The sequence below is a fragment of the Kutzneria sp. NPDC052558 genome, assembly GCF_044547355.1.
Lineage (GTDB): Bacteria > Actinomycetota > Actinomycetes > Mycobacteriales > Pseudonocardiaceae > Kutzneria.
The window spans coordinates 1-53152 of the sequence record NZ_JBIUAG010000037.1; the positions used below are offsets into that span (position 1 = coordinate 1).

Sequence of the window (53152 nt, forward strand, 5' to 3'; positions counted from 1 at the left end):
GCCAGACCGCCCTGCTCATCCAGGACATCCTGCGCTGCTGGGCCGGGGCCTGCGTGCTATGCCAACGAAACCTTCCTCCCTAACAAAGTACTGTTTGATGTCATGAAGGGGCCCTTCCTGACGTTGAACGAGAGGATCGGTCCCTTGATCTTGGACCGGTGCGGGTGTGGGTGCGGTCTAGCGCCAGTTGACGCCGGCGGCGATGAGGATCTTTCGGAGTTGGCCCGCGCCGAGGTCGATGCCTTCGGCGCGGACCGCCTCGGTCAGCGACTCCAGGGTCCACCGGCCGTTGCGGGCGACCGCGACGATCCGGTCGCGGTCGCCGTCGCTCACCCGGGAGCGGCGGCCCGATCCCGGCTGCGCCATCAGGCCCGGCACGCCCTGGGTGTCGAACAGGGCCAGCCAGCGCTTGACCGTGTGTGGTGTCAATCCCGCCTTGGTGGCGATCGAGGTCACCGAGTCGCCGCGCCAGGCGGCCATCACCAGCTGGGCCCGGCGGGCCCACGCGTTCGCGCCCACGCCGTCGGCCAGGGACCGGATGGCGTGCTCCTCCCAGGCGCCTGCGGGCGGGCGGACGGCGGTGGATGCCATGCCTTCCTTCGTAGCAACCGACGCGTGAACATTCAAGTAATCGGTCGATCTCTGCCCGTGACCGCCGCCACGTCGCGGACGAAGGTCTCGACCTCCTCGATGATCCGCGTCCACAGCTGCGGCGGGAGGTCGTGGCCCATGCCCGGGAACGTCACCAGCTTCGCGCCCGGGATCGCCCTGGCCGTCTCCCGGCCGGCCTTCGGCAGCGTGAGCGGATCCGCCTCGCCGTGCAGCACCAACGTCGGCGCGGTGACGGTCCTCAGCTCCCCGCGACGGTCCCCGGCCTTGAGCACCGCCTTGAACAGCCGTTTGTCGCCCTCGGGCCGTAAACCGTGGTCGAAGTGCTGGCGGCCCACCTCCCGCCAGAGTTGCTCGTCGACCGGCGGCGAGCCGGCGATCGCGAAGACGTCCGCCCAGAGTTGGCCCAGCTCGTCACGGTTGGTCGCGCCGCGCTTCATCACCCGGTACACCCGCCACGCCGCCCGGAGGTTGGGGCCGCTGATCCACGGCCGCAGCACCGGCGTCGACGCCATCGAGATCAGGCCGAGCACGCGGTCCGGCCGGCGCACGGCGGTGGCCTGCGCGAAGATCCCGCCCTCGGACATGCCGAACAGGTAGGCCTTCGGCCAGCCCAGCGCGTCGCACACGGCCGCGATGTCGCCGGCGATGTCGTCCAGGGTGAACTGGGCGGTGGTCGGGTCATGGGACCGGCCGGTGCCGCGGTTGTCCATGCGCGCCACGTGGAAACCCTTGGCCGCCAAGGCTTCGCAGAACGCCGTCGGCCACATCACCATCTGCGCGGCGGCCCCGGTCAGCAGCAGGATCGGCCGCCCTCCGGTGCCGAAGGTCTCATAGGCGAGGACCACGTCCCCGTTGGTCGTCGTTTTTACCATGCACTGCATGGTAACCGGTTTGGCAATGCAGCGTATTGTTAACTGGTGCCGAAGATCGTGGACCACGAGGCGCGGCGGCGGGAGATCGCCGACGCGCTGTGGCGGATCACCCGCCGCGACGGCTGGGAGGCCATCACCCTGCGCGGCGTCGCCGCCGAGGCCGGCGTGTCGATGGGCCTGGTGCAGCACTATTTCCGCAGCAAGGACGAGATGCTGCGGTTCGCGCTGGAGATCATCGTCGATGACGTGCGGGCCGAGTTGCGCCGGGTCGTCGCCGCCCTGCCCGAGCCCCGCACGCCCCGGCAGCTCGTCACCGCGGTGATGATGGAGCTGGTCCCCCGGGACCGCCCGAACGAGGCGGAGACCGCCGCCGTGTTCATGCGCCGCCTGCAACTGCGGCCCGAGAGCCTGGCCCGGCTCGGCGCCGGGCAGCCCGATCTCCGCGAGTTGCTGGCCGAGCAGATCCGCCTGGCCCGCCCCGACACCGACGCCGACCTCGCCGCCGACGGCCTCATCGCCCTGCTGGAGGGCCTGATCTTCGTGGTCGTGACCGGGCAGCAGTCCAGCGCCACCGCCCGAAAGGTCATGGCCGCCCAGCTGGACCACGTGTTCAACTGAGCCATGGGCGTGCGGCTGGTGGAGATCACCGACGAGAACCGGGACGCGGTGTGCGCGCTGAAGGTGCGCCCGTCCCAGGAGCGGTTCGTGGGGTCGGTGCCGAAGTCACTGAACGACGCGGTACAGATCCCCGAGGCCGAACCGTGGTGCCGGGCGGTGTACGACGGCGACGAGCCGGTCGGCTTCGTGATGCTGAGCTGGAACGTCCCACCGGGTCGGCCCGGCATCCTCGGGCCGTACTTCCTGTGGCGGCTGCTGATCGACGGCCGGTTCCAGGGCCGCGGCTACGGGACCGCGGTGCTGGACCTGATCGTCGGCCTGGTTCGGGCCGACGGCGCGACGGAGCTGCTGACCAGCCATCACCCGGCCGAGGACGGCCCCGGGCCGTTCTACCGCAAGTACGGGTTCGTGCCGACCGGGGAGATCGACGGCGGCGAGCCGGTGCTGAGGCTGGACCTGAGTCACTCCCCCTGACGCCGGATGACCGGACCGAGCCGCCCTCATAGGCTGGGGGTCTACGACCTTGGGGGAAGAATGCCTGACCGGCGAACGTTTCTGCGCGGCGCGGCGGTCACCGGCCTGACCGCGTCGGCCCTGCTCGGCGGCTCGGCGACCGCCTCGGCCGCGACCTGGTCGAAGCGGTTGACCGGGGCGGACCTGGACACCAACAGCCGCTGGCAGGTGGCCGGCACCGATCTCGGCATCCCGTACGTGCTGGAGAACGGCTCCATCGGCTACCTGTTCGGCGACACCTTCGGCGGGCCGTGGCCGGAGGACGGCATCGACTGGCGCGCCCCGGTGATGCTGCGCTCCAACATCCATCCCGGCGCGCCCGGCGGTGTGGTGTTCGACAGCGCGGCCAAGGTCGCCGGCAACGGGCGCGCGCCCGAGCTGATGGTCAACGGGCATCGGGGCGTCGGCATCGACGGCGTGTGGGAGGTGACGGTGATTCCCAACGACGGCATCGCCTTTCCCGAGACCGGCCGCCAGCTCATCTCGTACATGAGCATCCAGAACTGGGATTCCGCTGGGCCGAACGGTCCACAGTGGAAGTCCAACTACGCCGGCCTGGCGTACTCGGACAACGGCAACGACTTCATCCGCACCAGCCTGAAGTGGTGGAACAGCAACGACAACACCGACCCGTACCAGATGTGGACCATGCAGCGGGACGGGGACTACGTGTACGTGTTCTCGGTGCGCTCGGGCCGCCAGGACGGACCGATGATGCTGCGGCGGGTGCCGTGGCAGCGGCTGTTCTACCCGGATTCCTATGAGGGTTGGGGGTGGAACGGCTCGAACTGGGGCTGGGGCCGGCCGTGCTCGCCGATCCTGACCGGACGGTTCGGCGAGCCCTCGGTGCGGAGGCTGGGCGACGGCACGTGGGTGATGGCGTATCTCAACTGCGCCAACGGATGCATCGTCACCCGCACCGCCGCCGGGCCGGACCGGGTGTGGACCGACGAGAAGATCCAGGTGTTCCCGTGGCAGGAACCCGGTCTGTACGGCGGTTTCATCCACCCATGGTCGACGGCCCAGGCCAACGGCCTGCACCTGATGGTGTCGAAGTGGACGCGGGACCAGAACAACCGCTCCACGGCGTACCACATGAGCCAGTACGTCGGCAGCGTGTGACCGGTCAGCTGTCGAGCGCGGCCCGCCGACCGTCCCGGACCTGGTCACGCAGCCACGCGTGGGCGTGATCACCGTCGTAGGTCCAGAAGTCGGTCGGCGTGTTGTCGACGTGGATCTCCCAGTGCAGGCCGCGCGCGGCCAGGAAGTCGGCCAGCAGCTCGTTGAGCATCAGCATCCAGCGGCGCTGGCGCTCGGGAGGAGGTGGGCGCCGACTTCGCGACCGGGATCGATCAGCTGGTGGCCCTCGCCCCGGCTGTGCTGGCCTGAATCCGCCACGCCACAACGAGAAGCGCCAGCACGGCGACCTCGGCCAGCACGCTGATCAGCGCCTGCGGCGCGGGGTCGAAGCCCTGCTCGACGAACGTGCCGATGCCGACCGTTCGGGACAGAACGAAACCGGCCAGCGCACCGGCCGCAAGCCCGGCGGCGGCCAGCCGCGGGACCAGGTTGTTGCCGAACACCAGCAGCACGGCGATGGCGAACGAGCCGCTGGCCTGGAGCAGGAATGCCGGCCCGACAAGGGGAATCACCCGATACCCGTGCAGGTACAGGTCGGCGTGGACGTAGCCGCTCACGGCCAGAAGAATCGCGGTGGCGTACCTCATGCCAGTTTCACGTCCTTCACGGCCAGGCCCGGATTCCCTTGCCGGTAGGCGACTTCACGGATGCCGAGCGCGTCGGCCAGCTTGCCCGCCGGCAGCGTGGCCGGCGTCGGCGCGGGGCCGTCGCCGGGCTTGGGCAGCGGATAGGCGGTGGTCGTCGCGCTGTGGAAGGTGATGTTGCCCTCGGTCTTGGTGAACAGCTGGTGCACGTGTCCGTTCAGGCAGGTCACCGAGGAGAACCGGCGTAGATAGGACAGCGCCTGCACGGCGTCGTCGGTACCCCAGCCCCACGCCGGGTACATCTCGAACAGGGGGATGTGGCTGAAGACCACGATCGGCGTGTCCGCGGACAGCTTGGCCACGTCCTTGCGGATGAACTCCAACTGGTCCGCGCCCAGGTGCCCGAGCTTCTCCAGGCTCAACGTGTTGACCAGGGCCAGAAAGTGCACGCCCTTCAGGTCGAAGCTGTACCAGCCGTCGCCGGCCGTGCCCGCGCCGAAGGCGGCCCGGTACTTCTGGCCGGCGTCGTCCACGGAGTCGTGCTCGCCGGGCACGGTCAGGGTCTTGCCGGTGTTGAGGTGGCTCATCATCTGCTTGACCTGGTCGAACTGCGCCGGCGTTGACAGGTGCGTGAGATCCCCGGTGTGCATCACGAAATCGGGTCGGAACGGCAGGCCGTTGACCTGGTTGACGGCGTGCTGAAAGGAATCCTCGACCGCGGTGTTGGCCGTGCCCTTGAAGCCCAGGTGACTGTCGCTGACCTGCACGAACCGCAGCGCGTGCGGATCGGCGAAGGGATCGGGCGCGGCCGCCTCGGCCGGGCCGGAGATGTGGCTGATCACCTCGCCTCCGGCCACCGTCAGCACCACGGCCGCGCCGAACCAGGCGGTGTGCCGCAACAGCTGCCGTCTGGTCATGCCGTGTTCGTCCACAGTGGAGTCGCTCACGGCGTCACCGTCACGGTCGCGGTCATGAACGGGTGGATGGTGCAGAGATAGGAGAAGGCGCCGGCCTGGGTGAAGGTGAACTGGAAGGTGTCGCCCTGGTTGAGCGGCTTGGAGTTGAGCGGGCCGGACTTGCCGTTGCTGGTCACGGTGTGCGGGTCCTGGTCGGCGTTGGTCCAGGTGACCGTGGCGCCGGCCTTGACCGTGATCGACGGCGGGTCGAATGCGAAGTTCTTGATGGACACGGTGTTGGTGGCCACCGGCTGGTCCGAAGTGGACTGTGCGGCGGTCGGCATGCTCATCGACGTCGACGGGCCGGGAGTCGAGGCCGCCGGGCTGCACGCGGTCAGGGCCAGCACGGCCAGGCCGAGGACCGCGATCCCCCTTGCCCCATGGGATTTCCTCATGCCCAGGGATACGGGACGGGGTTACGCCGGCGGGGGCACGAAAACCTCGACCCGGCCGCTGGATTCCCGCACGAGCAGGTCCGGCAGCGGCGGCGGGGCGATCGGCAGCTCGTGCTCGGCCAGCGTTCCGTCCACATTGAACGAGGTTCGGTGGCACGGGCAGTTCAGCTTGCGCTCCGGGGCATCCAGCCGCAGCCGGCACCCGAGATGGGTGCAGATCGCCGACACCGCCGACACCTCTCCCCCGCTGCGCCGCAGGAATCCCGTCACCGCCCCGAGATCGAACGGCCGCACGCTCCCGTCGGGCAGATCGGCCGAGGCCACCACCGCCCGCCATTCCCCGTTGTCGGGCACCAGGTTCTGCTTCTGCGGCGCGGCCGCCGTCGCCCCGACCAGCAAGTGATCGATGCCGGCCCCTGCTGCCGCCGCGGCCGCGGCGGCAGCCGCCGCCGTCACGAACCGCCGCCGGTTGCCGCCCGACGGCGGTTTCTCCGCCGGACGATCCTGCTCCCCGGCCAGCCGGTCCCGCAGGGCGGCGACAAATTCCTCGGACGGCTCGCCATCGTCCTGTTCGGACCGCAGCAGGATCGCCACCCGCACCTCGGCGGCCTCGTCCTCGGAAGCCTTGAACGGCCGGGGCTTGCGCCCGGCCAGCAGGTCCTCGACATAGCGCCACGCCGGAGTCTTCACGACAGCATCCCTTCCGCCACCGTCGCGGCTTGGCGAAGGGCCCGGTGTTGCAGCACCTTCGCGTTGCCGACCGTAACCCCCATCTCGTCCGCCGCCTCGCGCAGCGAGCACGCGCCGAGGAAACGCAGTTCCAGGATCCGACGGTAGCGCTCGGGCAGCGCGGCCAGGATCGCCGCCGCCCGCGCCGGCGCGGCCGGGTTCTCCGGCGTCGGCTCGGGAGTGGAGATGCCGAGCTCCTCGTCCAGGGTGGTGACCTCCCGGCCGAGGGTGCGCCGCCAGTACTCGGCCAGCACCGTGCGGGCGGTGGCCAGCAGATAGGACCGCACCTCGCCGATGCTGGCCGTGACCCGCAGCGGCTTGAGCGCGGTCAGGAACACCTCGGTCGTGAGGTCCTCCGCGTCCGGCCGGTTGCCCACCTTGGCGTACATCAGCCGGTGTATGCGGCCGACGTTGTCCCGGTAGACCGCCTCCCAGTCGGCATAGACGTCCTGGCCCACCAGGTGCAGCCCCCTCGGCTCCGCCCGTTGGCGCTCGTGTCGTGACTCGGCCCGTTCGCCCACCCGCCACCATCCTCCACCCGACCCCGGAACGGGGATAGGCGAGGGGGTTACACGAGCACGCCGTGCAGCAGCAGGTCGATGAGCCGGGCCGCCAGGTCGCGCCGGCCCTCGCTGGCCGCGATCAGGCTGATCCCGCCCAGTGCCATCAGCACGTCGCCGGCGTGCGCCTCGGGCCGCATGTCCGCCGTGAGCAGGCTGTCGATCGCCCGCGCCAGCATCGCCCTGGTCTCCAGCCGCTCGCCCTCGTCGGTCAGCACCACGCGCAGCACGTCGGCCATGCCGTCCTTGGCCGCCATGAAGTCGATGAACCGCTCCATCCAGGTTCGCAGCGCCTCCGCCGGCGGCATCCGTTCCGCCAGCTCCGGCGCCGCGTCGCACAGCCGCCGCACCTCGTTGCGGTAGGTCGCCTCGATCAGCAGTTCCTTGGACGGGAACCGCCGGTACAGCGTGCCGACGCCCACCCCCGCCTCGCGGGCGATGTCCTTCACCGACGCGTTCGCCCCGTCCCGCCCGAACGCCTCCGCCGCCGCCACCAGCAGCCGGTCCTCGTTGCGCTGCGCGTCCGCCCGCAGCTTCCGGCGCTCCGCCACCCCGCACCTCCGCCACAACCGGAACCAACTCCGGATCCTACCGGAGGCGCATGTGGAGTAACGGAGATGCTTCTGCGTGACCGGGCGGCTACTTCGTGCGATGGTGTCGGCGTGGCGCGGGGTGCGGACGCCGAGCGGGCGGCGAGATTCCGGGATGTGGCCGCGGTGGGCCAGTTCCGGGTGCTGTGGCTGGCCCACGCCCAGTCGAGGGTCGGGGACCAGCTGGCCCGGGTGGCGCTGTCGGTGCTGGTGTACGACCGGACGCATTCGGCGGCGTGGACGGCGTTGACGTACGCGATGACGATCCTGCCCAACCTGGTCGGCGGGACCTGGCTGTCGGGCCTGGCCGACCGGTTCGACCGGCGCACGGTGATGGTGGTGGCCGACGCCGTCAGGGCGGCCTTGGTGGCGTTGATGGTCGTGCCGGGCCTGCCCATCGCGGTGCTGGTGGTGCTGCTGTGCCTGGTGCAGCTGCCGTTCACGCCTTTCTCCTCCGCGCGCAACGCGGTGCTGCCGACGATCCTCAGCGGCGACCGGTACATGGTGGGCCTGGCGGTGATGCGCACGACGGACCAGCTGAGCCTGGTCGGCGGCATCGCGGCCGGGGCGACGCTGGTGACCCTGCTGGGCACCTCCACGACGTTGGCGATCGACGCCGTGACGTTCGCGCTGTCGGCGCTGCTGGTCGGGCTCGGGGTACGCAGCCACCGCCCGCCCGGCGTCCCGCACAAGAAGCACCTGCGGGCCGGTCTCCGGCTCGTGGCCGGCGATCCGCAGCTGCGGGCCCTGGTCGCAATCGCTTGCGTCAACGGCTTCTACATCGTGCCGGAGTCACTCGCCGTGCCCTACGCCGCGCAGCTACGAGGCGGCACCGGCGCGGTCGGCTGGCTCCTGGCCGCCGTGCCGGCCGGCTCGGTCGTCGGCATGCTCTGGCTCAAGAGCCTCCGCCCCGACCTGCGGTTGCGCCTGATGGTCCCGCTGACCGTCGCCACGTGCGCCATCCTCGTGCCCACCTGGGCCGCCCCCGCACTCGCCGTCTCCGCCGCCCTCTGGGCCTTGTCCGGCCTGGCCAGCGCCCACGACATGGTCGTCCAAGGCGCGTTCGTGCAACGGGTTCCCGACGCCTCCCGAGGCCAGGCCATCGGCCTGGCCAGCGCCGCCATGCAGTCCGCCCAGGGCATCGGCATCGTCTTGGCCGGCCTGCTCGCCGAGGTCCTCAATCCTGGTGCCGTCATCGGCTTGGCCGGCGCCGCCGGCGTGGTCGCCGCGACGGCCGCCGGCCTCGCCTGGCGGCGGGCAGCGGGATAGGTTCTTCCTTGTGACGGACCGCAATCCGGCCGGGCGGATGGTCGACGCCGCCCGGGCCTGGCTGGACAGTCTGGACGACGAGCAGCGCGCGGCGGCGGCGTGGCCGTGGCCGGCGGAGGAGGAGCGGCGCCGCTGGTACTACACGCCGACCGACCACGGGGGCCTGCCGCTGACGCGGATGCGGCCGGCGCAGCAGCAGCTGGCGATGAGGCTGGTGGCGTCGGGACTGTCGCGGGCGGGCTTCGTGACGGTGTCGACGATCATGGGCCTGGAGAACGTGCTCGACGGCCTGGAGGGCTGGCGCGTGGACTGGGGCCGGGAGCGCGGGCGGGATCCGCAGCTGTACTGGCTGCGGGTGTTCGGCGAGCCGTCGGACGAGGGCCCCTGGTCGTGGCGGTTCGGCGGGCACCACGTGTCGGTGCACCACGTTGTGCTGAACGGCACAGTTCAGGCCAGCACGCCGTGCTTCCTCGGCGCGGACCCGGCGGCCTCGCCGCTGCTGGGCGGCCACCTGCTCCGGCCGCTCGGGGCGGTGGAGGACCTGGGCCGGGAGCTGGTGCGCTCGTTCGACGAGGAGCTGCTCAAGCAGACGATCATCAGCCGGACGCCGCCGGTGGACGTCGTCAGCGGCAACCGGCCCCGGATCGCCCACGGGGACACGGCGATGCGCCTGCCGGACGTCTGGCGCGGCCGGTTCACCGAGCCGCGCCTGGCCGAGTCCGTTGAGCAGATCCAGCGCAACGCCGAGGCCGGCATCGGCCTGCGGCCGGAGCATCTCGACGACGTGAGCCTGACGACCGTCCCGAAGGGCGTGCCGGCGGCCAAGTTGTCACGACAACAGCAGGACCAGTTGCGAGCCCTGCTCATGGTGTTCCTGGGCCGGGTCCCGGACGAGCTGGCCGAGCGGGAGGCGGCCAAGTTCGCCGGCGACAAGCTGCTGGACGTGCACTTCGCCTGGGCCGGCGGCGTCGAGCCGGGCCAGCCGCACTACTACCGGCTACAAGGTCCGCGATTGCTGGCCGAGTACGACAACACGCAGCGCGAGGTCAACCACGTGCACTCGGTGTGGCGGGACCCGGAGGGCGACTTCGGCGACGACGTGCTGGCCCGCCACCTCGCCGCCCACCACCGTTAGGGCGCGGGTGGCGCATGGAGGAACGCCACCCGCGCGAGTCCGTCAGTGCTGGGCGGCCAGCCACTCGTCCAGGCTGGTCCGCGCCAGCCGGGCGTCCGGCCCGGGCAGCAGCACGGTCTGTCCGGGCACGCCGCCGTAGAACAGGGCGTTCGGGTCGGTGATCACCTGGCGCCGGTCGCCCCGGTAGGCCAGCACCCGGCGCACCCACTCGTCCAAGGTGTGCGACTGCGGCCCGGCGATCTCGACGATGCCGTTGGCCGGGTCCCCGGCGGCGGCGCCGGCGACCGCTGTTGACACGTCAACAGCGGCGATGGGCTGCACGCCCACCCCCGGCAGCCGGACCGCGCCGTCGACCATGGACGAGTCGGCGATGGCCCCGGCGAACTCGAAGAACTGAGTGGCCCGCAGGATGGTGTGCGGCAGCCCGGCCGCGCGGATGGCGCTTTCCTGGGCGACCTTGGCCCGGTAGTAGCCGATCTCGGGCGAGCGGTCGATGCCGATGATCGACAGCGCCACGTAGTGGCCGACGCCGGCCTCCCGGGCGGCCTCGGTCAGGTTGCCGGTCGAGGTGGTGAAGAAGCTCATCACGTCGTCGTCGGCGAACGACGGCGAGTTGGACACGTCGACCAGCACGTTCGCGTCCTGAAGCACCTCCTTGAGCCCCTCGCCGGTCAGCGTGTTCACACCGGTGCTCGGCGCGGCGGCGACGGCCTCGTGGCCGGCCTCGGTCAGCCGGCGCACCACGCCCGAGCCGATCAGGCCGGTGCCCCCGATGACGACGATCTTCATGGTTCCTCCCCGTGTTCGCGGTGGCTCGCCAGCTAGGACCGGGCAGCCCTCAGGTTTGTGACACCCCGGCTGTCACACATCCGGGGCCGGCCCGGTCCTAGCTGATCGTCAACCCGAGAACCGGAGGAGCACACCGTGGACGACTTCTACGCCGCCGGACCGCCGCCACAGCTGGACGTGGTGGCCACCGTGCCGAACGCGCCCCAGATCCACGCGCAGGCCGAGGCGATGACCATTCTCGTCACGCTGCCGCCCGACAGCCCCGGCGCGCCGCCGCACCGCCACTCCGGCCCGGCCTACGGCTACGTGGTCAAGGGCGAGATCGTCTTCGAGCTGGAGGGCGAGCCGGCGCGGGTGGTCAAGGCGGGCGAGGCGTTCTGGGAGCCGGGCGGCGACGTGATCCACTACCAGGACGGCAACCACCTGGCCGACGCCGAGTCGGCCTTCGTGGTGACCATGTTCTGCGTGCCCGGGCAGCCGATGCTGGTGCCGGTCAGCGCCGAGGAACTGGCGCTGCGCAAGGACCGCCGCGCGCCGGTTTCCGTTGGCAGGACAGGCGTTCAGCCCAACGGATGATGCCAACGGGGTCCGTGGGCGCTGGGTGGGCGACGGGGCTGGCGTACGCTGCGGAGGCACCGCGCCAGCCCCGTCGAAAGGGACCACACAGCATGGAGACGACGCTCGACGACGCGGCCGCGGTCTTCGCCGAGGTGCGGCCCCGCCTGTTCGGCATCGCCTACCGCATGCTGGGCACGGCCGCCGACGCCGAGGATCTGGTGCAGGAGGTCTGGATCCGCTGGCAGACCTGCGATCGCTCGGCGGTGCGCAACCCCGCGGCCTACCTGGCCACCACCGCCACCCGGCTGGCCATCAACGCCACCCAGACGGCCTACGCGCGGCGGGAGAGCTACGTCGGGCCGTGGCTGCCGGAGCCGATCGACACATCGGCCGACCCGCAGCTGGGCGCCGAGCGGGCGGCCGCGCTGGAACTGGGTGTGTTGCTGCTGCTGGAAAAGCTCACGCCGACCGAGCGCGCCGCCTACGTGCTGCGGGAGGCGTTCGACTACCCGTACCAGCAGATCGCCGAGATCGTGCAGACCACGGAGGCCACCGCCCGGCAGTACGTCAGCCGCGCCCGCAAGCATCTGGCGGCCGAGCGCCGGGCCCCGGTCGACCCGGACGAGCAGCGGCGGCTGCTGACCGCCTTCGTCAAGGCGGCGCAGGCCGGGGACCTGTCGGCGCTGGAGGAGCTGTTCGCCGCGGACGTCGTCAGCTACTCCGACGGCGGCGGCGTCGTGCGGGCCACGAAGCACGTGGTCAGGGGCGCGGACGCGGTGGCCAAGCTGGTGCGCGCCTGGTCGACCAACTTCTGGGACGACGTGCGGGCCGTGCCGGCCGCCCTGAACGGCGCGGATGCCGTGCTGCTGCAACGCAACGGCGAGACGATCGGCGTGCTGGCCGTGGCCGGATCGGCCGCGGGCATCGACGAGGTGATGTGGGTGCTGAACCCGGCCAAGCTCACCGCGCTGTGAGCTCGGCCGGTCGGCTCAGGCCCGGGCCGGCAGCAGGCCCAGCCGGCCGACCACCTCGGTGGTGGCCCTGGACATGTTGAACGTGTAGAAGTGCACGCCCGGCACGCCCTCGTCGATCAGGCGCTGGGCCAGTTCGGTGACCACGTCGATGCCCTCGGCCCGAAAGGCCTTCGGGTCGTCGACCAGCGGTTCGAGCCGCCGCGCGATCGACGCCGGCACTGGGGCGCCGGACAGCTCCACGGTCTTGTGCAGCGTGCGAGCCGTGGTCAGCGGCAGAATCCCGGGCAACAGCGGGGCGTCGCAGCCCCGCGCGGCCATCCGGTCCCGCAGCCGCAGGAAGTCCTCGGCCTCGAAGAACAGCTGCGCGATGGCGAAGTCCGCGCCGGCCCGGAACTTCCGCACCAGGTACTCGGTGTCGGTGTCGAGGTCGGCCGAGCGGGGATGCCCGTACGGGAAAGCCGAGACTCCCACACAGAAGTCGCCGAGCTCCCGCACCAACGAGACCAGTTCCTCGGCGTAGGTCAACCCCTGCGGGTGCTTGACCCACTCCCCCATCGGGTCGCCGGGCGGGTCGCCCCGCACGGCCAGGATGTTGCGCACCCCCACCGCCGCGTACCAGCCGATGACGTTGCGCAGCTCGGCGACCGAGTGGTCGACGGCGGTCAGGTGCGCCATCGGCAACAGGGACGTCTCCTGCACCACCCGACCGGTGGTGCGGATCGTCCGGTCCCGACTCGACCCGCCGGCCCCGTAGGTCACCGACATGAACGCCGGGTCCAGGCCCTCCAACTGCCGGATCGCCAGCCAGAGCCGCTGCTCGTCGGCGGCGTCACGGGGCGGGAAGAACTCGACCGAGAACACCGGCCCCGGCCCGTTCAGGCGATCCAGCACATGCGCGCACTCCACGCGTGTCAGCTCCATCCTCGTGGACAACACAGCCGTGCCCGCGGCCGGTGTCTGACTCCCGGCCCGTGGAGCCGGTCACAGTGGCGGGACCGTGCCGGATTCGCACCGGCTTCCCTGCACCGCGGGCCTCGGCCAGACGATACCGGCCGAGGCCCCGCGGGTCCCGCACACGCCCGCCATTCGGAACGACAACGGAGGAAACAGCCAGATCTTTCAGGCCAGATGCCTGGCGTGCTGAGGTTCACCCCGGTGGTGAACGACGTCAGCAGCTCGGCGGGGTTGCGGTAGGCGGGGTTGCGGTAGTCGCACCTGCGACCGGCCGCTGTGCCCCCAGCGCGCCGCCCCGCAGATCGGCCGGCCGCTGCGCGCCAACGAGAACCGCAGTACCTTCGTGCCGTACCCGGACTGCTAGCGTTAACGGTGTTAACCGAGCCGCGAGATGGGGAGTCCGATGCGTGTAGTGGTCGCCGGGGCGTCCGGGGTGATCGGGACCGCGCTGACACCGGTCCTGCGTTCCGCCGGACACGAGGTCCTTCGCCTGGTCCGCCGCTCCCCCACCGCCGCCGACGAACGCCAATGGGATCCGGTGGCGGGTTCTCTTGAGGACGGGGCGCTGGACGGCGTCGATGCCGTGATCAACCTGTGTGCGGTCGACACCACCGCTCGGAGATGGACACCCGAGTTCAAGCAGGAGCTCATCGACAGCCGCGTCGTGCCCACACGGGTGCTGGCGGAGGCAGTCGCTTCCCACGGCGTTCCCGCGCTGTTGAACAGCTCGTCCGTCGCCTACTACGGCGACACCGGCGACACCGTCGTCGACGAGTCCGCGCCTGCCGGGTCCGGATTCCTCGCCGACATGGACCGCGAGCGTGAAGAGGCTGCCGCTGCCGCCTCGGACGCTCGGGTTGTCTTGCTGCGCACAGGGATTGTTCTGTCGCCTACCGGCGGTTTGCTCGGGCAGCTGCGGCCCATGGTCGCCTGGGGCGCGGGAGGCCGCATGGGGACTGGACGGCAGTACCTCGCATGGATCTCCCTCCACGACGAGGTCTCCGCCATCAAGCACGTTCTCGAACACCCCGAGATCACCGGCCCCGTCAACCTGTCCGGGCCCCAACCCGTCACCAACGCCGAAATGGTCCGCGCCGTCGGCCGCCTCCTCCACCGCCCCACCCCATGGGTCTACCCGCCCCGGCTCCTACGACTGTTCGCCGGCGAACTCGCCGACGCCGGCGCCCTCACCGGCCAACGCGCCGTCCCCGACGCACTGCTGCGCCACGGCTTCGAATTCCGCCATCCGACCGTGTCGGTGGCACTGGCGGCTGCTTTGTAGGAGGTTCTTGGGGGTGGGGGTGGAGGTGGGGGTGGGTCTGTGGTTCTTGCGCTGATCGGGTGCTCGCCACACTTTCATGTGCACCGGCTGGCAGGGCTGCGCTTGCCCCACCGCTAGGGCGTGTCTACCGCTGGGTTCAAATGCTTTAGCCCTTGCCGTGTCTGGCTGGAGTGCCGCGAGTCAGGTGGGGGGTGGGGGTCGTGGCGCGGTGGCGGGAGGGTGGGTGGTGCGGTTTACAGAGGGCTTGGGACGTGGGAGGGGGGTGGCTTTGGTTGTTTGGTTGCCGTTTGGGGGGTGGGCGCGTTGCTAGGTTGGAAAGCGCTTTCCTGAAGGAATCTTCAGGGTGGACACGATCGGGTAATCCTTGTCTGGCAAGGGGATTTGTCTCTGGTGAGTGGTAAGATGGGGGTATGTCAGCGAACCCAGAATTGCCAGTCGACGCCGAGAGGTGGCGACTGAGCGACGGGGCGCTGCGCAGTGACGGGAAAAGGCGGGAGCGGCGACGTAAGGCCGACTACCTGGGGCAGGTCGAGGATGTGCGGGAGTTGTGGAACCGCACCAACCGGACCAAGGACGATCGGGCGGCGCTGGTCGCGGATCTGACAGTGGAGTGGGAGATCACCCGGGGTGAGGCCCGGGAGCTGGTGCGGCACGCGGAGTTGTTTCAGCGGGACGCGGTCCGGGAGGTGGCGGCCGAGGCGTTGCTGAGCAGGCAGCATCTGGTCGTCATGGACAAGACGCTCGCCGAGGCGCCGGAGCCGGACCGGGAGAAGGTCGAGGCGGCGTTGGTGCGATACGCGGCGACGCTCGACCTCGGCCAGTTCAAGGACGTCGCCCAGCGGATCCTGGTGTTGCTGGACCAGGACGGGAAAGCGCCTGATGACCGGGAGTCAGCCCGGCCCAAGCGGACGTTGACCATCCGCAAGCGCCGCAACGGCGGGGACATCGACGGGTTCCTCGACCTGGAGAGCCTGGCGCTGTTGGAGGCGCTGATCAGCCCGTTGGCCAAGCCGACATCGGCTGAGGACCCGCGCACGACCGCCGAGCGGCAGGGCGACGCGCTGGTGGAGATCCTCGAACTGGCGGCCGGCTGCAAGGACCTGCCCGAGGAGGGCGGGGAGAAGCCGCACATCGCCCTCACCATGTCGTGGAAGGACTTTCAGGAGCAGCGGGGCACCGCCGACCTGGCGGGCATGGGGCCGCTCAACGCCGCCTCGGTGCGCAGGATCGCCTGCGACAGCACGATCCTGCGGGTGGTGCTCGGGGCCAGGTCCGAGGTGCTGGACATCGGACGGGCCAGCCGGACCATCCCCAACGCGATACGCAGAGCACTGATCATCCGGGACAAGGGGTGCGCGTTTCCGGGATGTGGAAGGAAACCCCGGCAATGCCACGCGCATCACGTGGTGGAATGGGCTGACGGGGGGCCGACCAGTCTGGACAATCTGGTGCTGCTGTGCAGCGCCTGTCATCGGCTGATCCACCACAGCGACTGGACGGTGGAGATCAACGAGGGGCTGCCCGTGTTCAGCGACGGACACGGGCGGTGGCGAAAAGCGGGCTAGAGGCGATCACCGGAGGCCGAGCGCGGCATGGACCGCGAACGGGTCACGGGCTGAGAGCTCGGCGGACTGCACCAGCACCCGCTTGGTGGCGTAGACGGCCTCGATGGGGAGCTCGACGAGCACGGTCACCACCCACGAGTCGAAGCTTTTCGGGCGGCGTTGCCGATCATCGGGCCGGCCGGGCTGCGCAAGTCGTTCATGGCGGCGCTCACAGCGAAGAAGTAGCCAACTCGCGCCGCGAACTGATGCCGAGCTTGGTGAACACCTTGCGCAGATGCCATTCCACGGTGCGCGGGCTGAGGAACAGCGCGGCAGCGATCTCCGGATTGGTGCGGCCGGCCAGCGCCAGCCGCGCGATCTGCGCCTCCTGCGGGGTCAACTCCTCGGCCACGCCGGCGCCACGCTTGCGAACGGTCTCCCCCGTCGCGGCCAGCTCACGGCCGGCGCGCTCGGCGAAGCCGGCGGCCCCGGCGGCCAAAAACGCCTCATAGGCCGGCCGGAGCTGGTCACGGGCGTCGGCGCGCCGGTTCTCCCGGCGCAGCCACTCCCCGTACAGCAGCCGCGCGCGGGCCGCCGACAACGCCAACGGCAGCCGGTCGATCGCTTCGCGAAACTGATCGTCAGTCGGGCTGACGATCGCGTCGGCCAGGGCCTGGGCGCCCAAAGCCCAGTCGGTGCCGGCCGGAACGGTGTGCTCGGCCAAACGGTCGCGGGCCTCGGCCGCCGCGGCGGCGTCGCCGGCATGGGCGGCGGCCTCAACCAGTTCGGCCCACGGGGAAATCCCGAGATGCCGCCCGACACGGGCGGCGGCGGCCTGGGCGGCGGCATAGCGGCCAAGGCCGTTGTAGAGCACGGACAGGGCGTGGTCGGCCATGGCGGTGAGCCGCTGCTCGCCGCGCTCGGCGGCGTCCCTGGTCACGGCCTCGGCCAACTCGACGGCCGGCTTTTCCTTGCCCTGCAAGGCAAGCAGCATGAGCTCGGCGAACGGGTTGCCGGCCAGGCCGGTGGCTTCCCGAAGCGTGCGGGCCTCGTCGAGCAGCGCGGCGGCCTCGGTGAGACGGAGATCGGCCAACAGGGCGCCGGCCCGTGCGGTCAGCGCCGTCGGCAGGACGGACAAGGTGCCGGTGGCCCTCGCCTTGGCCAGCGCCACCCCGGTGATCCGCCGCCACGCCTCGTCGTCCCAGATCTCCATGGCGACCGGGGCGATGAGCAGCCGCGGTTCCTCGGTCAGCGCCCGCCTCAGCTGCGGCAATGCCGGCACGTAGCCGTCGAGTGCCCAGGTCACGACGCCGGTGAGCAGCAGTCCGGCCGGATCTTCGGCCGTCGGCAAAGCCCGGGCGGCCTCGGCGGCCGGACGCAGGTCCTCGCCGGCGTGCACCGCCGCGCCCAGCGCCGCCAGGTACGCCTCCCGAGCGGCGGTGAGATCGAGGTCCGCCAGTCGGCAGGCGGCGGCGAGCAGCGGCGGCCCGGCCGCGCGGCCGCGGTTGACGGCGAACGCGACCTGGGCCCGCAGCCGCTCGACTTCGGCCTGCTGCAACGGTTCGAGCGGGCCGAGTTCGGCCGCCGCCAACAACTCCGGCACCTGGGCCGGCTGCCCGGCGGCGAACCGGGCCTGGGCGGCGGCCAAGGCCCGGGCAGCCCGGTTCTTGGGGTCGGCGGACAGTTCGGCGGCCCGCTCCAGGAAGGCGGCGGCCGCGGCGTGGCCGCCCCGGGACCGGGCCCGCTCGGCCGACCGGGACAGCTCGGCGGCGACCTCGTCGTCCAGCCCGAGGGTGGCGTGGGCGCGGTGCCAGGCCCGGCGGTCGGGCTCCTGCCGGGGATCGGTGACGTCGGCGAAAGCCTGGTGCACGGCGCGAATCTCGGCCGGGGTGGCCGAACACCAGCTGGCCGAGCGGACCAGCGGATGCCGGAACCGCACGCGGGCCCCGAGTTCCAGCAGCTCGGCCGACTCGGCCGGGGCGGCGGCGTCCGCGCCGACGCCGAGCCGGGACAGGGCCCGCCACAGCAGCGGGACGTCGCCCAGCGGCTCGACGGAGGCGGCCAGCAGCAGCGTCCGGGTGTCCGGCGGCAGCTCGGCGATGCGCCGCTGGAAGCCCTGTTCGATCCGGCTCGGGATGGGGCCCGCGGTCCGGCCGCCGAGGCCGAAGGCCAGTTCCGCCGGCGTGCGGCCGCGCGGAAGTTCCAGCAGTGCCAACGGGTTTCCGCGGGTTTCGGCGACGATGCGGTCCCGCACGCGGGCGTCGACCGGCACCGGCAGCACCGAGTCCAGCAGCGCCCGGGCGTCGCCGTCGGGCAGGCCGTCGACCCGGAGCTCGGGCAAACCGTCGAGCAGTTCCTCGTCACGGGAGGCGAACACCAGGGCCACCGATTCGGCGTCCAGCCGGCGGGCCACGAAGGTGAGGATCACCTCGGACATCTTGTCCAGCCACTGCACGTCGTCCACCACGCACAGCAGCGGCCGCTCGGCCGCCGCCTCGGCCAGCAGCCCGAGCACCGCCAGCCCGACCAGCAGCGCGTCCGGAGCTGTACCGGTGCGTTCACCCAGGCCCACCAGCAGCGCCTCACGCTGCGGCTCGGGCAGCCGGCCCACGTGGCCCATAAGCGGGGCGCACAACCGTTGCAGCGTCGCGTAAGCGATCTCGCTCTCGGACTCGACGCCGACCGCCCAGGACACCCGATCGGCCGGCATCGTGCCGGCCAGGTAGTCGAGCAAGGCGGTCTTGCCGGCGCCGGCCTCGCCCCGCAGCACCAGCACCCGGCTCCGGCCGTCGCGGACGTCCCGCACCAGGCCGTCCAGCGTCTCCTGCTCGCGTCTGCGTCCCAACAGCACGCGGCCGAGCCTACCTGCGGCGGGCGGGACGCAATCCCGTGACACTGGCCGGATCCGTGCGATCCGCTAGGCCGCGCCCAGGTGTTCGAGGCAGAAGTCCAGGGCCGTCTCCAGGTGGTGGGACGATCCGGTGGACATCAGGATCACCACCCCGCCCTGGATCGCGGCGATCAGCGCGGACGCCGCCGCCGAGGCCTCGACGTCACGGCTGATGTGCCCGCCGGCCTGCATCTTCTCGATGCCGATCTCCACCTGCCGCTGCCACTGCACGAGCAGTTGGCGGCCCACTTCCTGCGCGGCCGGGGTAAGGCGGCCGATCTCGGTGATCAGGGCCCCCAACGGGCAGTGCACGCCCTGCCGTCGATAGCGCTCGACCACGACGTCCCGCCACTGCCGCCACGCCGCCCACGAGGTCAGCTCGCTGAGGTAGGGCTGCTGGTCCTCGATCACGCGGTCAGCCTCGTGCTGGGCCACCGCCAGCAGCAGCTGCTCGCGGCCTTCCGGGAAATAGTGGAACATCTGGCTCTTGCCGGTGCCGCTGCGGCGGCCGATGTCGTCCAAGGTCACGTTGGCGACGCCGCGCTCGCGGATCTCGGTGGCCGCCGCCTCGACGATGCGCAGCCGGGTCGCGGACCCCTTCTTGGTGAGCACCACACCGTTGAATGTACCCGTCGGTCCATTATCCGGCGAGCAGCTCGACGACACGGTCGGCGTGCGGCTGCTAGGCGATGCCCGGCAGCGAGCAGGGCCCGTCGTCGAACGACGGCGGGCCGGGGGCGTGCGGCGGGGTCGCCGTGCCGTAGACGCCCAGGGCGTACTCGGCGAAGGCCTGCTCGCAGCGTTCGAAAACAACGGCGCGCAGCGTTTCCGGCATCGATTCGACGGTCGCCCGGAAAACGGCCGGATCCGCGTCGTAGCGAATCATTCCGCAGAACAGGACGAGCGAGTCGAGGTCGAAACAACGAGCGCCGTCGGCGAGCATCTCGGCCCATTCGGCCGTGGTGACGCACCGGGCGGCCAGCGGGAGAACCCGATCCTCCTCCCGGGCCAGATGGTCGGCCAGCGCCAGGATCAGCGCGTCGAGCACGGCGGCGACGGCCTCGCGGCCGGCCTGACCGGCGGCGATCCGCCAAGCGGCGAGCGCGGGCTCCAGCCGCTCCTGGAGGTCGTCGACGAGCCGGTGCTCGCGCTCCATGGCCCGCACCAGCGGCGCGGCCTCGGCCGGCAGCCGGTCGAGCAGCCGGGGCCAGAGGTGTCGCTCCTCGACGAGGTCGTGCTGGCGCAGCAGGTCGGCGACCAGTTCGATGTGCTCGGTGACGACCCGGGCCCGGTCCACGTCGCCGCTGGCCACGGTGCGCACGAGCTCGGGCATGAGGCCGAGCTCGCGCTGGAGCATCGTGTGGACCATGTAGATGCCTCGGACGTCAGCCAGCGTCATGTTCGATCCTTCGGCCGTGCGGGTCTTGGGGCAGAATGCCGTCTCCGGCCGGCCCCCGGCCGCCGCCCGGGTGAACCGACGATCCGATGTGCCTGAACGGTCAGCGACGCCCAGGGGACGGATACATTTCCGAGCAAATTCCGAGATTAACCGTTACAGCAGCGGACAAACGGCGGAATGGCACCGGGCAACTCGACCAAGGCCGCGAACTCACGGGCACCGTGGGGCGGGTTTTCTTACCCAGCGGGACGACGGCGGCGGAACACGATGGTGAAATCGGTCCACCGAAATGACCGAAAGGAAACGACATGCCCATGCCCTCTCGAGTTCGGTTGATCGCCGCCGCCGTCGGCCTCGGCCTGCTCGTCCTGCCGGCCACCGCGAGCGCGGCCACGGCGACGCCGCCGAAGTGCCCGTCCACCTCGTGCCAGGCGCTGCTCACCGGCATCTCGGACGCCTACTCCGTCGCGCTGGACGGCCACGGCGCGGCGTTCGTGAGCTACTGGGAGGGCCGGGTGGACCGGGTCGACCTGGCCACCGGCCGGGCCGTCACGCTGGCCACCGATCTCGGCAATCTCCGTGGTGTGGCCACGGATGGGGCCGGCACCGTGTACGTCACCGACTTCAACGGCTCGGTGATCCAGGTCGACGTGGCCACCGGCGCGCACCGGGTGACGGCGTCCGGGCTGGGCGGCGGCCTGATGGCCGTGACCTACGGCAACGGCCACGTCTACGCCGGCACCACCTACGGCCAGCTTTGGGAGATCACCGCCGGCCAGCCGCGTTCCGTGACCGGCAAGGTCGGCATGATCGCCGACCTTGCCTTCGGCCGGGACGGCGGCGTGTACGTGGCCGAGATCGGCGGCTCCGTGTCGCGGGTCGACGTGGCCACCGGCGCGGTGCGAATCCTTGCCACCGACCAATATGAGCCGCAGTCGGTGCAGGTCGCGGCCAACGGCACGGTGTACTTCGCCGCCGCCGGCGAGCTGCACTCCATCGACCCGGCCACCGGCAAGGTGTCGCCCAACATCGTGCTGGGCCACACCGACAACCTCTGGGACTTCGCCTTCGGCGACACGACCGTCGCCCTGGAGTCCGGCACGCTCTGGAAGATCACCGGCTACGCCGGCTGACCGAGCCGGCCGGCACGGGGTTTTCCGTGCCGGCCGGTGTCGGGTCAGGCGGCGGTGACGGGGCCGACGTACAGGTTGTGGGCCTGGGCCGAGTTGTCCATCGCGCCCAGGTTCCACGGCAGCGTGATGTTCGGGTCGCTGCTGACGCCGCGCGGGTCGGTGGTGCTCGGCGCGACGACGGTGACGCCGGTCGGCGTGACCTGGTCGGCGGGGGCCTCGATTCCGCTCCAGTGCAACAACATCGTGGCCGACCGGCCGTCGGAGATGGTGACCAGCGGGGCGTTGGCGACGTCCGACTCGGTCGTCACGGTGATGCCCGGGGCGCCGGCGAGCGAGACCGGCAGGCTGCCCTGGAAGTTGCAGGACTGGCCCGGCTTGGCGGTGAACGTCACCTGCGCGTAGCGCTGGCCGGCCCCGGGGCTGCCCGGGGTCAGGGTGGTGGTCACCTGGGCGGACGTGCACCGGAAGTCGGTCGGCATCGCCGAGGCCCCGGCGGCGGGGACGAGCGCGGCCACGGCGACGGCGCCGAGGACGGTGGCGCCCGCCGCGGTGCGGCGAAGTCCGGTGTTCATGAGAGTTGCTCCCTTCTCGGAGGGTGAGCGGGTGATCACCGCTCACCCTCAGGTGTACCCGACACCCTATCGAGCAACACTCGGAAGTGGGATTCGACTCCTGGAAGCAACCTCTGGTGACCGTTGACCGTCCCAACCCCGGTCGAACTCGGCCGAGGTGACGGCGAAGCCGGGCATCGCGCACGGCCCGGGCGGGCAGCGCCGCTGGTGTTCGCCAAGCTCGGCGTCCGCTCCCGGGTGCAGCTGAGCAACCTCCTGCACACCCGCCAGCGCTTCGGCGGCAAGTTGCCGGAGTGCTGAAGGCTGCACGGCAGTTCTGTCGCATCGGCCGTGATCCGGGCATCATGAGGACTCCGTAGGAAGGAGAAGGCATGCGGCGCCTGGGGATTCTGATCGCGTTGCTGCTGCTCGTCCCGCTGGGTGCGCCGGCCGTGGCCGCCCCGGACACGGCGACGGTGGTGAGCGAACGCGCAGTCGACGCGCGGTTACTCGAACTGACGGTGCACTCCGATGCCCTGAACGCGAACGTCGGCGTCCGGCTGCTGCTGCCCAGGGACTGGGCCGCCGCGCCGAACCGCCGGTGGCCGACCCTCTACCTCCTGCACGGTTGCTGCGGGCAGAACGGCTACCAGGCCTGGACCGGGGCCACCGACGTCGAGGCCTTCACGGCCACCACCGACGCGCTGATCGTGATGCCCGAGGGCGGCCCCACCGGGTTCTACTCGGACTGGTGGAACGGCGGCCCGGCCTGGGAGACCTTTCACCTGACCGAACTGCGCCGGCTCGTCGAGTCCCACTACCGCGGCGGCACGGCCCGGGCCGTCGCCGGCCTGTCGATGGGCGGCTTCGGCGCGCTGTCCTACGCCGCCCGGCACCCCGGGATGTTCCGGGCCGCCGCCTCGTACAGCGGGCTGGTGGACACCACATACCAGGGTGCGCGCAGCACCAACGTCATCCAGAACTTCGTCGCCCAGTACGGATTCGACCGCACCGCGCTGTGGGGCGACCCGACCGCGCAGGCCGACGTGTGGGCCGCGCACAACCCGTACGACCTGGCCGGCCGGCTGCGCGGCACCGAGGTGTTCCTGTCCTCCGGCAACGGGCAGCCCGGCCCGCTGGACCCGGCCGGCTCCGGCGTCGACAGCCTGGAGCAGCTGATCGGCGAGCAGAACGCCGTGACGGCAACCCAACTGCGTTCCCACGGGGTGCACGTCACCGCCGACTTCTACGGCCCCGGCCGGCACGCCTGGGCCTACTGGCAGCGGGAACTGCACGCCTCGTTCCCCCTGCTGATGCACGCCATCGGCGTCGCGTTCTGATCCGACGGACAGGCAATTCCGACAATCGCGGCACGACCAGGCCCGCCTGGCCCTCGCTGCCCGATGGGGCAGGGGAAAAAGCCGAACCGAACCCGGGGCAACCGCCTCCGCCCGGTGACGTCTTCTTGGTGTCCAAAGCGAATGGGGACGGACACAAGAGGGCACAGAGCCGAGTGGAACTCGGTTTCCCGAATCGGGGCCCCATGTCCGGACGGGGAGGAATCGGAAATGTTCGACCACAAGATCAAGGCGGCGGCCGCGCTCACGATCGCGGCGACGGCGGCGCTGGCGTTCGCCGGCACGGCCGACGCGGGGGTGGCCAAGCCCAACACGGCCAACCAGGGCGACGTGCAGCTGATCAGCACGGACGGCAGCGCCAGCCTGGTGCACACCATCCGGCACGCCGACGGCACCTGGCAGAACTTCGGCCGACTGGGCGCGTACAGCGGCGTCACCTCGCTGACCTCGACGCTGGTCAACGGCGAGGAGAACGCGTTCTTCCAGTACGCCGGGCCCAAGGGTCCGCAGCTGGCGCACTTCATCCGGCACGTCGACGGCACCTGGGACTACAACGCCAGCGTGCCCTCGACCCCGGCCGGCGCGACCGTCGACGGCCTGGCCGCCACCACGGTGAACGGCCAGATCGAGCTGGTCGAGCGCACGGGCGGCGACCTGCACCTGAGCACGCTGGGCGCGGACGGCGCCTGGTCGACGTGGAGCTCCGTGCCGACCGACGGCCACGCGGTGCGCAGCGTCGCCCTGGCGCCGACCAGCTCCAACGGCGTGCTGCACGTGGTCGAGCTCTCGTCGGACGGCAAGTCCGTCGGCGACTACGACCTGTACCCGGACGGCTCCTGGTACGGCTCCAACTGGATCAACGCCACCCCGGACCCGGCCTACACCGCCACCGAGGTCGCCGCGGCGTACACCTACGGCGCGCTCCAGGTCACGACCGTGGCCGCCAACGCGTACTACTCGACGGTGTTCCACACCATCCGCCACGACGACTACAGCTGGGACAACTTCGGCGACGTCCAGCAGGTGGCCGGCTTCGGCGGCGAGGCCCAGCACGTGTCGATGACCTACTCGGGCGGCGAGATGCAGCTGGCCTTCTCCACCCAGAACGGCGGCCTGATCCACACCACCCGCCACTGGGACGGCTCCTGGCAGCGCGTCGGCGACGTGGAGAGCGTCGCCGGCAACATCAACGCCGGGCTGGTCACGCTGGCCGGTTACTACTTCTGACCGGTCAGCCCCGTCACGCGGCGCCCACGGCCACCCGGCCGTGGGCGCCGTGCCGTGCGACCGGGATGAACCGGACATGGGAGGGGCGCGTACCCCCTCGGGCAGGCGCGGAACGGCGGACGGAGAAACCACGTGCGGCACGGTGTGACCAATACTCTGTTCAAGCAGCACGCGGCCCACAGCCCGTCGTTCTTCTCGGTGGCGCGGGCGATGGGGCCGCAGGCCAAGGACCTGGCCGACTTCTGCATCCCGTGCAACCCGTACTTCCCGACCGAGGAGATGTTCGGCCTGCTGGAGCAGAACCTGCGGACCATTCTCAAGTTCTATCCCAGCGACGGGTCGGCCATCACCCACCAGCTGGCCGGTGTGCTGCGGCTCAACCCGCAGACCATCTCGCTGGCCAACGGGTCGACCGAGCTGATCACCTGGATCGACCGGCTGCTGGTGGACTCCAGCATCGCGGTGCCGATCCCGACCTTCGGCCGCTGGACCGACCAGCCGATGGAGACCGGCAAGCGGGTCGACATGTTCCTGTTGAAGGAGGCCAACAACTTCGAGCTGCGGGTGGACGAGTACGTCGAGTTCATCAAGCGCCGGGGCTCACGGGTGGCGGTGCTGTGCAACCCCAACAACCCCGACGGCGGCTACCTGCCGCGCCGCGAGGTGATCCGGTTCATGGACGAGCTGTGCGACCTGGACCTGGTGGTGATCGACGAGTCCTTTGTGGACTTCGTGGAGGCCGAGCTGAACCCGTCGGTGGCCCAGGAGGCGGTGGTGCGCCCCAACGTCATCGTGCTCAAGAGCCTGGGCAAGAACTTCGGCCTGCACGGCATCCGGTTCGGCTACCAGGTGGCCAATCCGGCGCTGACCCGCAAGATCTCCGGGGCGCTGCCCAAGTGGAACCTCAACTCGCTGGCCGAGGCGGTGATCTTCATGCTGGCCGAGCACCGCGCCGAGTACGAGGAGAGCCTGAAGCTGCTGGCCCTGGACCGGTTCATGATGCACTCGCAGCTGATCCGCTTCCCCGAGCTGACGGTCTACCCGTCGCAGGCCAACTTCCTGCTGGTGAAGCTGCCGGCCACGCTCGACGGCGCCGAGTTCTGCTCGTACCTGCTGGAGGAGCACCACCTGCTGACCCGCCAGTGCGGCAACAAGATCGGCCTCACCAGCCAGTTCATGCGCTTCGGGGTGCGGCCCGACACCGAGGTGGAACGCCTGGTCGCCGGCCTGCGCGGGGTGGACCGGCTGGGCCAGTCGGCCGCGCCGGTGGAACTGCGCTCGCACGCGCACGAGGTCGAGCGGTCGACCGGCTGAGCCGGCCGGGCCCGCCACGCGGGCGATGCCATGTGTTTCCGGCATCACCCGGTGGCGCGGGTCCGTCGGCGTAGCGGCGAGAACGCGGCCACCGCGACGCCCAGCAGCATCACGGCACTGCTCACGACCAACGTCAGGCGTAGGTCGACTGAACCCAGTGCGCCACCGAGCAACGCGCCGATGGGTTGCAGGCCATAGACCAGGAACCGCCAGGTGGCGTTGACCCGGGACAGCAGCTCGGCCGGCACCAACGTCTGCCGAAGGGTCTGCTGATTCACGCCGTAAAGGGATGGCCCGACGCCGCGCAGGATCTGGGCCAGGGCGACGACAATCAGCACGACCGGCAGCGGGCCGCCGGCCAGCGCCAGGACCGGACCAGCCACGGCGGAGATCAGCATGCCGAGGATGAACGCCGGCCCGGACCCGAGCCGGCGAGAGATCGGGGCGGCCGCGACCGCCGACAGCACGGCGGCCACGCCGACGACGGTGATCGCGAGGCCGACCAGCCCGGAGGGCAGTTTCAGGCCCTGCACAAGGAAAAGGACCAGCACGACGTTCTGCATCTGCCCGGCCAGCGCCCCCAGCGCGGCGGCGACGATCACCACCCGCACTGTGGGCTGGGTGAACACCGCCCGCAGCCCGGCCCCGACCTCGGCCACGAGGTGTCGGGAGCCGGGCCGGGGCGGCGGGCCGGGCGTGCTGATCCGGGCCTTGAAAAACCCGGCCACGGCAAAGGAAACCGCGTCCACCGCCAAGGCGAACGGCGCGGCGAACACCGTGACCAGCGCGCTGCCGACGGCCGACCCGGTGGTGTTCACGGTGGCATTGCTGGCCATCAGGGTGCTGTTGGCCGACAACAACTCCTCGCGCGGCACCAGATGCGGGGTGAACGACTGGGCCGTGACGTTCTCGAAGAGGTTAGCCACGCCGGCCAGCAGCACGATCACGTAGAGCTGCCACAGACTGAGCACCCCGAGCCAGGCCAGCACCGGCACCGCGCCGACCAGAAGGGCCTGCGCGATGTCGGCGGCGACCAGGATCCTCCGGTACGGCAGGCGATCCACCCACACCCCGGCCGGCAGCCCGAACACCAGGTGCGGGGCCAGGGTGGCCACGCCCAGCAGTCCCATCTGGAACGGCGAGGCGTGCAGGTAGACCACCGCCGACAGCGGCAACGCGACCGTGGTGACGCTGGATCCCAGCAACGACACCGAGTTGCCGACGAACAGCCGGCGGAAGTCGGGGTTCACCGGGTGAAGGTCAGCACCCGGATGCTCAGCGACGGCGAGGACAGGATCTCGCCCTCACTGAACCGGTCGGCGACCCACTTCTTGGCCGCGAACAGCGCGGTCTGGTCGCCGTGGTGCGGGGAGGCGGGGTTGGCGGATTCCGAGTACGACAACAGGGTCCGGGCCACCGGCCCGCGCGGCGAGAGCTCGGCGACCATCATGAAGCTGGAGCCGAAGATGGACGGGCTGAACCGGCCGTCCGCGCCCAGGGCGCCGCTGCCCACACCGGAGACGATGTTGTAGCAGCCCTCGGGGTTGCCGCAGCCGGGAATGGCGATGTCCGGCCCGCCGACCGTGGTGTGCTGCGCCGCCGACAACGGCGCGTCCACCGGCACGTGCAGCGCCGCCATCTGCTGCACGGCGTTGGCCAGCGCCTGCCGGAGGACGATGCTGTTGGTGTTCACGGTGTTCGGTGTCGTCGCCGGCTGCTTCGGGTCGAACGGCACCAGCCACAGGTCGGGGGCCCGCACCGCGCCGAGCCAGAACTGCCGCCACAGCACCGCGCCGACGCTGCCCGGATCGGCCCGCAGATCCCACTTGGCCAGCACGCCACAGGCCGCGCTGACGTCAACTGCCGTGCCATCGCTGGCCGTCAGTGTGGATTCCTTGCCGCACAAGGACACCACCGCGTCACGAGCGAGTTCGGCGCTGAGGTTGCGGTCGGCGAACAGCGCCTGCTGGGTGCTGGCCACGCTGAAGCCCGGCGACCCCAGGCCGTCGGTGCCGGCGATGCGCTGGCCGATCGTCTCCAGGCCCAGCCGGGTCCGCAGCGTGCGCGGCGTGCCGGTCAGACCGTAGATGACCGGGTAGCCGGTCAGCGGCGCGGCCGGGTTGGCCAGCCAGTACGAGTCGTTGCTGTTGGTGACGAAATCCGTGCGGGACAAGGACGGCTGTTCCTTGGGCCCGAACGTGCCCGGCACGATGGCGTCCGGGTCGCTGCCCCAGGCGCAGGCCGACAGCGAACCGTCCAAAATGGTCTGAGCCGGGTACACCGCCTTGCCGAGCGGGCTGTCCACGCACTTGGCCGCCAGCGCGTCGGTGACGTGCGGAACCACCGACGAGTCGGCATAGTAGGCCGCGCCGGTGCTGTCCGCGGCCATGGTGTTGACGTACGGCAGGGCCTGGTACTTGTCCTGGGCGGCCCGCAGTAGCGCCACGCTGTCGGACATGCCCATCCGCAGCCATTCGTTGCTGGAGCGGCCGTTGTCCACGTTGACGCCCTTGACCGCCAGCGCCGTGGTCGCGGTCCAGCCGGTGCCCAGCACCGGGCCGTACTGCGAGGTGTAGACGGTCCTGGTGATCTGGCTGCCGTCGGCCTGCGGCACCGACACCGACCGGCGGCCCATCGGCACCGCCTGGCCGTCCACCAGATAGCTGGTGGGATCGCCCGGCGCCAGATGCAGCTCGTAGAAGGTGAAGCGCTGCGCCGACGACACGGTGTGCGTCCACGCCAGGTGCTTGGTGTGGCCGATCTCCACGATGGGCGTGCCGTAGACGCTCGCCCCGGTCACGTCCATCACGCCGGGAATCGTCAACTGCACCTGGTAGAAGCGGTTCGAACCCAGCCAAGGGAAATGCGGGTTGGCCAGCAGCAGGCCGTCGCCGTTCCGGGTCCCCGCGCTGCCGGCCGCGATGCCGTTGCTGCCGAGATCGGCGTTGTCGACGGCGGTCCGCGCCAGCGCGTCCGCCGCCGACGGGCTGGACCCCGCCGGCCGGGCGTTGGCGATCTGCGGCTGGAACGCGTTGACGCCGCCGAACTGGTTGCCGTCGTAGAGCAGCCGGTCCATCTCCGTCGTGGTGATCGGGTGCACCCACGGCTTGGCCCGGCAGGTCGGGTCGGGCAGGTTGGCGGCCCCGGTCGCCGCCAGGTACGCGTTCACGCCGCCGATGTAGCCGCTGACCAGGTCCTTGACCTCGGCCGTCTGGCCCAGCGGCGCGGGCTGGGACATCGTGCGCTCGACGATGCCGCTCTGGATCACCGAGCGGTGGAAGACATCGCTGTCGATGTTGCTGATCGGCCCGCCGATCTGGTTGCCGGAGTCGGCGTTCGGGCCGAAGTAGCGCGACCGGTCCCCGTCCACGGTGGTGATCGCGTCGGCCAGCGCGCACAGGTTGTCCTCGGCGAACGCGTACCCGTAGCCGTAGCCGAGGCCCTTGAAGTCCTTGGCCACGATGTGCGGGATGCCGTACTCCGTGCGCCGGATCACCGCACCGTCCAGCCAGCCCGACGCCTGCGCCACCGGCGCCCCAGCCGCCGCGACCACCACCACCGAGGCGAGGGCCGCGACGCGTCGAAGAGTGCTCAGCATGCGCCTACAGTAGAGCGCGGGCGCGGCGTTCGGGCCAGGACCGGCGATCCGCTTAGCGCGAACAGGGGGACTGCCCTTCGGGGAAACCCGGTTGTCCGGGTGGCGCCCCTCGTGTAACAACGGCCTGTGATACAGGGCGAGAAGATCGGGCTGCGGGCCCGGCACGAGAGTGACGTCGCGGTGCTGCACGCCGAGCTGTACGACGATGTGGCCACGCGGGCGCGAGCGGACTCGCGGCCCTGGCGGCCGATTTCGCCGGGTTCGAGCGACTCGCCGTTCACGGTGGCGGGGCCGTCGGACGAGGTCGCGTTCTTCTCGGTGGTGGAGCTGGAATCGGGGGAACTGGCCGGCGAGGCGCTGCTGTGGGCGATCGACACCCACAACCGGACGGCGCACATCGGCATGGCCATGCGGCCGGCGTTTCGCAACCGAGGCCTGGGCGTCGACGTGCTGCACACGTTGTGCGAGTACGGATTCGCGGTCCGCGGACTGCAACGCCTACAGATCGAGACCCTCGCGGACAACGGCCCGATGCTCGGTGTGGCGGCCAAGGCGGGGTTCATTCGCGAGGGAACGCTGCGACGGTCGGCCTGGGTTTACGGCGCGCGCGAGGACGAGGCCATCCTCGGCCTGCTCGCCGAGGAATGGACGCCCCGAAGCTAGAAGATCGCCAGGCAGCAAGCGTGCAGGCCGGGCTGCTTGGCCAGGCCGCCCATGTTCACGATGCCGTGCTCCAAGGTGCGACCGCACCGGCTTCGGGCCACCGAGTCCGAGCTGGTGTGGAAACGATCTGGTTTGGACGGTCCGGGCCCGGCTATTCCCCTGGCATGACCACCTTCGAGGAGCGGATCCTCACTCCGCCGGCGCCACGGCTGCTGCGCTCTCCCGGCGTCTATCGGCCGCAGTACGACACCTGGCTGCTGGCCGAGGCCGTTGCGGCGACGGGGATTCCGGCCGGCGGCCGGGTGCTCGACGTCTGCACGGGGACCGGCGCGCTGGCCATCACGGCGGCGATGCTCGGGGCCGGTGAGGTCACGGCGGTCGACGTGTCGCGGCGGGCGGTGCTGTCGGCTCGGCTCAACGCCTGGCTGAACGGGCGAAGGATCCGCGCCCGGCGGGGGTCGATGCTGGCGCTGCCGGCCACGGCGTCGTTCGACGTCATCCTGGCCAATCCGCCCTACGTGCCCTGCCCGCCGGGAACGGTCACGCGGGGCCGGCGGCGGGCCTGGGACGCGGGGGTGGACGGCCGGGCGCTGCTGGATCCGATCTGCCGATCGATGCCCCTGCTGCTGAGGCCCCAAGGCTTTCTGCTTCTGGTCCACTCCGTTCTGTCCGGTGTGGACACATCGCTGCGCCAGCTGCGCGGTTGCGGGCTGAACGCCGATGTCGTGCTGCGCGGCCGAATTCCGTTCGGGCCGGTGCTCAGCGGCCGAACCGTGTTCCTCGAACGCGAAGGGCTCATCGCCGCGGGCCAACGACACGAGGACCTGGTGGTGATCCGTGCCGACCGACCGTGAGCACCGCCGGGTGGTCGTGGAGCCGGGCGGGCCCGTCCTGGTGGACGGGCCCGTCGAGGTCGTGCTGCCGGACGGAACCATCGCCCGGTCGGACCGGTTCGTGGTGGCGATCTGCGCCTGCCGCCGCAGCAAGCGCTATCCGTTCTGCGACACCAGTCACCGCAAGAGGGTCCGCGACTCCTGACGCAGCGAGGAGCGGCCCTGGCGCCAGGCCGACAGCAGGTGGTCGGCCAGCCGCTGCTCCAGCAACTCCGTGGCCTGAATGCCGAACACGACGTCGGCGGCCAGTTCCGGTTCGTGGGCCAGGAGATCGCCGATGACGTCGCGGCGGAGCACCTGCTCGTGCACGGCGTCGGCCTCGATGTGCTCGGTGTAGAACAGCCGGCAGGCGTCGGGCGCCGCCAGTCGGATCAGCGCCTGCTCCATCCGCTGGGCGCTGGGCCCGGTGCTGATCTCGGCGGCGGCGAAGTGTCCGACCAGCGCGCCCCGCAGCCGTCGGTGCAGGCCGAACAGCGACATCATGTTGACGGTGGCCAGCGAGCAGGCCGGCACGTCGTCCAGATAATGCAGGTAATCCGAGGAAAGACCGGCTGCGTCAAGGAGATCGGCGAACAGTCGGGCGTGCACACGCTCGGCCCGGCCGCCGCCGTACTCGTCGAACTCGACGGCGACCAGCGCCGCCTTGGCCCGACCGCGCAGGCGGGGAATCGCCCAGGCGTGCGGATCGGCCTCCTTGAGGTGGTAGATCGACCGGTGCGTGAACAACTCCCGCAGCTGCCACCATTCGCCCTCGTCACGCAGGAAATGACTGAGCCCAGCGCCGGGAACGTGTTCCACGAGCAACGCGTCGAGCTCGGCCGCCACGTCGTCGCCGCCGGGAACCCTGACGTGCAAGGCGTGTTCGAACACCCGCTCCATGGATGCCCGCAGCCGCAACAGGTCCGGGTCCCACTCCCAGCTCGGGTCCACTCCGGGCAGCCCCTGGTAGTGCAGCTCGTAGCACAGGTGCAGGGCCAGCTGGAGGTCGTCGCCGAACGGGTCGGGGTCGTCGACCCGGATCGGCGGCCGGATCGAGCCGGCGGGCCGGCCCAGCACGCCGATGACCGTCTCGGACAGCGGTCCCCTACCGAGCATCGCGATCTCCCACCGTCAGCAGCCGCAGCACGGCGGCCGGGCCGGCCGCCGCCACCAGTCGCTGGCGGGTGGCCCCGGTGGACCGATCCCGCAGCAGCATCAGCACTTCGTCGAGGTCGCCCGCGTCGGCCAGCGCCTCCCGCACGTGGTCCAGCAACGCCGTCACCATGACGGCCGCCGGAACCTGCTTGCCCAGCAACGGATCGACGGCCGGACCGTCCATTCCGTACCGGGACGCCGTCCACACGGCCGCGGGCGCGGCTCGCAACGGCTGCGCCTCCACGCCACGCTCCAGCTGCGCCAGGGCGACGTGCGCCAACGCCCGGCTGAGCAGCGCCTGGACCATGGCGTCGGCCACCGTCGGGGCGGTGTCGGCGATCCGGAACTCGACGGTGGGAAAGCGCGGCGAGGGCCGGGCGAACCAGAACGTCTGCTTCTCGTCGACCAGCACGCCGCTGTCCACCAGCCGCGCGACCTCCTGCTGCCAGTGGTCGTGGTCGGCGCACCACGGGGCGATGCCCGAGCCGGGGAACCGCGACTGCTGGACGATCCGCCAGCTTCCGTAGCCACGGTCGCGGCCGTGGTAGATGGGCGAATTCACCGACAGGGCCAGCAATGTCGGCAGCCAACGGGCGACGTGGTTGACCACGGCGACCGCGGTGTCCTTGTCCGGCACGGCGACGTGGACATGGCAGCCGCAGGCTTCGTAGTCGGTGGCGATCTCGCCGTAAAGTTGGTCGACCCGCCCGAATCGCGGGTCGGCGGACGGGTCGTGTCGAGCGGAACCCTGCACCGGTACGCCGGCGGCGATCAACCGCGCGCCGGTTTCGGCGGCGGCCATGGCCAATGCGTGCCGGCCGATCACCAACTGGGCCCGCAGTTCGGCGGCGTCGGCGCACACGCCGGTGGCCAGTTCCAGCTGGGTTTCCCGTAGTTCCGGCTGGGCGGTCATCCCGCCCGGCAGTGGCCCGGCGCAGCGCGCCAGGACCTCCGCCGCCAGTGGCGCGGTGACGCCCGCGCGGTCGACCAGGAGGAACTCCTCCTCGACGCCAATGGTGCTAGTCACTTCGACGAGATACCCGCTGACGAGGCCGTCAACCGGCGGCGTGAAAATCTTGCCACGCCTGGGCCAACAGCTCGGGCTCGGTCAGCACGTCCACGGCCGTGCACGCCAGCGCCTCGGCGGCGGCCAGCATCACCGCTCGGGCCCGTGGGCTCGCGGCGGCGGCCGCGAACTCCGGGGTGTGGTCGGACTTGTCGGGGTCGGTGATGGCCACGAACGGATGGATGGCCGGCATGATGTTGCTGACGTCACCGATGTCCGAGGAGCCGAGGAAGACACCCGGCGTCGGCTCGGCGAGGGTGATGCCGGCTTCGGCCAGGTGCCGGGCGAACGCGCCGGACAGGGCGGCGTTGTCCCTCACGTGCTGGTAGCCGTGGCTGGCCGCCGAGACTTCGACGGTGGTGCCGGTGGCTTGGGCGATGCCGTGGGCGCACTCGGTCAGCTGCGCCACCAGGTCGTCCCGGGCGGCGGTGGTCAGGCCCCGCACGCCGAAGCGGCCCTCGGCCAGGTCGGGCACGATGTTGGTGGCGGTCCCGCCCTGAGTGACGATGCCCTGCACGTGCGAGCCGAGTGGCAGCCGGGATCGCAGCATGGCCAGCGCGGTGAACAGCTGCACCAGGGCGGCAAGGGCATCCACGCCCTCGGTCGGGTTGCCGGTCGGATGCGCGGCGCGGCCATGAAACCGCACCGCGATCTCGATCTGCGCGGTGAGCGGGGCGTACCGCCAGTCGTGCACGCCGGGGTGGAACATCAGCGCCGCTTCGATGCCGTCGAAGACGCCGGCGTTGAGCTCCAACACCTTGCCGCCGCCGCCTTCTTCGGCCGGCGTGCCGATGACCACGAGCGTGCCGGCGAGATCGGGCAGCGCGTCCCGGACGGCCAGCGCCGCCCCGAGGCCGGCGGTGGCGATGAGGTTGTGCCCGCAGGCGTGCCCCAGACCCGGCAGCGCGTCGTACTCCAGCAGCAGCGCGATCCGAGGCGGAGCACCAGTACCCCACTGAGCTCGAAACGCCGTGGGCAGGCCGGCGACGCCGGGCTCCACCTCGAACTGGGCGGCTGACAACGCCCCGATCAGCTCGGCGCACGCCCGATGCTCCTGAAAGGCCAGCTCCGGATGTCCATGCAGCACAAGGCTGATCCGCCAGAGCTCGTCGGCGAGCCGGGCGATCGAATCCCGCACGGTCACGCCGGGTCCTTGACCACGCGGATCGACGTCAGCTCCGCATCGGCCGGGTCCGGCAGCTGCATGCCCGCGGCCAAGCCGCTGCGCAGGTAGTCCAGCACGTCCTTGGTGACCACCTCGCCGGGCACCAGCGCCGGCGAACCGGGCGGGTACGGGCTGATCATCTCGGCCACCACCCGGCCCACCGCGTCGTCCACGGCGACCTGCTCGGTCTCGCCGAAGAAGGCGTCGCGGGGCAGCATCACCGTGCGCAGCTCCAGGTCCTCCGGCCGGGCCAGCTCGACCGCGGGCGGCGACTCCATCCGCTCCGCCGCCTTGGTCAGCTCCCGCAACGACTCCACCAGCACCGACGCGGTCCGCTCGTCGTCGCCGAGGGTGATGATGGCGACGATCCGCCGGTGGTCGGACAACCCGACCGTCACCCGCCGGCGCTCCCGCAGCCAGTCGGCCGCCTGGTAGCCGCTGATGCCCAACTCGGCCAGGTCGACGACGACCTTCAACGGATCGAAGGAATCGGCCCGGTCGGGGCCGATGAACTCCTGCTCCCCCATCACCCGCAGTCCCGGCAGCTCGTCGATCTCCCGGCGGACACCGTGCGCCAGCGACAAGGCTTCGGTCAACAACTCCTCGCCGTGCTCGGCCATCTGCCGCCGCCAACCGTCCACAGTGGCGTACACCAGCGAGGAGGCGCTGGTCGTGCCGAGCAGATCCTCGCGCGCCTTGAGCACGGCCGGATCCACCCGGTCGCCCTGAAGGTGGAAAACCGAGCTCTGCTCGACTGCCGCGCCCATCTTGTGCACGCTGGTCACGCACAGATCGGCGCCGGCGTTCATCGCCCATGGCGGCAGCGCCGGGTGGAACGGCAGGTGCGCGCCCCACGCCTCGTCCACGATGAGCGGCTTGTCGAACTCATGGCACACCTCGGCGATGGCCGCGATGTCCCCACAGGTGCCGTAGTCGGTGGGGGTCACCAGCAGCATGCCCTTGGCCTCCGGCTCGGCCTCGAACGCCTTGCGCACCTCCTCCGGGCCCGGCGGGTGGGAAAGGTGGCGCTCGCCGTCCCAGTGCGGATGCACCCACACCGGCGACACCCCGCTGAGGATCAGGCCGGAGATGACCGACTTGTGCGCGTGCCGGGCCACGATGAGCTTCTCGTGCGGGCCGGCCACCGCGAGCATGGCGCTCTTGACCGACAGCGAACTGCCGCAGGTGGAGAAGAACGTGTGCTCGGCGCCGACGGCGTCGGCCATCAGCTTCTGCGCCTCCTGCAACACTCCGTGCCGCAGCAGCCGGTCGTCGAGACCGTTGGGGCCGAGCACGTCGCTGGTGAACACGCCCGTGCCCACGACGTCGATCACCCGCTGGTCGGCCCCGCGCCCCTGTTTGTGGCCGGGTGGGTTGAACGGCACGAAACCCTGCTCGTGGAACTCGGCCAGGGCTTCGAGCACCGGCGCTCTGCTGTGGTCCATACCCCTGGATTCCCGCCTCGCCACGCCAGAAACCCCTCTCAGACCGGCCAGGCGAGCGCGTCCAGCAAACCGGCCCTCTCGTTGGCGGCCCGCTGCCGCTGCGCCCCGTTCCCGTCCGCCCGCACCCCGGCCAGGGCCTGCTCGGCGAACTCGTCGTCACCGTTGGCCCGCAGCCACGGCCCGAGACCGGCCACCAGATCGTTCACCACCTGCCACGCCGGCGCCAGATCACCGGTGCGGGGATGCACGCAGCGCCCGGTCAGGCCGTCCCGGGCCGAGCGCCACAGCCACGCCCGCAACACCTCCGGCTCGGGCCGCGCCACCGGCCCCTCACCGTCGAACACCTGCGTGGCCAGGGCCCGGACCAGCACGGCCAGCAGCGCCGCCTCGGTCGGCGTCGGGAGCACGTCGGCGACCCGCACCTCCACCGTCGGCTGATGCGCCGAGAGCCGGATGTCCCAGTAGACCATCCCACGATCGAGAGCGGCCCCTGCGTCGATCAGACCGTCCACACTGGACTCGTACGCGTCCACCGAGTCGAAGTGCGGCGGCGCACCGGCCGACGGCCACCGAGTCCAGAGGAGGTGACGCCAGCTCGCATAGGCTGTGTCATCGCCGTTGTGGAACGGCGAGTTCGCCGTCAGCGCGAGCAGAACCGGTAGCCACGGCCGGATCTGGTTGCTCATCCGCACACCCGTCGCGGCGTCCGGGATCGAGACGTGCACATGGCAGGCACAGGTCAGCGAAGCCTGTGCGATGCCGCCGAACTCTCGTGCCATCCGGTGGTAGCGGACGTCGGGGGTGAAGCGCGCCGGGCGATCGTCGGCCATCGGGGCGGTGCCGCTGGCCAGCAGTCGCAAGCCCTGCCCCGCCGCTTCCGCCGCCAGTCTGTCGCGCAGCGTGCCCAGTCCCGTGACGACCTCGTCGGCGGTGGCGCACACCCCGGTCGCCGACTCCACCTGGCAGCGCCGCAACTCGTGTTCGATCTGCCCGTCCGCGGCGTCGACCTGCTCGGAGATCTCCGGCCCGGCCGCCGCCAGCCGGCCGTCGCCGTCGACCAGCAGGAACTCTTCCTCGACGCCGAGCGTCACACCCGGTCTTCCAGTCATACCGGGAAAATGCCCACAATCGAGGGTGGTTCAAACGACCAGCTGCTCATTCCCGTCCGCGCAGCACGTTCGGCTCGTCCTCGCCGTCCCGGGCCAGCCGCTCGTCGGCCCAGCCTCTCGGCAGCAGCACGTCGTCCTCGTCCAGGACGGTCTGCTCGGTCGGTGTCGTCTCGATCATCGTTCCTCCTCCTGCTCACGAATCGCCGCCGGCGTCCTTCGCATTGTCGTAGACCAGTTGCAGGCCGTCCGACACCGCGATGGCGGTCAAGGTCACGCACACCAGGCGGGTCAGCCGCGGCGCGAACACCAGTCCCGCCGACAGGCCTGTCGCCACCCACACGCCGAGGCAGAACGGGCAGGTGATCAGCTCGCCCGCGGCGTGTTGGACGCCATGGCCACGGACGGACTCCATCAGTTCGCCGTCGCCGGCCGGTTCCCGGTAGCGGGTGAACGGCGCCCGCAGCGGGCTGGTCACGGCGTCCTTGCTCAGCAGGCGGCTCAGCTTGTGCGTGGCCAACGACATCAGCACGGTGTCGGTGGCACTGGGCGTCGGTGGCGGGATCCGCAGCGCTTTGGCCAGTCCGACCAGGGCACCGGTCACCCCGGCATAGACGCCGAGCACCGCCAGGTAGCCGCCGAGCGGGCGCTCCTCGTCGCCCTCGTACTTCCGCTTGAGCTGGCGGACCATGGTTCGCGCCGACTTCCGGGCCACCGGACGGTCCTCCCTTCCTCTGCCCCCATAACAGCTCTACCCAGCAGAAACGCCGGTAATCGTCGGTCGCCGGCGCGGTTGCTCGGACAGGTCCGGTTGCCCGTGGCGTCCGCAGCGGCTGATCGCCACCGAGGAGCCCTACGGCGTCTGGGGCGGCCAGGACGAGGCCCAGCGACGGCGGATCATCCGCCGCCGCCGCGCGGCGGGACCCGACACCGGCCAGGCCGCCGTAACCTTCACGGCCTCACTGGGCCTTCGCGGCGAAGGGCAACCGGTCCAGTTCGGCCCGAAGCGCGGGCAGATCGTCGTAGACCTTGCTCGCGCCGGCTTCCGCCAGCTCGTCGACGCCGAAACCGCCGGTGCGCAGACCGATCGAGGGCAGGCCCAGTTTCCGCGCGGCCTGACAGTCCCAAATGGAGTCACCGAGGGCGACGGCGTGCTCCCCCCGCACCTTGTCCATCGCCACCGCGAGCAGATCGGGCGCCGGTTTGGTCGCTTCCACGTCCTCGGAGGTGGTCCACGCGTCGGCGACGTCCCGCACCGCCAACAGGTCGAGGTAGTGGTCGACATGGTCGGGCTTGCCCGAGCTGGCCAGCACCAGCTCGTGCCCGTTCTCCTTGACGGCCACCAGAAGTTCACGCGCACCAGCCAGCGGGGCGACCTCCTCCAGCATCGGCCCGAAGATCTCCGCCCATGCCGCCCGCACCTCGTCGCCGTGCTGGTCCTCCACGTCCTCGCCGGCCACCGCGGCCACCAGTTGGTCGCCGCCCATGCCGACCGCGCGGTGGATGCGCCACATCGGCGCCGTCACCCCGCAACGCCGGAAAGCCCGGTACCACGCGACGATGTTCTGGTAGTTGCTGTCCACCAGGGTCCCGTCGACGTCTGCGATCACGATTGTCTGCACGGCAAAGGGATACCGCGACCACACGGCCCGAAACCTGGTCGCGTTTGCCCGATCGAGCGGAGGGTAGCCGTGTGGCCGATCCGGAGGAGGCAAGCCATGACCACCATCGAGAAGTCCGTGGATGTGCAGGTGCCCGTGCGCACCGCGTACAACCAGTGGACCCAGTTCGAGTCCTTCCCCCGCTTCATGGAGGGCGTCGACCGGGTCACCCAGATCGACGACGTGCTCACCCACTGGCAGACGTCGATCGGCGGCGTCAGCCGCGAGTTCGACGCCCGGGTCAGCGAGCAGCACCCCGACGAGCGCGTGGCCTGGCACACCGTGGACGGCCCCGAGCACGGCGGCGTGGTCACCTTCCACCGCCTCGACGACCACACCACCAGGGTGACCCTACAGATGGAGTACCAGCCCGACACCCTCACCGAGAAGACCGCCGCCGCGCTGGGCCTGGTTGGCAACCGCATCAGCGGCGACCTCAAGCGATTCAAGGACTTCATCGAAAGCGAGGGACGTGAGACCGGCGGCTGGCGAGGCGACGTGCCCCGCAGCCCGCAGTCCTGATCCGCCGGCCGGCGACCCCACAACCGGGGTCGCCGGCTCGCGGTTGCGGCCGGGGCGCAGCGGGCACCCTTGCTCTCGTGGACACCTTTCGGCACGAACTCGCCATCTACCTCAACGACCACCTGGCCGGCGCGACCGGCGGCGTCGAACTGGCCCGCCGCATCGCCCACGAGCAGAAGGACGCCGATCTGTCCGGGCTCGCCCGGGACATCGAACAGGACCGCGACAGCCTGCTGCGCATCATGGACGCCCTCGGCGTGCGCCAGGACTACGTGAAGATCGCCGGCGGCTGGCTGGGCGAGAAGCTGGGCCGGCTCAAGCCCAATGGGCGCCTGTTCAGCCGGTCGCCGCTCAGCCGCCTCGTCGAGCTGGAGGCGATGAGCCTCGGCGTGGACGGCAAGGCCGCCGGCTGGCAGACGTTACGCCGGCTGGCCGAGCACGACGATCGCCTGGACCAGGTCCATCTCGACGAACTGACGGCCAGGGCCGAGGCCCAGCGGCAGTGCCTGGAGGCGATGCGCGGACGAGCTGCCGCCGCGCTCCTGGAGCCCGAGGCCTGATCCATTGTGGACCGATCTATTGTGGACCGAGCCATTGTGGACTGTCTACTCGCCGGTCTGCCGAGGGATCGTCGCCAGCGGGCGGGGCTCCTGCCGTTTCCGAACCGGAAATCGACGGGCCCCGCCCTCACCAGCGGCTACTGCCTCAGCGGCGCAGCGCTTCCCGCTTGACCCAGCCCACCACGGCCGTCGCCACGAACAGCACGACACCGAGAATCAACAGCCAGGCCAGGCCCTTGACCACCGCGCCGACTACGGCGCAGACCAACCAGACCACCAGCAGCAATCCGATCAGGGCGAGCATCAGACACCTCCGTCGATTCCGAGCTGGCCCCAGGGATACCCGGTGCAGACGCCGTTCAATCATCGTTCACCAGCGCGATCTGAGCCGTCCCAGCTGGGTCAGGGGGTCGTTCCGCTCATGCCGGTCGTTGTTCCCCCAGCCCGGCCAGCAGGTCGGCGAGCCCGCTGCCGGCCCGGCCACGGAGCCGGGAGCTGGTGGTCACCGGGGCGTGCGGCGTGGTCACCGCCCGAAAGCCGGCGAGCTTGACCCGGTCCCACAGGTGCCGGTCCTCGCTGGTGGACAGCGGCCCGAAGCCGCCGACGGCGAGGTAGACATCCCCGCGCACGCCGAGGTTCGCGCCGTAGACCCGGTCCCGACCGTCGGGGGTCAGCGCTTCGTACCGTGCGCGCAGCCGCTCGTCGCCGGCCCAGTCGATCCGCACAGCGCCGGCCACCGCGTGCGCGCCCCGGTTCGCGAGCCGGAGATGGGCGGTGATCGTGTCCGGGTCCAGCGCGGAGTCGGCGTCGGTGTTGAGCACCCAGCACTCCTCGGCCGGCCAGGTCAGGCTCCGCCGCACGCCCAGGTCCCGAACCGTCCCGAGTGGACGGTCAAGGCGGTTCACGAGGACGTCGGCCAGCGGCCGGGCCAGAGCGGCCGTGTCGTCGTGGCACTGGTCGGCCACCACGCACACCGTCGCCGCGACCGAGGACGGCACAGCCGTCCAGATCGCGCGCAGGCACTCGACGATCGTCTCCCGTTCGTCCCGCGCCGGCACGACCACCGCGACGGACCGGATCACCGTCGCCTCAACACGTGCAGCAGGAACTCCTCGTCACGATGCTCGACCAGGGTCGACAACTCGGGCCGCCCGGCCACCAGCTCATGGGCCTCGGCGGCGTCGCGGGTGGCCTCCGGCGCCCACGGACGCCAGTGCGCCAGCACAAGGTCGCCGCCGGGGGCCAGGCCGGTGATCGCGTTGTCGACCGTCTTGCGCAGGTCCTCGTCGGACAGGTAGTAGAGGATCTCGCTGAGCACGACGAGATCCGCCACCTCGTCCGGAAATCCCTCCGGCAGCACCGCTTTCGTCACGGTCAGGTTGGGCAGACACAGCTTCCCCGCCGCCGCCACCGCCTTCGGCACAGCGTCGAACGCGTGCACCTTGTCGGCCCGCATGGCCAGTTGGGCCGTGAGCGCGCCGACTCCGCAAGCAGGCTCGACGGCATGCCGGTAGCGTTCGCGTGGCAGCGCCGCGAGCAGAACCGACCGCTTGCGGCGTTCGTACCAGCTGTCCTCGGTGCGCCATGGATCGGCGTTCGTGGCGTAGAGGTCACGGAACCGCTCCAGCGGCGCACTCTGCCGGCGTGGTTCGCGGAACAGCACCTCGCGGTCGCGGTTGAAGTGCTCCAGCACATCCGGCGGCAAGATGGGGTCGCTACCGTCCGGGCCGCGCTCCAGTTGGGACGTGAAAGCCTTGATGCCGGCCATCTTCCGCCCCAGCTGCGCCGCCGTCAGCGCGTACGCGCGGGCGTGCCGCCACGGGATCTCCGCCGACTCCTCGGCCGTCCAGTGCCACATCCAGATCGGGTACGACCAGCAGTGCGCGGTCACCGGCGCGGCCGCCAACACGGCCTTGCCGACAGCACTGTGATCGGGGTGTGGATCGTGCGGCCACGGCAGCAGGCAGCAATCGGCGTCAGCCAACAACGTCCGCAACTCCGCGACGAGCTCGGCGCGACACTCGGCCAAGCCGGAATCCGGCAGACCCAACCAATGGACGTCGCTGTCACCAAGACCCTGGGCCCGCAACGACTCCGTGAGCTCGCGACGTCTGCGCCGGCCGAGCTCGGCGCGGTCTTGGGGACCTAGCGCGGGAAACGCCGCCTCGCCGTCACTGGCCACCACCACGTCGACCCGGCATCCGTTCTCGTGCAACGCTTGCAGGCACGCGCTGGCCCCGAGCGTCTCGTCATCGGGATGCGCCGCGACCGCCACCACCCGGCGATAGCCCGTGGTGTCGAACGCGGCCAGGCCGTCCAGCCGGCCCTCCCATCTCCGCTCGGCCGCCGAGGTCATGCCAGCACCGCCTTCCCGATCGCCGCCAGGTCCTTCTCCGCGTGGTGCTGCCGCACGTACACCTGGAGATCCGCCAGCCGCTGGGCAAAGCGCGGATCGCGGCACATCAGCGTCGGCCCGGTGATCCGCGGCACCCGGTCCAGCACCTCCCACGCCGACCGCTCCGCCGCCGACCGGCAGGTCCAGGCGAGCAGGTGGTGATCGCCGGCCGGATCCGAGTCCACCGTGGACGCAGCGAGGTCCAGCAAGGCCTCGGTCGAGCGGATCGTGGTGTGCAGCGCGCCGACATGCGCCAGCTGATGATCGTCCGGAGTGGACAGCTCGGCCAGCACGTCGTCCAGCAGACCGGCCGCGCCACCCAGCCAGACCGCCGCGACACCGATGCCGCCCAGCCAGAAACCCGGGCGCTCCAGGTAGAACCCGGGCTCGCCGACGATCATGTCGCCGGTCACGACGACGTCGTCGATGGTCACGTCCGGACTGTCCGAGGCGTCCATGCCCAAGGGCAGCCACGTGCCCGGCACCGTGAAGATCCGGGCATCGGACAGATCCGCCTCCACCAGCACGCTGCGCCGGTCGTCGTCGAGGGCGGCGATCAGCGCTCGGTCCAACCGGTGCGCACCGGAACAGAACCGAACCGTTCCGCGGAGAACGCCGTCTTGCAGCACCGCCCCGGTGCCGCCGGACCTGGCCGCCCACACCCCGTACAGCGCCTCCGGCACCGGCTTCCGGCCGGCCTCGGCGAGAATCGCCACCGCGTCGGCATGTCCCTCGGCCAGCCGGGCCAGCGCCAGATCCCGCCGGCCCAGGCGGGCCAGCGCCGCCCACCGGGCCGCCGTGTCGCCGCCGCCGGGCAGCGGCAGATCGAGATCGCCGACGGCCGCCAGCGTCCGCAACTCGGTGATGACGGTGTCGACGTCGCGGGGCCACAGAATCCGCGGTGGTGGCTGGTCATCGAGCATGGCAACGGATTACCCGAGGTCGCGGGCGTCCAATCCAGTTTGGCCGGACGCCGCCCGGGTAGCCGTGCCACCATGACCTCAGCGAAACAGTTGCGGGCCCTGGCGCTCGTGTGCACGCTCACGCCGTCTCCCGGCGCCTCCAGCAGCGACCTGCTGGCCGAGCACGTGATGGACCAGTTCGCGGCCAACGGCGTCAAGGGCGAGGCGATCCGGGTGGTCGACCACGACGTCAAACCCGGTGTCGCGGTGGACATGGGCGACGGCGACACCTGGCCCGACATCCGCTCCCGGCTGCTGGAGGCCGACATCCTCCTGCTGGCCACGCCGATCTGGCTGGGGCATCCGTCCAGTGTGGCCCAGCGGGTGCTGGAACGGCTCGACGGCGAGCTGTCCGAGACCGACGACCGTGGCGTGCCGCGCATGTACGAGAAGGTCGCCACCGTCGCGGTGGTCGGCAACGAGGACGGCGCGCACAAGGTCAGCGCCGACCTGTTCCAGGCCCTCGACGACATCGGCTTCACCATCCCGGCCGGCGGCGTCACCTACTGGGTCGGCGAAGCCATGCACGGCACCGACTTCAAGGACCTCGACGAGGTGCCCGACACCGTCGCCCAGACCACCAAGCGCCTGGCCGCCAACGCCGCCCACCTGGCCCGCGTCCTGCGCGAATCCCCTTATCCGGCCTGATGATCCGACTGGTCAGCCGAACGCGAGGCTGGCCGGCCAGTACACGACGGCGGCGACGAGCGCGGCGGCGGGCAAGGTCAACACCCAGCCGGTCACGATGTCCCCGGCGATCCCCCAGCGGACCGCCGACGGACGCCGGGCCGCTCCGACTCCCATGATCGCGGTTGTCATCACGTGCGTGGTGGAGATCGGCGCGGCCCAGGCGAACGCCGTCACGTAGAGCACGGCGGCCCCGGACAGCTCGGCGGCGAAGCCGTGCGGCGGCGTCATCGGGAACACTCGCCGCCCGAGCGTGCGCATCACCCGCAGGCCGCCCGAATAGCTGCCGGCGGCCATCGCCGCCGCGCACGCCAGCACCACCCACAGCGGCACGCCATCACCGTGGTAGACACCCGTCACCGCCAAGGCCAGCACGATCACGCCCATGGACTTCTGCGCGTCCTGCAAGCCGTGCCCCAGTGCCAACGCCGCCGCGGACACGATCTGGGCGTGCCGGAACCCCCGCCGCACCCGATGGGCGTTGCCGCGTCGAAACGCCCACAGCACACCGGTCATCACCCCGTAGCCCAGCACGAGGCCGACCACCGGCGACACGACCATCGGGATGATCACCTTGTCCACCACGCCGGCCCAGTGCACCTGGCTCGCCGAGGCGAGCGCGGCCCCGACCAGCCCGCCGATCAACGCGTGCGATGACGAGGACGGCAGCCCGAAGTACCAGGTCGCGATGTTCCACACGATCGCGCCGACCACGGCCGCGAGCACCACCGCCAGACCGGAGCCGCCCGAGGGCGGCGCGATCACCCCGTCCGCGACGGTCACCGCGACGCCGGTCGACAGCAGCGCCCCGAGCAGGTTCATCGCCGCGCCCATGGCCAGCGCCCACCGCAGCGGCAGGGCGCGAGTGGACACGGCGGTGGCGATGGCGTTGGCGGCATCGTGGAAACCGTTGGTGTAGTTGAACACCAGGGCCAACGCGACCACGACCCAGAGGCCGAGCACTCCTCAGCTCTCCTTGACCGCGATGGTGTGCATGACGTCGGCGGCGTGCTCGAACGCGTCCGCGGCCTGCTCGAGGCCGTCCACCACGTCCTTGAGCTTCATCACCGTCAACGGCTCGTACTCGCCGCTGAACAGCAGGCTCAGCAGCCGCCGGTGCACCTGGTCGGCGGCGTTCTCCACCTCGCTGATCTCCCGCCAGTACGGCACGAGGTCCTGCGGTGTGCGCAGCTTCGGCATCGCGGCGACGGTCAGCCCGGCGGCCTTGGTGAGCAGCTCGACCTGCTCGGACACGCCGGGCGGGAACTGGTCGCAGCCGTAGAGCAACGCCAGGTCCACCACCTCGTCGACGAAGTCCACGACGTCGTCGAGCCGGACCGCGAGCCGGTAGATGTCCTCCCGGTCGAACGGCGTGACGAAGGTGACGTCGATCAGTTCGATCAAGGCGTGGGTGTGGTCGTCGCCGACGTGCTCCAGCCGCCGCATCTCCTGCGCGAGGGCTTCCCGGTCGGCGGCGTCGGCACGGACGAACCGGTCGAGCACCGCCACCGCGTCGGCGATGTTCACCGCCGCGGCGGTGAGCAGGTCGTAGAACCGGGCGTCGCGGGGCGCCGCTCGCAGCCTCATGCGACGGCCGTCCGGAACTGCGCGGTGGTCGTCATGACTGCGGCTTCCCCCAGCCGCCTCGGGTGAAACCACCAGTTTGGTTCGAAGCGCGCGTGCTGCGTAGCCCGTCGCACTGCGGCGGTCCCGCTCAACGCCGTCCTGGCGCGCCTGCTTCGGCGCGGATCCGGTTGATCACGGCGGTGGTGGACCGGTCCGGCAGGTAGTCCAGGATCCGCACCTCTCCGCCGCAGGCCCGGACCGTCGGCGTCTCGGGCAGCATCTCCGGTGTGTAGTCGCCGCCCTTGGCGTACACCTCCGGCCGCAGCCGGGTGATCAGGCCGGCGGTGGTGTCGGCGCCGAAGGTCGTCACGTGGTCCACGCAGCTCAGCGCGGCCAGCACCGCCGCCCGGTCCGACGCCGAGTTCACCGGCCGGCCCGGCCCCTTCAGGCGGCGCACGCCGCTGTCGTCGTTGACTGCCACGACGAGCACGTCCCCCAACCGCTTGGCCTGGTTCAGGTATGCGACATGCCCCCGGTGCAGCACGTCGAAACAGCCATTGGTGAACACGATCCGCCGCCCGGCGGCCCGGTGCGCCGACACGGCCCCGGCGAGTTCGTCATGGTTCAGCACTGCGGCCCGGAATCCGCCGAGCCGCTCGGTCAGCTGCGCGGTCGTGCACACGGAGGTGCCCGGTCGGCCGACCACGACATCGGCCGCCGCCTGCGCGAACTCCACGGCGACCGGCGCCGGCAGTCCGCCCGCGAGCGCGGTGGTCAGCGCGGCGACGAACGTGTCGCCGGCCCCGGAGGCCTGGCTCTCCGGCGCCGGCTGCGCCCAGGTCCGGTGCACGGGGCCGTCCGGCGGCAGCAGCACCGCGCCGTCCCGGTCCAACGTGACCACGACCGCGTCGGCCCCGGTGGCCGCGCGAAGATCATCGGCTCGGTTCTCCACCGCCACCGAGCGGCCATCGCCGGTCCAGGTCGCGCCGAGCAGCCTCGCCGCCTCGCCGGCGTTGGGCGTGACCACATCCGGCCGCACCGCCGCCCACGGCCTCAGGTCGTGCGCGTCCGCCACCAGCAACGGCATGCTCGTTCGCAGCCGAACGAGTTCGGCCCGAACCGCGTCGGTCAGCGTGCCGGCGCCGTAGTCGCAGACCAGCACGGCATCGCACCGGGGCACCACCTCGCACAGCACGCCGGCCAGCGCACGGCCGGTGCTCGGCCGCACCGCGCCGGTGTCGCCCTCGTCGAATCGGGCGATCAACTGGGCTCCGGCGACGATGCGGCGCTTGGCCATGGTCCGCCGCCCATGCTCCACCAGCATCGCCTCGGTGCGCACGCCAGCGGCGTCGAGTTCGCGCCGCAGCCGCGCCCCGTCGGGATCCGCGCCGGTCACGGCGATCAACACCGCCTCCGCGCCCAGCGCCGCCAGGTTCGCCGCCGTGTTGGCCGCCCCGCCGGGCCGCTCCACCGCGCTGGTGATCTCCACCACCGGGGCCGGGGCCTCGCGGCACAGCCGGTTGCTGTCGCCGCACAGCCAGCCGTCCAGCATGGCGTCGCCGACGACGGCGATACGGAGCCGGCGACGCGCCAGCTCGTCGGGAGTGTCCGGGGTCAGCATGCCGTCTCCCAGTGCACGACCTTGGTGGTGGTCATCTCATCCAGCAGCTCCGGCCCGTAGCCGTAGCCGGTCCCGCTCGCGCCGCGCGGCTGGGCGGCCCCGCCGGGAGCGCCGCCGAACACGGCGTTGATCTTCACGGTGCCCACCGGCAGCTCCCGCCAGGCCCGCTGGGCGTGGGCCATGTTCCGGGTCAACACGGTCGCCGCCAGTCCGTACGGACCGCTCGACGCCAGCTCCAGCCCGGTGTCGAAGCTGTCCACCACGCACACCGGGGCCACCGGCCCGAAAGTCTCCTGGCCCATCACCCGCATGCGCGGGGTGCAGCCGGCCAGCACCGTGTTGGGATAGCGGGATCCGCCGGCCACCAGCAGAACGCCGCCGACGAGCAGCTCGGCGCCGCCCCGGACCGCCTCCTGCACCTGCTTGCTCACCGCGTCGCGGGCCTTGACGTCCACCAGCGGCCCGGTCTTGAACTCCCGGGCCCGGGCCACCAGCGCGGCCAGGAAAGGCTTGGCCACGACCTCGTGCACGTAGATCCGCTCGACCGAGGTGCACAGCTGGCCGGCGTTGGTGAACGCCCCCAGCGCGGCCTGTTCGGCCGCCCACTCCGGGTCGACGTCCCCGTCGATCAGCAGCGGATCGTTGCCGCCGTTCTCCAGCAGCAGCTTGGCGGTGCTGTTGCGGGAGATCTCCCGCCCGGTCTCGCTGCTGCCCACATGCGCCACCAGGTCCACCTCCGGCTGCCGCGCCAGCGCCGCGCCGACCCAGCCGTCCCCGGGCAGCCATTGCAGGACGCCTTCGGGGAACAGGTCGGCCAGCAGCTTGGTCAGCAGCTCGCCGACGTGCGGCGAACGCTCGCTGGGCTTGTGCACCACCGTGTTGCCGACGGCCAGCGCGGCCCCGATCAACCCGCAGGCGATCGCCACCGGGTCGTTCCACGGCGTGATCGCCGCGACCACGCCCCGAGGCTGCGGCACCATCAGGTCGATCGCCGACCACGAGCCGTGCAGGCTGCGGCCCCGGTGCAACGGCCCCAGCTCGGCGTACTGGTCGAGCGTGCCAGCGGCGGCCAGCACGCCGCCGCGGGCTTCGTCGACCAGCCGCCCGGTGTCGCCGTTGTTGGCGGCGGCGAGCTCGTCGGCCGAGGCGCGCAGCCTCGCGGCCGCGGCGGCGAGCGCGGCCCCCCGGTCGGCGGCGGAGGTTCGGGCCCAGCCCGGCTGCGCGGCCCTCGCCGCGGCGACGACCGGTTCGACTTCGCTCATGTCCTGGCGGCTACCCGGTGGTTGCCGGCTTATGCGGCGGGCAATCCCATCGCATGCAACCGTTCGAGGATGTGCGCCGGATCGCGGTGCTGCGGGGTGGCGGTCTCGGCGACCTGATGTTCGTCCTGCCGGCGGCGCACGCCCTGCGCCAGGCCTATCCCGATGCCGAGATCACGCTGCTCGGCACCCCGAACCACGCTCGGCTGCTCGACGGCCGGCCGAGCCCGATCGATCGGGTCATGCGACTGCCCGCCGCCGAGGGCGTGCACGAGCCGCCGCCCGGCGACGTTGACGAACTGCCCGCCCAGCACGAGTTCTTCCGGGCGGCGCTGGCCGAACGGTTCGACCTCGCCTGCCAGCTGCACGGCGGCGGGCTGTGGTCGAACCCGTTTCTCCGCAGCCTCGGGGCGAGGCACACGGTCGGCACGCGCACGCCCGGCGCGGCCGTGTTGAGCCGGTGGTTGCCCTACCGCTACTACCAGCACGAGACCCTGCGGTGGCTAGAGGTCGTAGGCCTGGCCGGCGCGGCGCCCGTAACCCTCGACGCCGGTCTCGCGGTCACCGAACGAGACCTGGCCGCGGCCGACGAGGCGTTGTCCGGGTTGCCCGGCCGCGTCATCACCCTGCATCCCGGGGCCACGGACCCCCGGCGGTGCTGGCCGGCGGAGAAGTTCGCGGACGTCGCCGCGCACGCCGTCGCCTCCGGCCACAGCGTGGCGGTCATCGGCACCCGGTCGGAGCGGGAACTGGTCGACTACATCGTCGACCAGGCCCGGGCGCCGCTGCGCATCCGCGGCCTGGCCGGCGCACTCGACCTCAGCGGCATGGTCGGAGTGTTGTCGCGCAGCGCCGTGGTCGTGGCCAACGACAGCGGGCCCCGGCACATCGCGGAGGCCATCGGCACGCCGACCGTGAGTATCTTCTGGTGCGGCAACATGATCAACGCGGGGCCCTTCTGGCGGGGCAGGCACCGCCCGCACATCGCCTGGACGGTGCGGTGCCCCGGCTGCGACCGGTCGCTCACCGACCAGGGCGAATCCGACTGCGGCGACTACAACTCCTGGGTCGCCGACGTCCCCGTCCCGGCCGTCCTGGCCGACATGGACGGCATCATGGCGGCCACGAGCCCTCTTCGGCGTGCGTCACGACCAGTTCCCTGAGCTCGCAGTTGCCCGGCTGGCTGAGGGCGAACACCACGGCCGCCGCCACGTCGTCCGGATCGTTGAGCCGGGCGTCGTCCGGCGGCTTGTAGCGTTCCTCGCGGTCGTCGAAGAACTTGGTCCGCATGCCGCCGGGCACCAGCAGGGTCACGCCGACCCGCCCGGTCAGCTCGGCGGTCAACGCCCGGGTGAAGCCCACGACCCCGAACTTCGAGGCGCAGTAGGCCGTCGCGTCGCTGACCGCGCTGAAGCCCAGCGTCGACGCCACGGTCACGATCCGACCACGTGAGTCGATGAGGTACGGCAGCGCGGCCCGGACCACGGCGGCGGTGCCGAGCAGGTTCACCGTCACGACCCGGTCCCACTCGGCTCCGTCTATTGTGGACAGCTCGCCGCACCGATCGGTGCCGGCGGCGGTCACCACACCGTCCAGGCCGCCGTTGCGGTCGGCGATCTCCCGCACCGCGTGCTCGGCGGCCCGAGGGTCGGCCAGGTCGACCCGGACGAAGTCGTCGCATTCCGCCGGCTCGTCCCGGTCCAGCACCACGGCCACGCCGCCGGCCTTGCGCACGGCCCGGACGACCGCCGCCCCCAGTCCGGACGCTCCCCCGCTGACAACAATGGCTCCCACTGGTTCTCCCTCATTCCACATTGGACAACAGTGCCACCAGCCGGGTGGTGGAACGCCCGGCGTGGTACGGCACGACCACGCACTCGCCGCCCCATTCCCGGACGACCGCCGACTCCGGCAGCGTTTCCGCCGAGTAGTCGCCGCCCTTGACCCACACCTGCGGCCGCAGCTCGCGCAGCACGTCCCGCGGGGTGTCGCCGTCGAACACCACGACCGCGTCCACGCAGCCGATCGACCGCAGCATCTCGGCCCGGTCGCGCTGGTTGTTCACCGGCCGTGACGCGCCTTTCAGCCGGTGGACCGACGCGTCGGAATTCAGGCACACCACCAGGAAATCGCCCAGCTGGCGGGCGGCCCGCAGCGTTCGGACATGGCCGGTGTGCAGGATGTCGAAACAGCCGCCGGTGGCCACGATCCGGCCGCCGCGAGCACGCACCGCCTCGATCGCCAGCGCGTCCGGCGCCGCCCCAGCCGAGACGAACTCGGTCGCGGCGGCCACGGCTGCGGCGACGGCGACATCCAACGCCTTGCCCCGCACCAGGTTCGTGGCGGCCGATGCGGCGAAGCGGTCTCCGCCGCCACACGGGTCGACCACCGGCACCCGTCGCGCGGGCACGGCCACCGGCGAACCGCCCAGGTGCAGCAACGCGCCTTCGTCGCCCAAGGTGACCGCCACCCCGTGCGGCCGAAACCGTCCCAATAGGACAGCGGCGGCGGCCCGAGCGCCGGAAACCCCGGCCAAGCTCTCCGCCTCGGCCAGATTCGGGGTGTACAAACGCACCCCTGGCACCGGATCCGGACCGCGCGGGTGCGGATCCCAGACCACCGGCACGCGCCGGGCGAGCTGGCTCAGCACTCGCCGCAGACGCGGATCCGCCGCGATACCCCGGCCGTAGTCGGACACCAGGACGGCATCGGCGGCCCGAACCGCGTCGATCATCTCGTCGGTCACCTCCGGCGGCCGCTCGCTGCCGCCCCGGTCGAACCGGGCCAGGGAATGCCCCTGGGCCCGCAGGCGCGTCTTCACCACCGTCGCGCCGAAGGAACGGCCGGCGACCACTCGCACTTCCGACAGGCACGAGCGCAGCACGGCCGCGTCCTCGTCGTCGGACAGCGCGGTGACCAGCGTCGTCGGCACTCCGTCGCTCGCCGCGAGCACGGCCGCCAGGCCGGCGCCGCCGGCCCGGGGTCGCTCGGTCACCATGTCCAGCACCGGGGCCGGGCCGTCCGGGCACACCCGGCTCACCGAGCCCAGAATGTCCTTGTCCAGCAAGGCATCCCCCACGACGACGAGGTTCACGAGGCCCGCCTTTCCAGCCGGGCCAACGCCTGCTCGAACGCGCCGCACAGCACGTGCACGGCGACCAGGTGGGCCTCCTGCACGGTCGCCGACTCCGCCGGCACACACAACGCTTCGTCCACAATGGACGCCAGTGGGTTCGGGGCCCGGCCGGTCATCGCCCAGCTGGTCGCCCCGGCCCGGCGCGCGGCCTCGGCCGCCCGCAGCACGTTCGGGCTGCGGCCGCTGGTGGACAGCAACACCACCACGTCGCCGGGCCGGGCGTGGCCGGTGACCTGCCGGGCGAACACGTCGTCGTAGCCGTAGTCGTTGCCGATCGCCGTCATCGTCGACGTGTCGGCGTGCAGCGCGATGGCCGAGAACGGCCGCCGGTCGCCGTCGAACCGTCCCACCAGCTCGGCGGTCAGGTGCTGGGCCTCGGCCGCCGAGCCGCCGTTGCCGGCCGCGAGCAGCCGGCCCCCGCCGCTCAGCGTGGCAGCCAGCTGATGGCCCCACCGGTCCAGCGAGGACGACTGCGCACGGAGCCAGTCCAGCGCCTCCCGCAGGTCGTCGACGTGCCTGATCGAGTTCACGACGACACCTCCAGCACAGTGCCGGCCGGCACCACGCCGGCCCGCTGGTAGACCTGCTCGGTGTCGGCAGCGACCCGACTCCAGGCATAGCGGGCCCGCGCCCGGTCGCAGCCGGCGGCCCCGAAGGCCTCGCGCTGGGCGGCGTCCTCCAGCAGCGGCCGCAGCACCTTGGCCAGCTCGACCGGATCCAGCGGCGGCACAAGCCGTCCGGTGACCCCGTCGACCACGGTGTCGGTCAGCCCGCCGACGGCCGCCGCCACCACCGGGACACCACAGGCCATGGCCTCCAACGGAACGATGCCGAACGGCTCGTACCACGGTGTGCAGACGACGACGTCGCTCGACCGCAGCAAGGCCGGCATGTCCGTCCGAGACACCTGACCGAGCAGCGTGACCCGGTCGCTGACGCCGTGCTGCTGTGCGAGTCGGCGCAGCCGACGGGCCTCGGCGTCGGCCGACAACCCGGACGGCCTCGGCCCGCCGGCGATCACCAGCTCCGTCCGCGGCAGTCGGGCCAGCGCCTCGACAGCGATGTCGAACCCCTTGCGCGGCACCAGCCGGCCGACGGCGAGCAGCCGGTGGCGCCGGCCGCGGTCGGCGACGGGCCCGGACGGGCTGAACTGCCGCGGGTCCACTCCGCACGGCACCACCGAGATCCGCGACCTCGGCACGCCCATCCGGATCAGCTCGAACACCTCGTCCGAACAGGTCGCGGCGACTCGGGACACGCTGCGCCCGACCAGTCGCTCCAACCGCTGCCTCGCCGCCGGGCTGGTGTCGTCCCGCCCCTGATGCCGGCGCTTGACCGAACCGAGCGCGTGGAAGGTCTGCACCACCGGCGCCCCGAGGTCCGCCGCCGCCAGCACCGACGCCAGGCCCGACATCCAGAAGTGCGCGTGCACGACGTCAGGCGGCCGCTGCCGCCAGTCACGGGCGAGGGCGTCGGCGAATTCGCCCATGTGCGGCAACAGTTTGTCCTTGGCCAGCGGACCCGGTGGACCCGCCGGCACGTGCACGACGCCGAAACCCCGCGCGGTGTCGACCCGCTCGGGCAGGTCCGGGTCCGTGCGGCGGGTGTGCACGACGACCTCGTGGCCCCGGCCGGCCAGCGCCGACGACAGCTCGGCGACGTGCAGGTTCTGCCCGCCGCAGTCGACCTCGCCGAGCGCCGCCAGCGGACTGGCGTGCTCGGAGACCATCGCGATCCTCATGACTACCTCCCACGTTCCACGGTCTC

60 protein-coding genes, 1 pseudogene and 1 riboswitch (1 of these 62 cut by a window edge) are annotated in these 53152 nt (G+C 71.4%); of the genes and pseudogenes, 22 read left to right on the forward strand and 39 right to left on the reverse strand.

The annotated features are described in order from the left end of the window. Nucleotides 1-177: 177 nt before the first annotated feature. Together ACIG5F_RS41200 and ACIG5F_RS41205 are read right to left on the reverse strand one after the other, a co-directional pair. Nucleotides 178-591: a helix-turn-helix domain-containing protein gene (locus tag ACIG5F_RS41200; RefSeq protein WP_396525585.1), complete on the reverse strand. Its 414-nt coding sequence runs from the start codon at nt 589-591 to the stop codon at nt 178-180. A 32-nt stretch (nt 592-623) separates the two neighbouring features. Further along, nucleotides 624-1484 (reverse strand): alpha/beta fold hydrolase, encoded by an 861-nt coding sequence (locus tag ACIG5F_RS41205; RefSeq protein ID WP_396525587.1) that lies wholly within the window; start codon nt 1482-1484, stop codon nt 624-626. A gap of 45 nt (nt 1485-1529) precedes the next feature. Here ACIG5F_RS41205 and ACIG5F_RS41210 point away from each other — a divergent pair, with 45 nt between their 5' ends. The 3 genes from ACIG5F_RS41210 to ACIG5F_RS41220 are packed head-to-tail and all read left to right on the forward strand — an operon-like array spanning nt 1530 to nt 3737. Then, nucleotides 1530-2102 (forward strand): TetR/AcrR family transcriptional regulator, encoded by a 573-nt coding sequence (locus tag ACIG5F_RS41210; protein WP_396525589.1) that lies wholly within the window; start codon nt 1530-1532, stop codon nt 2100-2102. A gap of 3 nt (nt 2103-2105) precedes the next feature. Continuing rightward, the gene (locus ACIG5F_RS41215) at nt 2106-2576 is read left to right on the forward strand and encodes a GNAT family N-acetyltransferase (protein ID WP_396525591.1); all 471 of its coding nucleotides are present in this window, start codon (nt 2106-2108) and stop codon (nt 2574-2576) included. A 60-nt stretch (nt 2577-2636) separates the two neighbouring features. Then, nucleotides 2637-3737 (forward strand): DUF4185 domain-containing protein, encoded by a 1101-nt coding sequence (locus tag ACIG5F_RS41220; RefSeq protein WP_396525593.1) that lies wholly within the window; start codon nt 2637-2639, stop codon nt 3735-3737. 4 nt (nt 3738-3741) lie between these two features. Here ACIG5F_RS41220 and ACIG5F_RS41225 read toward each other — a convergent pair whose 3' ends face one another. From ACIG5F_RS41225 to ACIG5F_RS41255, 7 genes are read right to left on the reverse strand one after another with little or no spacing between them, the layout of a single operon-like run. Next, complete coding sequence (locus ACIG5F_RS41225) at nt 3742-3912, reverse strand: hypothetical protein (protein ID WP_396525595.1); 171 nt, start codon at nt 3910-3912, stop codon at nt 3742-3744. A gap of 55 nt (nt 3913-3967) precedes the next feature. Next, nucleotides 3968-4342, reverse strand: a complete 375-nt coding sequence (locus tag ACIG5F_RS41230; protein ID WP_396525597.1) for a hypothetical protein — start codon at nt 4340-4342, stop codon at nt 3968-3970. Continuing rightward, entirely contained in the window at nt 4339-5286 is a 948-nt protein-coding gene (locus ACIG5F_RS41235; protein ID WP_396525599.1) for a metallophosphoesterase family protein, read from the reverse strand. The genes ACIG5F_RS41230 and ACIG5F_RS41235 overlap by 4 nt, the downstream gene beginning before the upstream one ends. Beyond that, a complete protein-coding gene (locus ACIG5F_RS41240; RefSeq protein WP_396525601.1) occupies nt 5283-5690 on the reverse strand; it encodes a cupredoxin family copper-binding protein in 408 nt (135 codons plus the stop codon). Before ACIG5F_RS41240 ends, ACIG5F_RS41235 begins: the two co-directional genes overlap by 4 nt. 21 nt (nt 5691-5711) lie before the next feature. After that, on the reverse strand, nt 5712-6380 hold the full coding sequence (locus ACIG5F_RS41245; RefSeq protein ID WP_396525603.1) for a ubiquinol-cytochrome c reductase iron-sulfur subunit: 669 nt from the start codon (nt 6378-6380) through the stop codon (nt 5712-5714). Then, nucleotides 6377-6940 (reverse strand): RNA polymerase sigma factor, encoded by a 564-nt coding sequence (locus ACIG5F_RS41250; protein ID WP_396525605.1) that lies wholly within the window; start codon nt 6938-6940, stop codon nt 6377-6379. Before ACIG5F_RS41250 ends, ACIG5F_RS41245 begins: the two co-directional genes overlap by 4 nt. Nucleotides 6941-6987: 47 nt before the next feature. Beyond that, nucleotides 6988-7530, reverse strand: coding sequence for a TetR/AcrR family transcriptional regulator (locus tag ACIG5F_RS41255; RefSeq protein ID WP_396525607.1), 543 nt, complete (start codon nt 7528-7530; stop codon nt 6988-6990). Between the two features lie 111 nt (nt 7531-7641). Between ACIG5F_RS41255 and ACIG5F_RS41260 the strand changes: the two genes are divergently transcribed. Next, entirely contained in the window at nt 7642-8838 is a 1197-nt protein-coding gene (locus ACIG5F_RS41260) for an MFS transporter (RefSeq protein WP_396525609.1), read from the forward strand. Between the two features lie 10 nt (nt 8839-8848). Then, nucleotides 8849-9973 (forward strand): DUF3500 domain-containing protein, encoded by a 1125-nt coding sequence (locus tag ACIG5F_RS41265; RefSeq protein WP_396525610.1) that lies wholly within the window; start codon nt 8849-8851, stop codon nt 9971-9973. Between the two features lie 42 nt (nt 9974-10015). On the opposite strand, the gene ACIG5F_RS41270 is transcribed toward ACIG5F_RS41265, so the two are convergent. Beyond that, a complete protein-coding gene (locus ACIG5F_RS41270) occupies nt 10016-10762 on the reverse strand; it encodes an SDR family oxidoreductase (protein WP_396525612.1) in 747 nt (248 codons plus the stop codon). 135 nt (nt 10763-10897) lie between these two features. On the opposite strand from ACIG5F_RS41270, the gene ACIG5F_RS41275 reads away from it, so the two are divergent. Continuing rightward, entirely contained in the window at nt 10898-11338 is a 441-nt protein-coding gene (locus ACIG5F_RS41275) for a cupin domain-containing protein (protein WP_396525614.1), read from the forward strand. 92 nt (nt 11339-11430) lie between these two features. Then, a complete protein-coding gene (locus ACIG5F_RS41280; RefSeq protein WP_396525616.1) occupies nt 11431-12294 on the forward strand; it encodes an RNA polymerase sigma-70 factor in 864 nt (287 codons plus the stop codon). A 15-nt stretch (nt 12295-12309) separates the two neighbouring features. Here the strand turns inward: ACIG5F_RS41280 and ACIG5F_RS41285 are convergent, their stop codons facing one another. After that, nucleotides 12310-13215, reverse strand: a complete 906-nt coding sequence (locus tag ACIG5F_RS41285; protein ID WP_396525618.1) for a methylenetetrahydrofolate reductase — start codon at nt 13213-13215, stop codon at nt 12310-12312. Between the two features lie 9 nt (nt 13216-13224). Beyond that, nucleotides 13225-13346, reverse strand: a riboswitch (cobalamin riboswitch). Nucleotides 13347-13501: 155 nt separating this feature from the next. Here ACIG5F_RS41285 and ACIG5F_RS41290 point away from each other — a divergent pair. From ACIG5F_RS41290 to ACIG5F_RS41300, 3 genes and pseudogenes are all read left to right on the forward strand, one after another. Then, nucleotides 13502-13612 (forward strand): annotated as a pseudogene (locus ACIG5F_RS41290) (short-chain fatty acyl-CoA regulator family protein); the annotation flags it as partial. Between the two features lie 39 nt (nt 13613-13651). Then, nucleotides 13652-14530 (forward strand): TIGR01777 family oxidoreductase, encoded by an 879-nt coding sequence (locus ACIG5F_RS41295; protein ID WP_396525620.1) that lies wholly within the window; start codon nt 13652-13654, stop codon nt 14528-14530. Between the two features lie 410 nt (nt 14531-14940). Beyond that, complete coding sequence (locus tag ACIG5F_RS41300) at nt 14941-16095, forward strand: DUF222 domain-containing protein (protein ID WP_396525622.1); 1155 nt, start codon at nt 14941-14943, stop codon at nt 16093-16095. Between the two features lie 6 nt (nt 16096-16101). Here the strand turns inward: ACIG5F_RS41300 and ACIG5F_RS41305 are convergent, their stop codons facing one another. The 4 genes from ACIG5F_RS41305 to ACIG5F_RS41320 form a co-directional block, all read right to left on the reverse strand. Beyond that, on the reverse strand, nt 16102-16224 hold the full coding sequence (locus tag ACIG5F_RS41305) for a hypothetical protein (RefSeq protein ID WP_396525624.1): 123 nt from the start codon (nt 16222-16224) through the stop codon (nt 16102-16104). Between the two features lie 79 nt (nt 16225-16303). After that, nucleotides 16304-18925: an AAA family ATPase gene (locus tag ACIG5F_RS41310; RefSeq protein WP_396525625.1), complete on the reverse strand. Its 2622-nt coding sequence runs from the start codon at nt 18923-18925 to the stop codon at nt 16304-16306. A gap of 66 nt (nt 18926-18991) precedes the next feature. Further along, nucleotides 18992-19576: a TetR/AcrR family transcriptional regulator gene (locus tag ACIG5F_RS41315; protein ID WP_396525735.1), complete on the reverse strand. Its 585-nt coding sequence runs from the start codon at nt 19574-19576 to the stop codon at nt 18992-18994. Nucleotides 19577-19646: 70 nt separating this feature from the next. Continuing rightward, complete coding sequence (locus ACIG5F_RS41320; protein WP_396525627.1) at nt 19647-20363, reverse strand: hemerythrin domain-containing protein; 717 nt, start codon at nt 20361-20363, stop codon at nt 19647-19649. Nucleotides 20364-20677: 314 nt separating this feature from the next. Here ACIG5F_RS41320 and ACIG5F_RS41325 point away from each other — a divergent pair, with 314 nt between their 5' ends. Next, a complete protein-coding gene (locus ACIG5F_RS41325; RefSeq protein WP_396525629.1) occupies nt 20678-21496 on the forward strand; it encodes a PQQ-binding-like beta-propeller repeat protein in 819 nt (272 codons plus the stop codon). A gap of 44 nt (nt 21497-21540) precedes the next feature. On the opposite strand, the gene ACIG5F_RS41330 is transcribed toward ACIG5F_RS41325, so the two are convergent. Further along, nucleotides 21541-22068, reverse strand: coding sequence for a DUF4232 domain-containing protein (locus tag ACIG5F_RS41330; protein WP_396525631.1), 528 nt, complete (start codon nt 22066-22068; stop codon nt 21541-21543). A gap of 123 nt (nt 22069-22191) precedes the next feature. On the opposite strand from ACIG5F_RS41330, the gene ACIG5F_RS41335 reads away from it, so the two are divergent. The 4 genes from ACIG5F_RS41335 to ACIG5F_RS41350 all read left to right on the forward strand — a co-directional run bounded on the left by ACIG5F_RS41335 (nt 22192) and on the right by ACIG5F_RS41350 (nt 25946). After that, nucleotides 22192-22368, forward strand: coding sequence for a hypothetical protein (locus ACIG5F_RS41335; RefSeq protein ID WP_396525632.1), 177 nt, complete (start codon nt 22192-22194; stop codon nt 22366-22368). 71 nt (nt 22369-22439) lie between these two features. Next, the gene (locus tag ACIG5F_RS41340; protein WP_396525634.1) at nt 22440-23387 is read left to right on the forward strand and encodes an alpha/beta hydrolase; all 948 of its coding nucleotides are present in this window, start codon (nt 22440-22442) and stop codon (nt 23385-23387) included. A gap of 228 nt (nt 23388-23615) precedes the next feature. After that, the gene (locus ACIG5F_RS41345; protein ID WP_396525636.1) at nt 23616-24632 is read left to right on the forward strand and encodes a hypothetical protein; all 1017 of its coding nucleotides are present in this window, start codon (nt 23616-23618) and stop codon (nt 24630-24632) included. Nucleotides 24633-24764: 132 nt separating this feature from the next. Further along, nucleotides 24765-25946, forward strand: a complete 1182-nt coding sequence (locus tag ACIG5F_RS41350; RefSeq protein ID WP_396525638.1) for a pyridoxal phosphate-dependent aminotransferase — start codon at nt 24765-24767, stop codon at nt 25944-25946. A 44-nt stretch (nt 25947-25990) separates the two neighbouring features. Here ACIG5F_RS41350 and ACIG5F_RS41355 read toward each other — a convergent pair whose 3' ends face one another. Continuing rightward, nucleotides 25991-27196, reverse strand: a complete 1206-nt coding sequence (locus ACIG5F_RS41355; protein WP_396525640.1) for an MFS transporter — start codon at nt 27194-27196, stop codon at nt 25991-25993. Beyond that, nucleotides 27193-29544, reverse strand: a complete 2352-nt coding sequence (locus ACIG5F_RS41360; protein WP_396525642.1) for a penicillin acylase family protein — start codon at nt 29542-29544, stop codon at nt 27193-27195. Before ACIG5F_RS41360 ends, ACIG5F_RS41355 begins: the two co-directional genes overlap by 4 nt. A 126-nt stretch (nt 29545-29670) precedes the next feature. On the opposite strand from ACIG5F_RS41360, the gene ACIG5F_RS41365 reads away from it, so the two are divergent. The 3 genes from ACIG5F_RS41365 (at nt 29671) to ACIG5F_RS41375 (ending at nt 31245) form a co-directional block, all read left to right on the forward strand. Further along, nucleotides 29671-30207: a GNAT family N-acetyltransferase gene (locus tag ACIG5F_RS41365; protein WP_396525644.1), complete on the forward strand. Its 537-nt coding sequence runs from the start codon at nt 29671-29673 to the stop codon at nt 30205-30207. Nucleotides 30208-30371: 164 nt separating this feature from the next. Continuing rightward, nucleotides 30372-31061: a class I SAM-dependent methyltransferase gene (locus ACIG5F_RS41370; protein ID WP_396525646.1), complete on the forward strand. Its 690-nt coding sequence runs from the start codon at nt 30372-30374 to the stop codon at nt 31059-31061. Beyond that, nucleotides 31045-31245: a CDGSH iron-sulfur domain-containing protein gene (locus ACIG5F_RS41375; protein ID WP_396525648.1), complete on the forward strand. Its 201-nt coding sequence runs from the start codon at nt 31045-31047 to the stop codon at nt 31243-31245. The genes ACIG5F_RS41370 and ACIG5F_RS41375 overlap by 17 nt, the downstream gene beginning before the upstream one ends. On the opposite strand, the gene ACIG5F_RS41380 is transcribed toward ACIG5F_RS41375, so the two are convergent. The 8 genes from ACIG5F_RS41380 to ACIG5F_RS41415 all read right to left on the reverse strand — a co-directional run bounded on the left by ACIG5F_RS41380 (nt 31218) and on the right by ACIG5F_RS41415 (nt 38626). After that, nucleotides 31218-32195: an iron-containing redox enzyme family protein gene (locus ACIG5F_RS41380; RefSeq protein ID WP_396525650.1), complete on the reverse strand. Its 978-nt coding sequence runs from the start codon at nt 32193-32195 to the stop codon at nt 31218-31220. The genes ACIG5F_RS41375 and ACIG5F_RS41380 overlap by 28 nt on opposite strands. Beyond that, the gene (locus ACIG5F_RS41385) at nt 32185-33261 is read right to left on the reverse strand and encodes a YbdK family carboxylate-amine ligase (RefSeq protein WP_396525652.1); all 1077 of its coding nucleotides are present in this window, start codon (nt 33259-33261) and stop codon (nt 32185-32187) included. The genes ACIG5F_RS41380 and ACIG5F_RS41385 overlap by 11 nt, the downstream gene beginning before the upstream one ends. A 28-nt stretch (nt 33262-33289) precedes the next feature. After that, nucleotides 33290-34444, reverse strand: coding sequence for an amidohydrolase (locus tag ACIG5F_RS41390; protein ID WP_396525654.1), 1155 nt, complete (start codon nt 34442-34444; stop codon nt 33290-33292). After that, the gene (locus tag ACIG5F_RS41395) at nt 34441-35910 is read right to left on the reverse strand and encodes an aminotransferase class I/II-fold pyridoxal phosphate-dependent enzyme (RefSeq protein WP_396525655.1); all 1470 of its coding nucleotides are present in this window, start codon (nt 35908-35910) and stop codon (nt 34441-34443) included. Before ACIG5F_RS41395 ends, ACIG5F_RS41390 begins: the two co-directional genes overlap by 4 nt. A 38-nt stretch (nt 35911-35948) precedes the next feature. Then, complete coding sequence (locus ACIG5F_RS41400) at nt 35949-37019, reverse strand: glutamate--cysteine ligase (RefSeq protein WP_396525657.1); 1071 nt, start codon at nt 37017-37019, stop codon at nt 35949-35951. 46 nt (nt 37020-37065) lie between these two features. Further along, the gene (locus ACIG5F_RS41405) at nt 37066-37197 is read right to left on the reverse strand and encodes a hypothetical protein (protein ID WP_396525659.1); all 132 of its coding nucleotides are present in this window, start codon (nt 37195-37197) and stop codon (nt 37066-37068) included. A gap of 15 nt (nt 37198-37212) precedes the next feature. After that, a complete protein-coding gene (locus ACIG5F_RS41410) occupies nt 37213-37707 on the reverse strand; it encodes a DUF1360 domain-containing protein (RefSeq protein WP_396525736.1) in 495 nt (164 codons plus the stop codon). Between the two features lie 268 nt (nt 37708-37975). Continuing rightward, a complete protein-coding gene (locus ACIG5F_RS41415; protein ID WP_396525661.1) occupies nt 37976-38626 on the reverse strand; it encodes an HAD family hydrolase in 651 nt (216 codons plus the stop codon). Between the two features lie 108 nt (nt 38627-38734). Between ACIG5F_RS41415 and ACIG5F_RS41420 the strand changes: the two genes are divergently transcribed. Both ACIG5F_RS41420 and ACIG5F_RS41425 read left to right on the forward strand, forming a co-directional pair. After that, entirely contained in the window at nt 38735-39199 is a 465-nt protein-coding gene (locus ACIG5F_RS41420) for an SRPBCC family protein (protein ID WP_396525663.1), read from the forward strand. A 77-nt stretch (nt 39200-39276) separates the two neighbouring features. Then, nucleotides 39277-39759 (forward strand): hypothetical protein, encoded by a 483-nt coding sequence (locus ACIG5F_RS41425; RefSeq protein WP_396525665.1) that lies wholly within the window; start codon nt 39277-39279, stop codon nt 39757-39759. 145 nt (nt 39760-39904) lie between these two features. On the opposite strand, the gene ACIG5F_RS41430 is transcribed toward ACIG5F_RS41425, so the two are convergent. The 4 genes from ACIG5F_RS41430 to ACIG5F_RS41445 all read right to left on the reverse strand — a co-directional run bounded on the left by ACIG5F_RS41430 (nt 39905) and on the right by ACIG5F_RS41445 (nt 43077). Further along, nucleotides 39905-40063 (reverse strand): hypothetical protein, encoded by a 159-nt coding sequence (locus tag ACIG5F_RS41430; protein WP_396525666.1) that lies wholly within the window; start codon nt 40061-40063, stop codon nt 39905-39907. Between the two features lie 115 nt (nt 40064-40178). Continuing rightward, the gene (locus ACIG5F_RS41435) at nt 40179-40841 is read right to left on the reverse strand and encodes a glycosyltransferase (protein WP_396525668.1); all 663 of its coding nucleotides are present in this window, start codon (nt 40839-40841) and stop codon (nt 40179-40181) included. Then, the gene (locus tag ACIG5F_RS41440; RefSeq protein WP_396525670.1) at nt 40838-42115 is read right to left on the reverse strand and encodes a PIG-L family deacetylase; all 1278 of its coding nucleotides are present in this window, start codon (nt 42113-42115) and stop codon (nt 40838-40840) included. Before ACIG5F_RS41440 ends, ACIG5F_RS41435 begins: the two co-directional genes overlap by 4 nt. Beyond that, nucleotides 42112-43077, reverse strand: coding sequence for an acyl-CoA dehydrogenase (locus ACIG5F_RS41445; protein WP_396525671.1), 966 nt, complete (start codon nt 43075-43077; stop codon nt 42112-42114). Before ACIG5F_RS41445 ends, ACIG5F_RS41440 begins: the two co-directional genes overlap by 4 nt. A gap of 72 nt (nt 43078-43149) precedes the next feature. Here ACIG5F_RS41445 and ACIG5F_RS41450 point away from each other — a divergent pair, with 72 nt between their 5' ends. Next, a complete protein-coding gene (locus tag ACIG5F_RS41450) occupies nt 43150-43764 on the forward strand; it encodes a flavodoxin family protein (protein ID WP_396525672.1) in 615 nt (204 codons plus the stop codon). A gap of 12 nt (nt 43765-43776) precedes the next feature. On the opposite strand, the gene ACIG5F_RS41455 is transcribed toward ACIG5F_RS41450, so the two are convergent. The 4 genes from ACIG5F_RS41455 to ACIG5F_RS41470 form a co-directional block, all read right to left on the reverse strand. Continuing rightward, on the reverse strand, nt 43777-44766 hold the full coding sequence (locus ACIG5F_RS41455) for an anion permease (RefSeq protein WP_396525673.1): 990 nt from the start codon (nt 44764-44766) through the stop codon (nt 43777-43779). Nucleotides 44767-44769: 3 nt separating this feature from the next. After that, a complete protein-coding gene (locus tag ACIG5F_RS41460; protein ID WP_396525674.1) occupies nt 44770-45390 on the reverse strand; it encodes a DUF47 domain-containing protein in 621 nt (206 codons plus the stop codon). Between the two features lie 127 nt (nt 45391-45517). Beyond that, nucleotides 45518-46990: a D-glycero-beta-D-manno-heptose 1-phosphate adenylyltransferase gene (gene rfaE2 / locus ACIG5F_RS41465; protein WP_396525675.1), complete on the reverse strand. Its 1473-nt coding sequence runs from the start codon at nt 46988-46990 to the stop codon at nt 45518-45520. Then, nucleotides 46984-48252, reverse strand: coding sequence for an aldehyde dehydrogenase family protein (locus ACIG5F_RS41470; RefSeq protein ID WP_396525676.1), 1269 nt, complete (start codon nt 48250-48252; stop codon nt 46984-46986). The genes rfaE2 (ACIG5F_RS41465) and ACIG5F_RS41470 overlap by 7 nt, the downstream gene beginning before the upstream one ends. Nucleotides 48253-48305: 53 nt before the next feature. On the opposite strand from ACIG5F_RS41470, the gene ACIG5F_RS41475 reads away from it, so the two are divergent. Then, on the forward strand, nt 48306-49412 hold the full coding sequence (locus ACIG5F_RS41475; RefSeq protein ID WP_396525677.1) for a glycosyltransferase family 9 protein: 1107 nt from the start codon (nt 48306-48308) through the stop codon (nt 49410-49412). Here the strand turns inward: ACIG5F_RS41475 and ACIG5F_RS41480 are convergent. The 5 genes in view from ACIG5F_RS41480 to ACIG5F_RS41500 are tightly spaced (at most 2 nt apart) and all read right to left on the reverse strand, a layout consistent with a single transcriptional unit that may run on beyond the window. Next, nucleotides 49363-50064, reverse strand: a complete 702-nt coding sequence (locus tag ACIG5F_RS41480; RefSeq protein WP_396525678.1) for an SDR family oxidoreductase — start codon at nt 50062-50064, stop codon at nt 49363-49365. The genes ACIG5F_RS41475 and ACIG5F_RS41480 overlap by 50 nt on opposite strands. Continuing rightward, nucleotides 50054-51343, reverse strand: a complete 1290-nt coding sequence (gene rfaE2 / locus ACIG5F_RS41485) for a D-glycero-beta-D-manno-heptose 1-phosphate adenylyltransferase (RefSeq protein WP_396525680.1) — start codon at nt 51341-51343, stop codon at nt 50054-50056. The genes ACIG5F_RS41480 and rfaE2 (ACIG5F_RS41485) overlap by 11 nt, the downstream gene beginning before the upstream one ends. Beyond that, complete coding sequence (locus ACIG5F_RS41490; protein ID WP_396525681.1) at nt 51340-51915, reverse strand: SIS domain-containing protein; 576 nt, start codon at nt 51913-51915, stop codon at nt 51340-51342. Before ACIG5F_RS41490 ends, rfaE2 (ACIG5F_RS41485) begins: the two co-directional genes overlap by 4 nt. Continuing rightward, a complete protein-coding gene (locus ACIG5F_RS41495; protein WP_396525682.1) occupies nt 51912-53126 on the reverse strand; it encodes a glycosyltransferase in 1215 nt (404 codons plus the stop codon). Before ACIG5F_RS41495 ends, ACIG5F_RS41490 begins: the two co-directional genes overlap by 4 nt. Before the next feature lie 2 nt (nt 53127-53128). Next, nucleotides 53129-53152, reverse strand: the 3' end of a protein-coding gene (locus ACIG5F_RS41500) for a glycosyltransferase (RefSeq protein WP_396525737.1). Its footprint extends 834 nt past the window's final position; 24 of the gene's 858 nt are visible here — the last part of the coding sequence; its start codon lies beyond the right edge, outside the window — the gene reads right to left on this strand; the stop codon is at nt 53129-53131.

What these genes read in the sequence shown, in the direction of transcription:
- ACIG5F_RS41285 (WP_396525618.1), bottom strand. Translation starts at nt 13,215, where the DNA reads ATGGAGCTGACACGCGTGGAGTGCGCGCATGTGCTGGATCGCCTGAAC.
- ACIG5F_RS41205 (WP_396525587.1), bottom strand. Translation starts at nt 1,484, where the DNA reads ATGGTAAAAACGACGACCAACGGGGACGTGGTCCTCGCCTATGAGACC.
- ACIG5F_RS41395 (WP_396525655.1), bottom strand. Translation starts at nt 35,910, where the DNA reads ATGGACCACAGCAGAGCGCCGGTGCTCGAAGCCCTGGCCGAGTTCCAC.
- ACIG5F_RS41420 (WP_396525663.1), top strand. Translation starts at nt 38,735, where the DNA reads ATGACCACCATCGAGAAGTCCGTGGATGTGCAGGTGCCCGTGCGCACC.
- rfaE2 (WP_396525675.1), bottom strand. Translation starts at nt 46,990, where the DNA reads ATGCTGACCCCGGACACTCCCGACGAGCTGGCGCGTCGCCGGCTCCGT.
- ACIG5F_RS41480 (WP_396525678.1), bottom strand. Translation starts at nt 50,064, where the DNA reads ATGTGGAATGAGGGAGAACCAGTGGGAGCCATTGTTGTCAGCGGGGGA.
- ACIG5F_RS41295 (WP_396525620.1), top strand. Translation starts at nt 13,652, where the DNA reads ATGCGTGTAGTGGTCGCCGGGGCGTCCGGGGTGATCGGGACCGCGCTG.
- ACIG5F_RS41400 (WP_396525657.1), bottom strand. Translation starts at nt 37,019, where the DNA reads ATGACTGGAAGACCGGGTGTGACGCTCGGCGTCGAGGAAGAGTTCCTG.
- ACIG5F_RS41440 (WP_396525670.1), bottom strand. Translation starts at nt 42,115, where the DNA reads ATGACCTCGGCGGCCGAGCGGAGATGGGAGGGCCGGCTGGACGGCCTG.
- ACIG5F_RS41405 (WP_396525659.1), bottom strand. Translation starts at nt 37,197, where the DNA reads ATGATCGAGACGACACCGACCGAGCAGACCGTCCTGGACGAGGACGAC.
- ACIG5F_RS41320 (WP_396525627.1), bottom strand. Translation starts at nt 20,363, where the DNA reads ATGACGCTGGCTGACGTCCGAGGCATCTACATGGTCCACACGATGCTC.
- ACIG5F_RS41220 (WP_396525593.1), top strand. Translation starts at nt 2,637, where the DNA reads ATGCCTGACCGGCGAACGTTTCTGCGCGGCGCGGCGGTCACCGGCCTG.
- ACIG5F_RS41445 (WP_396525671.1), bottom strand. Translation starts at nt 43,077, where the DNA reads ATGCTCGATGACCAGCCACCACCGCGGATTCTGTGGCCCCGCGACGTC.
- ACIG5F_RS41300 (WP_396525622.1), top strand. Translation starts at nt 14,941, where the DNA reads ATGTCAGCGAACCCAGAATTGCCAGTCGACGCCGAGAGGTGGCGACTG.
- ACIG5F_RS41325 (WP_396525629.1), top strand. Translation starts at nt 20,678, where the DNA reads ATGCCCTCTCGAGTTCGGTTGATCGCCGCCGCCGTCGGCCTCGGCCTG.
- ACIG5F_RS41380 (WP_396525650.1), bottom strand. Translation starts at nt 32,195, where the DNA reads ATGCTCGGTAGGGGACCGCTGTCCGAGACGGTCATCGGCGTGCTGGGC.
- ACIG5F_RS41215 (WP_396525591.1), top strand. Translation starts at nt 2,106, where the DNA reads ATGGGCGTGCGGCTGGTGGAGATCACCGACGAGAACCGGGACGCGGTG.
- ACIG5F_RS41460 (WP_396525674.1), bottom strand. Translation starts at nt 45,390, where the DNA reads ATGAGGCTGCGAGCGGCGCCCCGCGACGCCCGGTTCTACGACCTGCTC.
- ACIG5F_RS41330 (WP_396525631.1), bottom strand. Translation starts at nt 22,068, where the DNA reads ATGAACACCGGACTTCGCCGCACCGCGGCGGGCGCCACCGTCCTCGGC.
- ACIG5F_RS41340 (WP_396525634.1), top strand. Translation starts at nt 22,440, where the DNA reads ATGCGGCGCCTGGGGATTCTGATCGCGTTGCTGCTGCTCGTCCCGCTG.
- ACIG5F_RS41450 (WP_396525672.1), top strand. Translation starts at nt 43,150, where the DNA reads ATGACCTCAGCGAAACAGTTGCGGGCCCTGGCGCTCGTGTGCACGCTC.
- ACIG5F_RS41240 (WP_396525601.1), bottom strand. Translation starts at nt 5,690, where the DNA reads ATGAGGAAATCCCATGGGGCAAGGGGGATCGCGGTCCTCGGCCTGGCC.
- ACIG5F_RS41470 (WP_396525676.1), bottom strand. Translation starts at nt 48,252, where the DNA reads ATGAGCGAAGTCGAACCGGTCGTCGCCGCGGCGAGGGCCGCGCAGCCG.
- ACIG5F_RS41410 (WP_396525736.1), bottom strand. Translation starts at nt 37,707, where the DNA reads ATGGTCCGCCAGCTCAAGCGGAAGTACGAGGGCGACGAGGAGCGCCCG.
- ACIG5F_RS41370 (WP_396525646.1), top strand. Translation starts at nt 30,372, where the DNA reads ATGACCACCTTCGAGGAGCGGATCCTCACTCCGCCGGCGCCACGGCTG.
- ACIG5F_RS41225 (WP_396525595.1), bottom strand. Translation starts at nt 3,912, where the DNA reads ATGCTGATGCTCAACGAGCTGCTGGCCGACTTCCTGGCCGCGCGCGGC.
- ACIG5F_RS41270 (WP_396525612.1), bottom strand. Translation starts at nt 10,762, where the DNA reads ATGAAGATCGTCGTCATCGGGGGCACCGGCCTGATCGGCTCGGGCGTG.
- ACIG5F_RS41360 (WP_396525642.1), bottom strand. Translation starts at nt 29,544, where the DNA reads ATGCTGAGCACTCTTCGACGCGTCGCGGCCCTCGCCTCGGTGGTGGTG.
- ACIG5F_RS41345 (WP_396525636.1), top strand. Translation starts at nt 23,616, where the DNA reads ATGTTCGACCACAAGATCAAGGCGGCGGCCGCGCTCACGATCGCGGCG.
- ACIG5F_RS41430 (WP_396525666.1), bottom strand. Translation starts at nt 40,063, where the DNA reads ATGCTCGCCCTGATCGGATTGCTGCTGGTGGTCTGGTTGGTCTGCGCC.
- ACIG5F_RS41280 (WP_396525616.1), top strand. Translation starts at nt 11,431, where the DNA reads ATGGAGACGACGCTCGACGACGCGGCCGCGGTCTTCGCCGAGGTGCGG.
- ACIG5F_RS41475 (WP_396525677.1), top strand. Translation starts at nt 48,306, where the DNA reads ATGCAACCGTTCGAGGATGTGCGCCGGATCGCGGTGCTGCGGGGTGGC.
- ACIG5F_RS41495 (WP_396525682.1), bottom strand. Translation starts at nt 53,126, where the DNA reads ATGAGGATCGCGATGGTCTCCGAGCACGCCAGTCCGCTGGCGGCGCTC.
- ACIG5F_RS41200 (WP_396525585.1), bottom strand. Translation starts at nt 591, where the DNA reads ATGGCATCCACCGCCGTCCGCCCGCCCGCAGGCGCCTGGGAGGAGCAC.
- ACIG5F_RS41230 (WP_396525597.1), bottom strand. Translation starts at nt 4,342, where the DNA reads ATGAGGTACGCCACCGCGATTCTTCTGGCCGTGAGCGGCTACGTCCAC.